At 28.0% G+C, this 43,963-nt stretch carries 36 protein-coding genes; 7 read left to right on the top strand and 29 right to left on the bottom strand.

From position 1 onward, the window contains the following. The 12 genes from ACRDBA_RS02350 to ACRDBA_RS02295 form a co-directional block, all read right to left on the bottom strand. The coding region (locus ACRDBA_RS02350) for a beta-glucoside-specific PTS transporter subunit IIABC (RefSeq protein WP_438571334.1) at nucleotides 1-1,776 on the bottom strand (1,776 nt) is incomplete at its 3' end. Between the two features lie 129 nt (nucleotides 1,777-1,905). After that, nucleotides 1,906-2,748, bottom strand: coding sequence for a BglG family transcription antiterminator LicT (gene licT / locus ACRDBA_RS02345; protein ID WP_438571333.1), 843 nt, complete (start codon nucleotides 2,746-2,748; stop codon nucleotides 1,906-1,908). A gap of 271 nt (nucleotides 2,749-3,019) precedes the next feature. Further along, on the bottom strand, nucleotides 3,020-3,907 hold the full coding sequence (locus ACRDBA_RS02340; RefSeq protein ID WP_438571332.1) for a potassium channel family protein: 888 nt from the start codon (nucleotides 3,905-3,907) through the stop codon (nucleotides 3,020-3,022). 141 nt (nucleotides 3,908-4,048) lie between these two features. Continuing rightward, nucleotides 4,049-4,444 carry an HI0074 family nucleotidyltransferase substrate-binding subunit gene (locus tag ACRDBA_RS02335; RefSeq protein WP_438571331.1) on the bottom strand — a complete coding sequence of 132 codons (396 nt, stop codon included), beginning with the start codon at nucleotides 4,442-4,444 and terminating at the stop codon, nucleotides 4,049-4,051. Then, on the bottom strand, nucleotides 4,431-4,721 hold the full coding sequence (locus ACRDBA_RS02330) for a nucleotidyltransferase domain-containing protein (protein WP_438571330.1): 291 nt from the start codon (nucleotides 4,719-4,721) through the stop codon (nucleotides 4,431-4,433). Before ACRDBA_RS02330 ends, ACRDBA_RS02335 begins: the two co-directional genes overlap by 14 nt. Nucleotides 4,722-5,022: 301 nt before the next feature. Then, complete coding sequence (locus ACRDBA_RS02325) at nucleotides 5,023-6,225, bottom strand: redoxin family protein (protein ID WP_438571329.1); 1,203 nt, start codon at nucleotides 6,223-6,225, stop codon at nucleotides 5,023-5,025. A gap of 258 nt (nucleotides 6,226-6,483) precedes the next feature. Continuing rightward, nucleotides 6,484-6,813, bottom strand: coding sequence for a winged helix-turn-helix transcriptional regulator (locus tag ACRDBA_RS02320; RefSeq protein ID WP_438571328.1), 330 nt, complete (start codon nucleotides 6,811-6,813; stop codon nucleotides 6,484-6,486). Between the two features lie 23 nt (nucleotides 6,814-6,836). Beyond that, complete coding sequence (locus tag ACRDBA_RS02315; protein ID WP_438571327.1) at nucleotides 6,837-7,289, bottom strand: hypothetical protein; 453 nt, start codon at nucleotides 7,287-7,289, stop codon at nucleotides 6,837-6,839. 265 nt (nucleotides 7,290-7,554) lie between these two features. Further along, nucleotides 7,555-9,921, bottom strand: coding sequence for an ATP-binding protein (locus ACRDBA_RS02310; protein ID WP_438571326.1), 2,367 nt, complete (start codon nucleotides 9,919-9,921; stop codon nucleotides 7,555-7,557). 258 nt (nucleotides 9,922-10,179) lie between these two features. Then, complete coding sequence (locus ACRDBA_RS02305) at nucleotides 10,180-12,060, bottom strand: OPT family oligopeptide transporter (protein WP_438571325.1); 1,881 nt, start codon at nucleotides 12,058-12,060, stop codon at nucleotides 10,180-10,182. A 445-nt stretch (nucleotides 12,061-12,505) separates the two neighbouring features. After that, nucleotides 12,506-14,395, bottom strand: a complete 1,890-nt coding sequence (locus tag ACRDBA_RS02300) for an alkaline phosphatase (protein WP_438571324.1) — start codon at nucleotides 14,393-14,395, stop codon at nucleotides 12,506-12,508. Then, the gene (locus tag ACRDBA_RS02295) at nucleotides 14,395-16,215 is read right to left on the bottom strand and encodes an alkaline phosphatase (protein ID WP_438571323.1); all 1,821 of its coding nucleotides are present in this window, start codon (nucleotides 16,213-16,215) and stop codon (nucleotides 14,395-14,397) included. The genes ACRDBA_RS02300 and ACRDBA_RS02295 overlap by 1 nt, the downstream gene beginning before the upstream one ends. Nucleotides 16,216-16,552: 337 nt before the next feature. Here ACRDBA_RS02295 and ACRDBA_RS02290 point away from each other — a divergent pair, with 337 nt between their 5' ends. The 3 genes from ACRDBA_RS02290 to ACRDBA_RS02280 are packed head-to-tail and all read left to right on the top strand — an operon-like array spanning nucleotide 16,553 to nucleotide 18,519. Continuing rightward, nucleotides 16,553-17,110 carry an accessory gene regulator B family protein gene (locus ACRDBA_RS02290; protein WP_438571322.1) on the top strand — a complete coding sequence of 186 codons (558 nt, stop codon included), beginning with the start codon at nucleotides 16,553-16,555 and terminating at the stop codon, nucleotides 17,108-17,110. Nucleotides 17,111-17,124: 14 nt separating this feature from the next. Then, nucleotides 17,125-17,247 (top strand): hypothetical protein, encoded by a 123-nt coding sequence (locus ACRDBA_RS02285; protein ID WP_438571321.1) that lies wholly within the window; start codon nucleotides 17,125-17,127, stop codon nucleotides 17,245-17,247. Between the two features lie 12 nt (nucleotides 17,248-17,259). Then, nucleotides 17,260-18,519, top strand: a complete 1,260-nt coding sequence (locus ACRDBA_RS02280) for a sensor histidine kinase (RefSeq protein WP_438571320.1) — start codon at nucleotides 17,260-17,262, stop codon at nucleotides 18,517-18,519. Between the two features lie 76 nt (nucleotides 18,520-18,595). Here the strand turns inward: ACRDBA_RS02280 and ACRDBA_RS02275 are convergent, their stop codons facing one another. From ACRDBA_RS02275 to ACRDBA_RS02250, 6 genes are all read right to left on the bottom strand, one after another. Further along, on the bottom strand, nucleotides 18,596-23,899 hold the full coding sequence (locus ACRDBA_RS02275; RefSeq protein WP_438571319.1) for a beta-N-acetylglucosaminidase domain-containing protein: 5,304 nt from the start codon (nucleotides 23,897-23,899) through the stop codon (nucleotides 18,596-18,598). Nucleotides 23,900-24,307: 408 nt separating this feature from the next. Then, the gene (locus ACRDBA_RS02270) at nucleotides 24,308-25,564 is read right to left on the bottom strand and encodes an MFS transporter (RefSeq protein WP_438571318.1); all 1,257 of its coding nucleotides are present in this window, start codon (nucleotides 25,562-25,564) and stop codon (nucleotides 24,308-24,310) included. Next, complete coding sequence (locus ACRDBA_RS02265; protein ID WP_438571317.1) at nucleotides 25,564-26,355, bottom strand: ABC transporter ATP-binding protein; 792 nt, start codon at nucleotides 26,353-26,355, stop codon at nucleotides 25,564-25,566. Before ACRDBA_RS02265 ends, ACRDBA_RS02270 begins: the two co-directional genes overlap by 1 nt. Before the next feature lie 5 nt (nucleotides 26,356-26,360). Further along, the gene (locus ACRDBA_RS02260; RefSeq protein ID WP_438571316.1) at nucleotides 26,361-27,365 is read right to left on the bottom strand and encodes a FecCD family ABC transporter permease; all 1,005 of its coding nucleotides are present in this window, start codon (nucleotides 27,363-27,365) and stop codon (nucleotides 26,361-26,363) included. Beyond that, nucleotides 27,365-28,357 carry a FecCD family ABC transporter permease gene (locus tag ACRDBA_RS02255; protein WP_438571315.1) on the bottom strand — a complete coding sequence of 331 codons (993 nt, stop codon included), beginning with the start codon at nucleotides 28,355-28,357 and terminating at the stop codon, nucleotides 27,365-27,367. Before ACRDBA_RS02255 ends, ACRDBA_RS02260 begins: the two co-directional genes overlap by 1 nt. Next, the gene (locus tag ACRDBA_RS02250; protein WP_438571314.1) at nucleotides 28,344-29,294 is read right to left on the bottom strand and encodes an iron-hydroxamate ABC transporter substrate-binding protein; all 951 of its coding nucleotides are present in this window, start codon (nucleotides 29,292-29,294) and stop codon (nucleotides 28,344-28,346) included. Before ACRDBA_RS02250 ends, ACRDBA_RS02255 begins: the two co-directional genes overlap by 14 nt. A 289-nt stretch (nucleotides 29,295-29,583) precedes the next feature. Here ACRDBA_RS02250 and ACRDBA_RS02245 point away from each other — a divergent pair, with 289 nt between their 5' ends. Beyond that, nucleotides 29,584-30,588: a helix-turn-helix domain-containing protein gene (locus ACRDBA_RS02245; protein ID WP_438571313.1), complete on the top strand. Its 1,005-nt coding sequence runs from the start codon at nucleotides 29,584-29,586 to the stop codon at nucleotides 30,586-30,588. A gap of 137 nt (nucleotides 30,589-30,725) precedes the next feature. Here ACRDBA_RS02245 and cls read toward each other — a convergent pair whose 3' ends face one another. From cls to ACRDBA_RS02190, 11 genes are all read right to left on the bottom strand, one after another. Next, entirely contained in the window at nucleotides 30,726-32,171 is a 1,446-nt protein-coding gene (cls, locus tag ACRDBA_RS02240; protein WP_438571312.1) for a cardiolipin synthase, read from the bottom strand. A 354-nt stretch (nucleotides 32,172-32,525) separates the two neighbouring features. Continuing rightward, on the bottom strand, nucleotides 32,526-33,773 hold the full coding sequence (locus ACRDBA_RS02235; RefSeq protein ID WP_438571311.1) for a sensor histidine kinase: 1,248 nt from the start codon (nucleotides 33,771-33,773) through the stop codon (nucleotides 32,526-32,528). Then, entirely contained in the window at nucleotides 33,766-34,443 is a 678-nt protein-coding gene (locus tag ACRDBA_RS02230) for a response regulator transcription factor (RefSeq protein ID WP_438571310.1), read from the bottom strand. The genes ACRDBA_RS02235 and ACRDBA_RS02230 overlap by 8 nt, the downstream gene beginning before the upstream one ends. Continuing rightward, nucleotides 34,443-35,000 (bottom strand): DUF4342 domain-containing protein, encoded by a 558-nt coding sequence (locus tag ACRDBA_RS02225; RefSeq protein WP_438571309.1) that lies wholly within the window; start codon nucleotides 34,998-35,000, stop codon nucleotides 34,443-34,445. The genes ACRDBA_RS02230 and ACRDBA_RS02225 overlap by 1 nt, the downstream gene beginning before the upstream one ends. A 120-nt stretch (nucleotides 35,001-35,120) precedes the next feature. Then, on the bottom strand, nucleotides 35,121-35,657 hold the full coding sequence (locus ACRDBA_RS02220; RefSeq protein WP_438571308.1) for a DUF4342 domain-containing protein: 537 nt from the start codon (nucleotides 35,655-35,657) through the stop codon (nucleotides 35,121-35,123). 103 nt (nucleotides 35,658-35,760) lie between these two features. Next, entirely contained in the window at nucleotides 35,761-37,314 is a 1,554-nt protein-coding gene (locus ACRDBA_RS02215; protein WP_438571307.1) for an ABC transporter permease/substrate-binding protein, read from the bottom strand. After that, a complete protein-coding gene (locus tag ACRDBA_RS02210; protein WP_438571306.1) occupies nucleotides 37,286-38,443 on the bottom strand; it encodes an ABC transporter ATP-binding protein in 1,158 nt (385 codons plus the stop codon). The genes ACRDBA_RS02215 and ACRDBA_RS02210 overlap by 29 nt, the downstream gene beginning before the upstream one ends. 152 nt (nucleotides 38,444-38,595) lie before the next feature. Continuing rightward, a complete protein-coding gene (locus tag ACRDBA_RS02205) occupies nucleotides 38,596-39,225 on the bottom strand; it encodes a TrkA C-terminal domain-containing protein (protein WP_438571305.1) in 630 nt (209 codons plus the stop codon). Nucleotides 39,226-39,385: 160 nt separating this feature from the next. Then, nucleotides 39,386-39,817 carry a hypothetical protein gene (locus ACRDBA_RS02200; protein ID WP_438571304.1) on the bottom strand — a complete coding sequence of 144 codons (432 nt, stop codon included), beginning with the start codon at nucleotides 39,815-39,817 and terminating at the stop codon, nucleotides 39,386-39,388. Beyond that, nucleotides 39,810-40,175 (bottom strand): nucleotidyltransferase family protein, encoded by a 366-nt coding sequence (locus ACRDBA_RS02195; RefSeq protein WP_438571303.1) that lies wholly within the window; start codon nucleotides 40,173-40,175, stop codon nucleotides 39,810-39,812. The genes ACRDBA_RS02200 and ACRDBA_RS02195 overlap by 8 nt, the downstream gene beginning before the upstream one ends. A 95-nt stretch (nucleotides 40,176-40,270) precedes the next feature. Continuing rightward, the gene (locus ACRDBA_RS02190; RefSeq protein WP_438571302.1) at nucleotides 40,271-41,149 is read right to left on the bottom strand and encodes a LysR family transcriptional regulator; all 879 of its coding nucleotides are present in this window, start codon (nucleotides 41,147-41,149) and stop codon (nucleotides 40,271-40,273) included. Nucleotides 41,150-41,522: 373 nt separating this feature from the next. On the opposite strand from ACRDBA_RS02190, the gene ACRDBA_RS02185 reads away from it, so the two are divergent. The 3 genes from ACRDBA_RS02185 to ACRDBA_RS02175 all read left to right on the top strand — a co-directional run. Then, on the top strand, nucleotides 41,523-42,338 hold the full coding sequence (locus ACRDBA_RS02185; protein WP_438571301.1) for a nitroreductase family protein: 816 nt from the start codon (nucleotides 41,523-41,525) through the stop codon (nucleotides 42,336-42,338). 11 nt (nucleotides 42,339-42,349) lie between these two features. Then, a complete protein-coding gene (locus ACRDBA_RS02180) occupies nucleotides 42,350-43,171 on the top strand; it encodes a nitroreductase family protein (protein WP_438571300.1) in 822 nt (273 codons plus the stop codon). Nucleotides 43,172-43,454: 283 nt separating this feature from the next. Further along, a partial coding sequence (locus ACRDBA_RS02175) for a DUF4317 family protein (protein WP_438571299.1) occupies nucleotides 43,455-43,963 on the top strand: 509 nt, incomplete at its 3' end.

Below are 43,963 nucleotides of genomic sequence, written 5' to 3'. Positions count from 1 at the left end.
TTGTCCTTTTACCACATTATCATCTTGTTTTATATGGGCTTCGAAGCCTTTTCCACCTAATTGAACTGTATCTAATCCTACATGAATTAAAATTTCTACTCCTTCATTTGAAGTAATTCCAATAGCATGTAAGCTTGGGAATAAAGTTGTAACTACACCATCGATAGGTGCTACTACCTTTCCTTCTGTAGGTCTAATAGCTAAACCTTGTCCTAGCACTCCTGTAGCAAAGGCTGCATCTTCAATATCTTCTAGCTTTATAGCTTCACCTTTTATAGGACTAGCTATTGATACTGTTTGTATTCCCTTATCTTCTACTTTTATTTCTTCTTTTTTTATTTCTTCTACTATTACTTTCTTTTCTTCTGTAGTTTCCTTATCTTTATAGAATATCATTGTTAACACAAAACCTACTATTAATGAAATAGCTATTCCTGTTAATGCAACTATTAAATTACCCATTCCACCATTTGGTTCAATCATTGCTGGTAATTCAAATATTCCCATTCCTCCAACCATAAACTTTCTAAAATTAAAGAATCCATAAAATGCTCCTCCAATTCCTCCAGTAATACAGCTAATTATAAATGGTTTCTTTAAAGGAAGTAATATTCCATATATAGCTGGTTCAGTAACACCAAATATTCCTGATATAAAGTTAGGTAAAGCCATTTCCTTAATCTTTTTATCCTTAGTCTTGAAGAATATAGCCAATACAACTGCTGAAGTTGCAAATGTACATGCAAAGAATGGCATCATTACATTGTCATATCCCATAGTCATAATATTATTTATATAAACAGGTATAAATCCCCAATGAAGTCCAAAGATAACTAGAACTTGCCATGTAGCCCCTACTATCGCCCCTGCAAGTAATGGACTAAAATCTCTTACTGTAAATACTATTTCTGAAATTATTGTAGATCCAAATGTTGCAACTGGACCTATAACTATAAATGCAATTGGTAATGATACTAATAATGTTAACATTGGCACAAAGAAAAACTTAACTAAATCTGGTACTATTTTATTAAATAACTTTTCACATTTTGAAGCAAAGTACACAGTTAAAATAACTGGAATAACTGTTCCTGTATAATCCATTGATATTACAGGTATTCCAAAGAAAGTCATATAAACTGGTGATTGGAATATTGTCCCTCCAAATAATGTATATATAGGCTCTGACATACTAGATAAAGCACTAGATTGTATAGCTGGATAACACATTATTGCACCAACAACTAATCCTAACATTGGCTTTAATCCAAACTTTTTAGCTGCAGTATATCCTAAAAATAGTGGTAAGAATGTAAATAGTCCATCTCCTATTGCATTTATAACTAATGCTCCCCCAGTAGTGTCACTATATAATCCCATTGCAATAAATAATGCATTTAAACCCTTTACCATACCACAAGCAGCCATAATCCCTAATATAGGTTGGAAAATTCCTGATATAATATCTATAAATTTATCAAGTGGCTTAGTAGGCTTCTTTTCTTCATTATCAGCCTTTAAATTATCAACATCTATTAATTCACATATTTCTGCATATACATCTGAAACATGATTTCCAATTACTACTTGATATTGTCCACCACTTTTCATAACAGCAACAATACCATCCATATTTTTTAAGACTTCATCATTAGCTATACTTTCATCCTTAAGCTTAAAACGCAATCTTGTAATACAGTGAATTAAGCTAACAACGTTATCCTTTCCACCTATGTTTTTTACAATTTCTTTAGATAATTCCTTATACTTTCCCATTTTTATCTCCTCCATATTTCTAAATAATTTTTGAAATTGGAAGGTCTGGCCAACTTAATGTTACCATCCAGCTATAAAATAAATAGTTTAGTTTAATTAATATCACTCCTCTTTAATTCTGCTTTATAATTATAACTTTGAGTCTTGAATAACCTTTGCAATATGTATAGTTAAATATACATATTCATCATTTGATAACTCATAGTTATATTTTTTACTAATAAAAAGTTTAATTTTGCTTACACATTTAAATTCTTCAGAATACTTTATTTTAATTATATTTACTAGCTCATCATCTGCTCCACTATTATAAGTGCTATTTGAAAATAACCTTTGAGCAAAATATCTTAAATGAGTTATAAATCTATAATAAAATACTGATTCTTCTTTAAATTCTATTCTAAAATTAATCCTTACTATTGTAAGAATTTCTTCAATTAACCTTGTAATTTCTTGAACCTTAGGCTGATCTATATCTAATTGAGCATTTACAATATGAAGTGCTATAAACCCAGCTTCATCCTCTGGTAGCCTTACATTTGTTTTTTCTTCTATAAGCTCTAATGCTTTTATTCCAATTTTATATTCTTCCTTATAGAACTTTTTAATTTCCCATAAAAGAGCATTTTTTATAGTAATATTATTTTTAATTCTTTTTATTGCAGTATAGGTATGGTCACTTAATGAAATATAAATTCCCTCATTAAGCTTTTTTCCTAATATATTTTCTGCATATTCTATTATTTCCCCTGATAACTTCATATGTTCTATTGGTATTTTACTAAATAATTCTTGAAATTTATCTGAAACCTCTCTATTAGATATTCTAAATACTTTATTTATCTTTTCCTTCTCAATAGCTTCACCTTTTGCTTTTTGATACCCTATCCCTTTTCCCATTACGATTGTTTCTTCACCATTTTCATCTGAGGTAATTACAACATTATTATTTAATACCCTATTAATTATCATAACGTGCCCTCCCTTTAAATATTTTTAGAATCCATTATAATGATTATTTCTTTAAAAAAGCAAAAAAAGCCCATCCATTATAATGCACAAAATACCTATAGATATTCTCTGCATACTAATGAATAAGCTTAGCTTGTACTTAAACAATTACTACCTAATTCCAATATTAATGATACAGTAAAAATTATTTTCCGTCAACGTTTTCTTATTAAGATTGTAAAGGTAAAAAATGTATGCAAATCAACTATAACATCTTTTACCTTTATATATTTTAATCTTCCTTAGGTGCTTCTTTATAAGATAGCATGCTGCTTAAAAATACAGTTAAGCATATTACACTTGTAATAGATATTATTATTGCTACAATTTTTGCTTCTGGAGTAATGGGAATTATATCTCCATAACCTATAGTAGTAAAGGTGATTATTGTATAATAAAATAAATCAAAATATCCTGTTGCATTTAAATATGCTCCACCATCTATTGCATTAACAAAACATACTGCTAAGTAAAGATTTAATACAAGCATAATTAATAAAAGTATAGCAGCTGCCATTACCCTACCATAACTTGCTGCATCCTCTGACTTTGACTTAACATGAGTTGGATTATTCATAAGAGTTAATAAAACCTTTAAGTTTAAATAATAGCAAATTGCCACTCCTACTAATCCTAAAAATGCATTTTCACTAAATTGATCTGGAAATATTAAAAGAACCATTAAAAATGTACTTGTTATAAAATAACTTAAAATAAAATCTACCTTTAAATTTTTATTTTCAACTTTATAAATAAACCTATGTATTTTTGAGCTTACAAGAAGCAAATAACCTATTGAATAATGGACTATAATAAATGAAGCTATTGATGCAACAATCTTTATTATCCACTCCACACTAATAGGTAAATATGTATCTAGATACCTTATAATACTTGTTGCTATAGAAACAAATGCTACAGCTTCTGCAAATAAAACCATTCCACCTTGAGTTAACTTTACAATTAAGGCTCTTTCAGTAAACAAAGCCTTATAAGTCTCATTTATTTCCCACATTAACCTTCCTATAGTTGTTTTTATCTTTCTATTGTTTCTTATACTTCTAACTATTAATGCCATTAAAACTATAATAGTTGTTCCTACTATAACTAATTTTCCCATTAAAACCTCTTTCTTAATTAAAGTTATAAAGAAAAGTTCACAGGTATAGTATTTAATTATTAAAATTAAGTCTACCCATTCACTTTTCTATTTTCAAACTTTTAACCTTTAACTCTACTTTTCACGCTTAATCCGTCATTCCTACAACAGCTTTTCTAAGTTATCTACTAGCTCACCAATAGCATCAACATATTTATCTACAATTCTTTGTGCTACTTCATCAGCTAAATTTTCATTATAAATATGAGATGTTAAATTTCTATCCTCTAATAAGTTTATCCAAACTAAATCATCTGAAATCATATTATTAACATATGCCTTTTTATATATGGTTCTTGGAAATGAATTTTCTAATGTTACTCCTAAATATTTCATAAACTCTCTTAAAGCTTTATGAGTTAATTCATATGTAAATTCAAATCTTTGTATAAGACTATCTCTAACTATATCATTTTTCCCATCATATAAATTGCTTACTTCTACTAACCTTTCATAAGCTCTTTTTAAGTTCATATATTTAAACTCAACACTTCTCATAAATAACTATTCCCTCCTTATTTACCTGCGCTATAAATAATTCATCATTAACTAAATTCATATCTGAAAAGTCAAATTCTAATAAGGTTGATGTATTCATTTCTATATCTTCAATAAATTCTACTAAATCTCCCTTTGAATATATAGCTAAATCAATATCACTTTTTAATGAATTATCGCCCCTTGCTCTTGAACCAAAAAGCTTGATTTTATCTATTTTATCATACTTACTCGCTATTGCAATTATCTCATCTATTATAATCTTCTTTAAATCCAACTTAAATTCTCCTTAACATAATCTATCTATATTATATACCAATAAATGAAAAAGGAGCCATAATAATTGTCTTTTCGTTTTTACATTTTTTGCACACAAATAATTAAAATACATATTATTTTTTTAATATTTTCTAATTACTGCATATTTTTTCTATTATCTGTCTATACTATAAGTAAAGATGATGACGCCCTTTCTCCTTTTTCTCACTTTCCTTTACAGTGTCATCGTCTTTATTTTTGGCATTTTTAAAAGCAAGGATACCGCTCATCCTTGCTTTTTATATTTTCACAATAAATATTTATCTTTCGCTTTCTATTAATTGCTTCATAGTTTCCTTATTCATTGCACCTGGTACATATCTAGTTATATAGCCATCCTTATCTATTATAATTGTAGATGGGAATGCCCCTATTCCATATCCATAAACTATATCAGCATTTTTATCCATTACAGTTGGGAATGAATACCCTTCCTTACTTAAGAAATCTTTTATTTGCTCTTCTGAACCTTCTTTTCCTAAATTAGGAGAAGCTAATCCAAGCATAACTACATCTTCCTTATTTTCACCATATTCTTTATATAGTTCTTCTATATATGGCATTTCTTCTCTACATGGTGGACACCATGTTGCCCATATGTTTAAGAACACTGTTTTCCCCTTATATTCACTAAGAGTATGTGAATTTCCATATTGATCTGACAAAGTAAAATCTATTGGTAATAATTTTTCTTCTTCATTACTATTACCACCTTGACTACTTGAGTTATTTTGATTATTTTGACTTGCTTGATTTTTATTACTATTATAAGATAGCTCTTTATTTATATTAATAGTTCCATTAATAAGCATAATAACACCAGCTATAATAATAAATGCTCCACCTATTTTTTTGATTCCATTCATATACTTTTTAACATTATCAAACTTCTTAAACATCTTACTATAAAATAATGATGCTAGTATAAATGGAACAATAAACCCTATTGTATAAATTAATATTAATAAATTTGATGTTAAAAGGCTATCTGAACTTGAAGCCATAACTAAAACTGATGCTAATATAGGGCCTATACAAGGCGTCCATCCAAAACTAAATGTAAAACCAAGTATAAATGCTGAAGTTTTGGACATTGTTTTATGTTTTAAATTAAATCTTTTTTCTCTACTTAATAATTCTGATTTTATTACTCCTAAGTAGAATAATCCCATTATTATAATCACTACTCCACCTAAAACCATTATTAAGTTTTTATTAGTAGTAAAAAATGCACTTAAAGCATTAATTGATGAACCTAATATAAAAAATGTAGTTGAAATACCTAAAACAAAGAATATAGTATTTTTAATTAATACATTATTCTTAAATTTAGCATCCCTTAATTCCTCTACACTGCTATTAGAAAGCATACTTAAATATATAGGCAATATTGGCAATATACATGGTGAAAATATCGACAATACACCTTCAATAAATACAATAATAAAATTAATATTATCCATTCTAAAATCCTCCTCTTAATATTTTTTAACTCTCTTCACTTTTCCCTCTTACTTTTTCATTCTTCACCCTTAATTCTTAATTCAATAAAATAATACCTTAATATAATCTTTTTAACCATTAGGTACTTTTTAGTAACCCCTTAAAAATAACCTACACTTTATCATTAAACAATAAAGATTTATAATTTACAATATTTTCCCATAAAAAATAGTATTAAATAAAAGCCTTTAACCTTAGCTCTTATTTAATACTATATATTAATCACAAGAAATATTTTCATTACTCCAATTTATCATATTTTCTAAAATAGGTAACAATGATAATCCAGATTTACTTAAATAATAGGTAGATTCAACAGTATTATTAATTATTTTTTTTTCATTTATTACTATATTATTTTGGATTAATAATTCTAATTGCTGAGTTAACATTTTCTTACTACAACCATTTAGCCTTCTTTGTAGCTCTCCAAATCGAATTTTTTCGTCCTTAATTTTCCAAACAATTCCTGCCACCCATTTCTTTCCTAAAATATTAGATAAAGCTTCTATAGGACACCCATATGTAGAATCATCTACCTTATACATCTATCTCCTCCTGAACTACTATTTTAAAGACCACATCCTAACCCAATTAATATTTCTTGGAATAATTGATCTTCATTTATAGCTTTAATATTATCTACCACTCTAATAGAGCCAACTACACCATAATTTTTTATTATTGCATAATTTATATCCTGCTCTAATTTAATTTTAGTAGTAAATTTTCCATTTTCATAATTTAATGGAGTCATTTCTCCTGTTGGTGGACTTATTATAAATACCTTGCTAGATTCATCTATTCCGTCTACATTTACAGTAAATTCATCTTGTGCTTCTACTACTGTTACAAAACTATCTAAATCTTCCCCTGCTAAAGTTTTATTTATTACATCCTTTTTAATTACTTCAAATGAGTATCCTGATACAACTTTTTTCCCACCACTTTGTAGCATAACTCCTATAGTTATACCTAATATAAAAACTATTATAGTAAATATTGCAACCTTTTTGTTTTTCATAATACTATATCCTCCTATTAATGTCCATTAAAGACAACTTTAGTTACAAAAAATAGAGCTTAAAAGAAATAAGAATTAGGCACAACACTTTCGCTGCTAACCCTTCTTTATAAAATTTCTTTTCCACTCTATCATTTCCTACTTATATAAATTGTACTAATTAATAGTATCATAAACAATTAGGCACTTTTTAGTTACTACTATATTATAAATATAATTAAAATTCAATATAAAACCTTTGAAGTTAACTTAAATTTAAAATAATTTATAAATCATAAATATCCGAAAATTCAATACTACATCTTTCTAGCTTTCCATCTACATCATCAATTTTATTATCTATGTATTCTTCATCTACAAATACTCTTTTTCTTGGTAGAGTAACTATAAATGTAGTTCCTAGTCCTTCTACACTTTCAACTTGTACACTTCCATTATGTAGTTCCACTATTGACTTAACTAAAGATAATCCTATTCCACTACCTTCGCATTTTCTTGTCATTAAATTATCTATTTGAGTAAATCTTTCAAAAATAAACTCTAAATTTTCTTTTGGTATTCCTATGCCACTATCCTCTATTTTAATAATTACATTTTCTTCTTCTAATGATATATCTACATATATATCACCATCAGAATTTGTAAATTTAATTGCGTTAGATAAAATATTTAAGATAACCCTTTCTATTTGTTCCGCATCACAAGATATAATTTCTTCTTCTGTTTCTGTATTAAAAGTTAAATTAATATTTTTTCCTTCACAGTAAGTTACTACTGACATAACTATATCTTCTACAACTTCTACAATATTATTATTTTGTGGATTAAGATGATAAAACCCAGCATCAATTCTTGTAACATCAATAAGGTTGGTTACTAACCTTAATAAACGATAACTATTTTGCTTAAGTACATTTAAATACCTTTCAAAATTATCTTTTTTATTTTCATCTTCAAACTCATTAACATAATCTTCTACAACTTGTACTACTGCCATAATAAGTGTAAGTGGTGTCTTTAGTTCATGTGATAAGTTTGCAAAAAATTCTGTTCTTACTCTTTCTAACTCAATTGATTTTTCTACTAATCCTTCTTTTATTTCTAACTCTTTTTCTCGTGTAATATCTCTTCCTGACCCTAAGAAGTATCCATCTGCATGCTTATAGAATCCTTTTCCCCATTGAATCCACTTGTAAGAGCCATCTGCGCATCTAAATCTATTAATAAAAATCAATCTTCTTTCATCATTATCTCTAAATACATCTATAGAATTAAAACTTGCATCTAAATCATCTGGATGTACTATATCCATCCATTTCATTTTTAAAATCTCTTCTTTACTCCAACCTAATACATCTATAACACCTGAACTAACACTAAGGAAGTTTCCCTCTTCATCAATTTTCACTATAATATCCGTAGCTACTCTTATAAACTCCTCTAACTCTTGCCTGATGTTTTCCTTCTCACGTTTTTCTACATTTAACCTTTTTAAAAACCTTATGTACTTTATTATAAATCCAACTTGATCACATACATATTTTATTAAATCATTATTAAGTACTCTTGCTATAGGGTATGATTCATAACTAATACTTAAAAAACCTATAAACTCATCATCACAAATAATAGGTTTTTTTACTAGATAGAAATTCTTAACATCTAAATTTCCTTCAACATTTAAAATCTCATTTACATTTATATATTCTATTTCTTTAAAATTACCTGTAAGGTAATTATTTACCTTTTCATCAGATATATTTACTGCTTTTCTTTCATTAAATATATTTTTAATATTTTTATTTAAAAAGTACGGTAATATACTTTTTTCTTTTTTGTCGTATTCCCATATATTAAATAAATCTGTCTTAAAATAAAATTGAAATATACTCTTTAATCCATTAAAAAGATTATCTTTATAATCATCAATTTCTCTTCCATCTTCTTTTTGATTTTCTAAAATATTTAAACATTTAAAGGTTTGTAACTGTACACCTTTAGTAAATGTTACATTTTTTAAAATTGTAGCTATAAATTCTACTTCTCCTAAATCATCTAATATTGGAAAATTTCTAATTTCATAACTTTCTTCTATTCCATTTGTATTAACAACTGCTTCATTAATACAACTATTTTTAGACTTCTTTATATAGTCATCATTTTTTGAAATTAAACCATTATAAATGCACTCTGTAACTTCATTATTCATAATTGTTCTTACTTCATCTTTAGATAAATTATATTTATTAGCACAAGTTTGATTAATATATAAATATTTGTTATTTATATTTTTAATAAAGGCACATGATTCTAAACTATCAACTAGTTTTTCTATATTTATTAGTTTAGAAATTTTATCGCCTTCCCAATTAACTTTAATTACATAATATTCATCATAAGATAGTCCTAAAATACTTATTTTATATTTAGCTTTTATTAAGTCATTTCCTTTGCACAAAATTAAAGCAAACTCATCTTTTATCTTTATTAATCTATTTAATTCCTCTAAAGATAGATTATCCCTATTTTTATAGCCCATTTTTTCTTTTAATTCCTTATTAATAGAAATAACTTTCTTTTCCCTGTTTAAAATAATAATATTTTCTATTAATTCATCAAAAAACCTTTTCATTTCCCCCAAACATTCTCCCATCATCTGCATTTTAATATAAAAATTATATCATACTTCATAAAAAAAAAATTAAAATATTTTTTGCATTTTAATAATTTTTAAAATTTTTTTTAATTTGATTTTATACTACAGCACCAAATATAACTTTTAATTTCCACTTATTCCTAAACCAGACAACATATAATAAAACACACCATGCCATGATATTTAAATTTAATATCACTACATAGTGTGTTTTTATTATATATATTAACTACTCTATTTTTTACTCTTTTCTTTTGATAACATTATTGGTATTGTAGTTGCTATAACTAATACTACTAATAATATTATTGCCATTAAGTTTCCTGATGCAAAGCCTACTGGTGTTTTAGGAGTTATTACACCTGATAATTGAAGTATAATACCTAATAATCCTATTATAGATCCTCCTGCAACTAAACCTGATGAAAGACTTATTCCATTTGAAACCTTAAGTGCTTTATCTTCATCACTCTTACTAATTCTTTCTATAAATACTCTTATTAATGCTCCTACTAATATTATTGATGTAGTTGATATAGGTAAATAGAATCCTATTGCTACAGTCATTATTGGTAGGTTTAAGAAGAATAAGAATAGAGCCATAACAACACCAACTATAATCATTGGCCATGGTAAATTACCTGACATTATTCCTGATGTTAATGTTGACATTAAGTTTGCTTGTGGAAGAGCAAATGGTGCATCAGCTCCTGTAATTGCTAATTGATCCTTTAATACAAGTATTGTTCCTGTAACTACTACTACACCAACAATACTAGATATCGCAAAGTAATTCTGCATTTCTTTTTTGCTTCCACCAATCATATAACTTACCTTTTGTGATTGACTATATCCACCTGCTACTGAAATAGCTACTACCATAAATAATGCAAATAATAGTAATGATTTATTTGAAGCTAAATCAGTCCATCCCATTATAACAAATACTAGTGTTAATATAACTAATGATGCTATTGTCATTCCTGATACAGGAAGATTTGATGTACCTATTGTACCTGTTAAACGACCAGCAACTATTACAAATAATAATGATAATATTAATGAAACTATTGCTGCAATAATAGCCATTTTAGCACTTTGTGAAACTATAAATCCACCTACAAATGCTAAGACTACTCCTGCTAAAAGTATAATAATATGTCCTGTACCTTTTTCTTCACTACCTTCATTTCCTGAAGTAGCTTTTAAGGTTTCTCTTATTGAAACTACTATAGTTGGTATAAGCTTAATTGCTCCTATTAAACCACCGCAAAGCATCATACCTGCTCCGATGTACTTAACATAACTTCCTGATATTGCATTTACATCCATTTGATTTAAAAGGATTGCAGCATCATTCCATGCTTGTGACCCCTCACTTGCAAAATCAGTAAAGTAACCTATTAATGGAGCAACTCCAAAGTTAGCTAATATTGATCCAGCAAACATAGTTAAAGCTACTTCTAATCCAACTATAAATCCTATACCTAATAATAATGGATTTACTTCAGTAGAAAATTTCCACTTATAAAATTTACTTCCTACAAATGTAAAAGTATTGTTTATTAAATTTAAAAATGAACTTGTTACAAAGTTTATAACACCACTTATTGCAAATCCAATTCCCATAAACTTTATAGCATCTCCGCCTTCTTCTGAAGCTACAAGAGTTTCAGAAATTGCTAGAGATTCTGGATACATAAGCTTTCCATCTTCTTCAACAATTAAATATTTATAAACTAATGATAAACATCCCATTCCAAATAGCGCTCCTGCTATTCCCACAGTTATACCTTCTAAAAAAGTTATATTACTTCCTATTAATATAATTGCAGGTAAAACGTAAATCATTCCACTTGCTATAGATTCTCCACCACTAGACATACCTTGAATTAAGTTTTTTCCATATATGCCTTTTCCACGTGCGAAAACTCCTATAAGCATTGAACCTATAATTGCTCCAGGTATTCCAGCTGCAACAGTTAAACCTGATTTCATTCCTGAATAAGCAGTAGAAGCTGCAAATACTGCTGCTAAAACTATACCTATTATCATTACAGCTAAGCCTGAACCACTTTTAGACTTATTATTTTCTTTTGCCTGTTTTTTGTTCATCTTTATCCCCTCTTTTGCCTTATTTAGCATTTCATCATTAGTATCTCAAATTTCATTGAAAAAATTCGACATAATTCGTTGTTAGAATATTAAAATACATTAAATCCTACCATTTTTAATTATTTTAGGCAAGTTATCCAAAATATCAAAAAATCAACCAAAAGACTTTTCACTTATTATTTTAATTATTTTTACATTATTGAAAAAATACCCTAATACAAAAATAAATTTCTTGTATCAAATATGTTAAATATTTATTTATATAATCTGAAATTTTATCATCTTTTCAATAAGCCCATTATCTTTAAGCATTTCTTTAGCAACGTCTTTTAATCTACTGTTTCTACTTTATTATATGTTATATATCTTTTACACTAAATTAAAACAAAACAGTAGGTAAACTTGTATAAAAACAAATTTACCTACTGTTTAAAACATTTTTTAACTACTGAGACTTTTTATTTTTCTTAGCTAATTTTGCTCCAACTGCTATGCTTACTGCTGCTGCTGATAATAATCCTAGGCTTCCTACTACTGCTCCTGTATTTGGTAAGCTTGTACCAGGTTTTGTTGGCTTATTAGTTCCACCATTAGAACTTCCATTACCACCTTGGTTTCCACCATTTCCTGTGTTTCCACCATTGTTTCCATTGTCTCCACCTTGGTTTCCATTGTTTCCACCCTCTTCTCCTGGGTTTCCACCATTTCCTTCTTCATCAGGATTTTCACCTTCTGATTCACCGACTACAGCTTTAAACTTTTCAACTATTTCGTTGTTTCCATAAATAGTGTCTTCACTTATTACATTTACACCATCTATTCTATAAGTTTCTGAAGCTTCTCCATCTACAATTTCAACTATATCTGTATTTCCATAAATCTTCATTGTAACATCATCTTTTTTAGCTTCTGCTACTATGTCGATTCCTTCATTTTCTATTATTGTAACTTCTGCTCCTAAAGCTTCTAAGCTAGCTTTTATATTTTCATCATATAGCTTGTATGTTGTTCCATCTAAATCTAATGATAATGAACCTTCTATAAATCTTGCTACTTCGCTAAGATGTATTGTTCCTGATAATTTCTTATTTCCTGCTGGTACATATGCACCTAAGTAAACATCTCCACCAGTATGTTTTTTAGTTGTATATCCAAGCTTAACTCTTCCTGATATAACACTATTAATATCTTGATTTTTAAGTGCTTCAAGCTCTACATCTGTAAGGTTATCAAAGTTCATATATTCCTTAGCTAAAGTTCTTATTTCTGCATCACTTTTCCCTTTAATTAAGCTTTTAAACTTTCCTTCATTAACCTTTATTCCATTTAAATTCATTAGTGAATCTTCAAAAGTTAAGTTATCATATCCAACAGTTGTAGATTCATTACCTATTGATATACCACTATTTCCGTGATCGCTTGTTACTATTACTATAGTATCATTTCTATCTTTAGCATAATCTAATGCAACTCTAACAGCTTCATCAAAAGCTAAGGTTTCAGTAGCCATACCAATGGCTTGTTGTGAATGAGCTTCCCAGTCGATTTTACTTCCTTCTATAGTTAAAGCAAATCCATCTTCATCTTTTTCTAATATTTCAATAGCCTTTTTAGTTTGCTCTGCAAGACTTGGTTGCTCTGGCGCAAATTCTTCTCTATTTATATCTAATTCCTTAGTAAATATACCCCAAACCTTATTATCTTCAATAGAATTTAAACCTTCTCTATTTCTAACAACATCATATCCAACTTCTTTAACCATTTCTTCTGTTACTTCTGGAGTTCCGTCTCCTCCAAAATATACATCTAAATTGCTATATACTTGTTGCTTTCCTATAACAAATTCCTTATTTCTATCTAAGTAATGTGAGCTAAATGCTGCTGGTGTAGCATCAGTTGGATGTGAACTTGAAATAAGTCCTGTTGATTTTCCTTCTTCTCTAGCTGCTTCTAAAAGATTTGCAACCGGCTTTCCTTCTCCATCTATACCAACTCTACCATTAATAGTCTTTACCCCTGAAGCTAAAGCTGTTCCCCCTGCTGCTGAATCTGTAATTGGTGAGCTTAAACTATTAGTTTTAGCAAATCCAACTCTGATTTCATCCATAGCCATTTTGTAATTGCCTATTTTTCCATCTTTAACATCTTCAAAGTATCTTGCTAACGTAACAGTGGTATCACTCATTCCATCACCTATAAGATAAATTACATTTTTAATCTTATCATCTGAAGCATTTACTTCTACTGGCGCTACTGCATTAAATGAAATTGCTCCTATCATTACTGCTACACCTGTTGCTGCTATTATCTTATTTATAATCTTCTTTAATACCATTAGTTAGCCACCTCTTCACTTACATTTTCTTCACTAGTTTCAACATTTTCTAAAGCATTCTCTTTTTCAGCTTCTTCTTTGTTTTCATCAGAACTTACTTCTTCTTTACTATCTTCAGCCTTTAATTCCTCTTCTAATTTAGAATCTTCCTTACTATCTTCAACCTTTAATCCTTCGTTCTTCTCTTTTGCTTCTTCATTAACTTTTGTTTCTAAAGGTTGTAATCCACTTACTACATCTATTAATTCTTGAGGTATATAGAATCTACCTGTGTTTATATCATTTTTGTACATATAAGGCATAACTGATTTTAATGATTTAGCTTCACCATTTAATGTGTAATCATTAGTAAATAACTCTAATTCTATTACATTGTTATCTTTATTTATAATAGCCTTTATATTTTGTGGATTTGAAGTGTCTAACTGTACAGTTGCTCCAATTTTAGCTAAAGCTTCTTGTCCATCTATATATAACTGATTAGTTAATTCATTTAATCTATTTGCATCTCCAAATAATAAATCTGCCATATAAGTTGCTAAGTTTGTATTTTCAACTACTCCACTTAACTTCTTTACTGAATCTGGCGCATAAATTCCTAAATAAACATTTTCACCAGTATGTCCACCTGTCGTAAATCCAATTCCTGTTCTGCTTGCTAAAACTCTATTTAAGTTTCCAGCTCTTACTTCTGCAATTTCTTCTGGAGTTAATCCTGAAACACCATAATACATTTCTACAAGTTGAGCTACTTTAGCATCCTGTGAACCTATTGAAGGTAATATTTCATTATTAAAGAATTCTTCAGTAATTGAGAAGTTCTTATAATAATCTAACTTTTCATAACTCATTCCTTCTGTATTTTCATAGTTTCCTATTGATAATCCACTATTTCCATGATCTGTAGTTACTATTACAACTGTATCTTCTCTATCCTTTGCAAAGTCTAAAGCTTCCTTTACAGCATTATCAAAAGCAATTATATCTGATACCATTGCACTTGGTGTATTAGCATGAGCTGCCCAGTCAACCTTACTTCCTTCAACCATAAGCATAAATCCATCTTCATCTTTGCTTAATACTTCTACTGCCTTGTTTGTCATTTCTGATAAGCTTGGTTGATTATTTCCACTTTCTTCTCTATCTATATCATAATCAAGATCTGCTTTTGCAAAAGCTCCCCATAATTTATTCCCATCATAATTTAACATTGCTTCTTTATCTTGAACAAAGTCATAACCTGCTTCATCTATTCTTCCTTTTATTTCATTAGTAAGCTCATCAGTTTTTAGGTTAAATCCTCCCCCTAAAACTACTTCTAAATCATTATTAACCATTTGTCTTAATATATCATCATATCTACTTCTATTAGTTGTATGTGCTGAAAACCCTGCTGGTGTAGCATGGGGTATTTCTGAAGTTGCTATTAATCCAGTTGCTTTTCCTTCTTGCTCTGCTGCTTCTAATACTGTAGCTAGAGGCTTGTCCTCAACTGATGTACCTATATATTTATTTTCTGTTTTATTTCCTGTAGACATAGCTGTTGATGCTGGAGCTGAATCTGTTATTGGTCCTCTTGCCCATGTTGTGTTTACTGCACCTACTGATATTTCATCCATAGCTAAGCTTCCACCATTTATATGTCTAGCTAAAGTCAGTGCATCTGTATTCATTCCATCTGCAATCATCATAATTACATTTTTAGGTCTATTTTGCTCTGATGCTATTACCTTACTTGAAAAATTATTTGCTAAGTTTAATGTATATACTCCTACTAGTGCTACTGCTATAGCAACACACTTCTTTAACTTTTTACTCATTAAAAATATTCCCCCTGTAGTTTATCTATATTATTTTTCTTTTTGTTTTTCTCATCTACAAACTTATTTTAATATATAAAACTACTTTTTAAGTTACCACTATGATAAAGGTTCGTTAAGAATACTTAACATATATTAACTTTTTAACCCTAAATATTAAATCAACTTAACATTATTTTCCTATATTTTTTATATTTTAGCTAAATATTCCCCTAATAACGTAATTCTCTACTAATTTATTCATTAAAAACTTAAAATTACTTCTTCTATATGTTAAAATATATATGCACAATTGTTTATATACTAACAATTTATCTAAAGGGAGAAGAACAATTAAATGGTAAAAAAGCTAATAGATAAAACAATTAATAATCTAGCTATACATAATAATTATACAGAAGTCCAAACAGAACAAACAAAATATGTTTTAACATTAATTACATATGAATTTATAAAATTAGCATTAAGCTTATTTATATTTAGTTTGTTTGGATACTTTGCTGAAAGTGTATTAATTATTGTGTTTATGAGCCTAACTAAACCATTTACTGGTGGCTATCATGAAGATAGTCAAATTAGATGTTTTATTGCTACTCTACTAATTATGTTATTTATAATTGTACTTTATAAAACTAATGATTTAAGTTTTATTGGATACATTATATTAGCCTTTTTAAGCATTTTTGCAGTATATAATATATCTCCAGTAATTGATTCTAGAATGCCCTTAACTAAAAAAGAATTTATCCAAAGAAATAAACTTATTGGGACATTTAATACTTTAGCATTCTTATTAATTGGATTAATTTTATTTAATATTAAATTTGTTTCACAAATTATAATATGGACTAGTGTTGTACAAGCTATGCTTTTATTCAACAAATATAAAAAATAAAGGAGGTGAACTAAATGAAAAAATATTTAGGAACATTAATGTTACTTTTAACTGCAGTATTCGTTAATTCTAACCCATCTTCAGTCCTTACTATTGGTGTTGAAGAAATGCCTGAGTCAATGAAAAAAATGAGATAAGTAGGTTTTTAAATGATTGAATTTATTGTAGATAGTATAAATAGCATTTTACAATGTATGATGTTTGTTTTAATTCCCACTTATTGTACAGAATATCGCTATAAAAATTCTAAAAAGAAAACAATGCTTTACGTATTCCTATTATGGGTAATAGTTCAAATTACTACATTACTTATGGGAAACTCAAGCTTTGGAGCTATCATAATGCATATAGAAATATTAGTTATTGGCATGATAGTATTTAAAAATGACTTTTTAGGAGCATCAACTGCTTTTAGTATTGTTTATGCGTTTATAGCAATTAATTTATTAATAACTTCTAATTTAGTATGGGGATTCATTCCCTCTGTAATACCGAATTTTAATATAGAAGTTTTTGGTACAGCATTACTGTATATTTCACAATTTTTAATGGCATTTTTCGTATTATTCCGTAAAGATATAATTTATAAACTATATTTAGTTTTAAGAAGCAAATACTTTACAACAATATCAACTATAATAATAACAATAATACTAGATTTTATCATATCATTTAATAGAATTGTTCATGATAAAGATAATCCACTATTTAAAGAAATTATATTTATTTTACTATGTATTTTTATAATCGGAATAACACTATACTTTGCAGGAATAGAAAAAAAGTCAAAAGAAATATATTTATTAAATGCCGAACTTGAGGAAAATATAAATGAACTAAAGAAAATGAAACATGATTATGGAGCACAAATTTCATATTTATATGGATTACATCTTATGGGAAAACATGAGCGAATTGGTGAACTTTTAAAGGATATAATAAATGGTTATAACAGCATAGTTCCTGAAGTTATCATTTCAAATAATAATGAATCTATAATATCCACAATTGTAAATAGTATAAGTCACGATGGAGTAAACATAGTAATTGATGAACAAGCTCCTTTAAGTGATACTTATATATCAGAAATGGAACTTCAAAGAATAATTTCTAATATATTAAGAAATTCAATTACAGCTATGAAAAAGCAAGGAACTATTAATATCAATACATATTATGGATATAATAATCTTATTTTGGAAATTAAAAATGATGGCCCTAAAATAGATGATCTTATTATAGAAAAAATATTCCAACCAGGTTTTTCAACAAAGAAAAATGAACGCAAAGAAAATGGATTTGGTTTAACTATAGTAAAGGAATTAATAGAGCTTAAAAAAGGAAGTATTTCTGTTAAGAGTACTTTAGACGCAACAACTTTTACTATAAAATTTCCTATAAGGGATTAACTTAAATCTTATCATATATAATATTGCTATTTAAAATAAAAATAGAAGTAGGCAAATGCCTACTTCATTTTTTATATTATTTATTTTTTCTTCTTAAAAGTGTACCTACTGCTGCTGTTAATAATCCAAATAATCCTACTGCAGCTGCTGGTGTTCCCCCTGTTTGAGGTAATTTACCACCATTATTGTTGTTTGAGTTATTATTATTTCCTGACCCATTATTGTTTGAACCACCGTTATTTCCTGATCCATTATTGTTTGAGCCACCATTATTTCCTGAACCACCGTTATTATTGTTTCCGTTTCCATCTCCAGCACTTGCTATTAATCCGTCCATAGCTCTTTGAAGTGATTTAACAGCATTTGATACTTCTTCCTCTGTTGCATCTTCATTTACTAGAACATCTTTAGCTAATGCTAAGCTACCTTCTAATACAGTCCAAGTTTCCTTAGTGTACTTACTTGAATCTAAAGCTTCTGCCTTGTTTATTAAGTCTTCAAGTAACTCTTTATTAGGTTTTAATCTTAATTGTGCAAATGCTCTTACTAATTCAGTATAAGTTTCATTTACTTCTTCTTGCATTGCATTTTCATTAGCTATTACAGCTTTTGAATTTGCTAATACAACAGTAAGGTTATCCCAAGTTTCCTTAATATATGCATCTGAATTTAATTTATCTATTTCTGATACAAGCTCTATTAGGTATTTCTTATCACCTTTTTTGAATTCTAATTTATGCATTGCCTCACTTAATCTAATAAATGATGCTTCAACTTCTGCTTGAGTTGCTTTTTCATTAGCTAAAATTGCTTCTGCTTCTACCATTGCAGCTTTAAACTCTTCTACAACTACTGGTACAACAGTTGAAAGTTCTTCTTCTGATACTTTCTTAGCTTCATCTAATATAATTTTTAAATGTTCTTTGAAGATTTCAATTTCCTCTTCTAAGCCTTCTATTGCAGCTGTTAATTCATCTATTGCTACAGTAACTTCTTCTTGAGTCGCATCTTCATTAGCTAATACTGTATTAGCAGCTTGTAATGCATTGTTAAGAATATTTAATGTTTCTTCTGTGTAATTAACATCACTACTTAATATTGCATTGGCTTGATTTACAGCATCCTTTAATCCTGAAATGTTAACTAATCCTGTAATTGCATTTACTAAGTTTTCCTTAGCTTTATTAATACTTGATTGTGTAGCACTTCCAAGGTTATCTAAAACTTTATTAGCTTCTTTTAGAGCCTTAGCGTAATTTTTAAAGCTTCCTGCTGTATAGCTTCCTTCTTCATAAGTACATGAAGATATTAATTCTTCTAAATCAGTTATATTTGGAACTTCATAATCATTTATAGTAACTACTTCATAAATTGTAGGAGCTTTTCCTTCCCACTCAATTTTAATTTCAAATATATTTTCATACTTAGTATTTACTATTTCATTTAAGCTCTTATCTAACTTTCCTATTTGATTCCAAACTTCTTCTCCAGCTTCGTTAATTCCTGTTCTAACCATAACCTTAGCATTAGAAATTTCACTTCCACTTTGAACGATATTAATTTTCTTTATATCAGTTTTTTCTGAAATACGGTAAGTTAAGCTTCCGTTTTTAATTTCTCCGTTATTTGTATTTGGTTTATATCCTGTAGTTAAATCACCATCAACTATATTTCCAGGTGCAAATCCTTTTTCTTCAATTGGATTTGAAACAAATGTAGGATTATTTACTGTTGGTACATATTGTCCATTATTTATTAATAATTGGTTTATTACCATCCAACGGTCTGGGAAACCAGCTGTAAATAACATTCTTACATATCTAGCTTCTTGTTCAATTTCTCCACTTTCTATATAACTATGTGATATAGGAACTACTCCACCTGATATACTTCCATGCTTATATCCATTATCTCCTGGCTTAGTATTTAAATCACTTGAAGGATTTTGTACGCCATCACCAACAGTTATTGCATCTACCCAAGTTTCTCCATCTAAAGATAATTGAATCTTACCATCACGCATATAATCTTTTTCAGTATCATATACAAGGTACTTAAGATCTCTAACATTAATAGTTTGACCTAAATCATAAACTATTGTGTCATTTGCTCTAGGTGCTGCAAAGAATTTAGCTGAAGTGCTATAATTTCCATCAAATGCAGCTTCTACATCTCCATAGCTATTTGTATATGCACTTACTAATGATGGCTCATATACTTCATTAGAATTAACTTCAAATTTACCTAAATCAAATGTAACTGTTTTATCTGCAATTAATCTAATGTAACGTGCATCTTCTAAATTATTAAAATCTACATCTTTCCATTCAATTGTATTCATTGAAGTTTGTAATTTTAAACCATCCATATTTGAAGCTTCAAAATCTATGCTTCTTAAATCTTTAATACGATCTAATTTTATACCTATATATTCACCTTGGTTTAAAGTAATTTCATTTTTAGGTAATAATTTTGTAAGTGATTCATCTACAAATTGTGATTCTACTCCAACTTTTACATTAGAATAAACGTGTCTAGTATATTCTGTTGTTGTGCTTCTTTTAACTTGTAATTCTGAGAATTTAACCCACTTGTTAAGTTGCTTTAAGTTTGTAACTCTTACATATCTAGCTTCAACACCACCAAGGTCCTCATCTATAATATCTTTTCCAGCATTGCTTGAATAAGTCTTATACTCTGTCCAGTTTTCATTATCTACTGAATACTCTAACTTATAATCTGACCACTTATCTCCATCTCCAGCTCCAACTACAAAGTGAACCTTACCTACGTTTATAACTTCTCCTAAGTCTAATCCAACAAAGTCTCCAACGTTAGTTACATCCCCTGTGTGTGTTCTATACCAAACAGATGTATCATCATTTCCATCAGTTAAGCTAGCTTCATTTCCACTATAAACACTCCATCCTGGTGTTCTCATAAGTGTTGCATCTATTGGTGCTTCTTCTTCCTCTACTTCAGTATTTTTATTTATAGTAAAGTCTTTAATACCTAACCATGTATTTGTCTTTTCTTGAGTTGCAATTATACGAACTCCCATAGCAACTATATCTAAACCTTCTACTTCTATCTTTCCAGGTTTTGTATATAATTGACCATCTAAATCTATCCAAGTCTTACCATCTTCTGTATATTGAATCTTAGCTTCTTGCATAGTATCATTTGAATTTCCTCTTGCACCCATATCTATTGTAATATCTTCTATTTTTATAGCCTTATTATATTTAACTCCAACATAAGTTCCTACATCTATAGTACTTGGATTTTTAAATACTACTTCTGTTTCTGGATTTTTATCTAATAAGTTTTCTAAGCTTCCAACTGGAGCATCTTGTCTATTAGTTATAACTGTTGTTATAAGCTTACTTGGATCTACAATTGAAGAAACTGTTTCTGATAAATTTTGTGCTAAAGTCTTTATAAATGGTACTATATGTTGTACTCCGACTTCTGCATTTTGGTAATGATCTACATACCAGAACGTATATGTTTTTGATTTTTCAAAAGCTGATTGTGCTTCTGAATAGTAATTCCATATAACATCATTTCCTAAATCATCTTCAATTGCAATAGCTGCATTTAAGTATGCAATAGCTGCATCTGTAGTGTCAGCCCAACAATCTAACCAGTAAATTATTTGATCTCTTGTACGAGGATTTCCTGGATTTTCTTTATAGTAAGCTGCTGCATTTTTTAAGTTTGTAAATTCTTGTATTAATGCTTCAGCATCTTCTTTTATGCTTGCTCCAGTTGCAAATTTTTCTTTAAAAGCATTTAATTTAGGAGCTAATTCTACTGATTCTTCAAGTTTAGTAACTCTTCCATCCATGTTTTGGTTTATCATATGCTTACTTAATTCTCTTAAAGCAAGTGATGAAGCTGTTTCTTCAGCTGTTCCATGGTCCATATATTTAAATGAATCACTCCAGTTTTGATCTGCTTGTTCCTTGTTATCCCAAATGTTCCAAGCATAATCAGCGGCTGCAAATAATGCTGATTTATTAGCTTCAGCTTGTTGCATAGGATTTAAAACTACACCTTGTATAGTTGATGGGTCTACACCTGGATGTAAGAACGTATCATTTCCACCCATTATTAAATGTTGCTTAGAGTTATCTGAACATGGCCAGTTTATCCAGTAATAAGGTGCTCTTCCTTCATATCCTTCTGAAGCAATATTGTTTTTATAGCTTTCTCCAAAGCTTTGAGAAACTTCTCCCCAAATTCTTCCTCCAGTTGCCATAATACTAATATTGTCACCAGCTTTATTTACTTCTTTTAATTGTTGTGAATCTCCCCATCCCATATAATCATTTGGACAGAAGATAATTCCATCTTTTAAATCAGGATAAATTTCTTGTTGCTCTCTTAACCATACTGTTAAATCTTCTAATAATTTTACATATGTTGTAGGACCTTGTGGTGGCACCCCTGCATCATCTGCTAATATACTAAATTGTCTTACTCCAGCTTCTATTAATTGAGTGAATTTAGCTTTAATTACATCTAAATCTGCTTGATAATTTTCCTCTGTGTTAAATCTCATAGCATTATGCATAAATGGATGTAATGCATATACATATCTAGTTTTGCTGGCTTCACCAGCTAAAGCTAATTTCTTTACTTCTTGAAGTTCTGCTTCTGGATATAAGTCTCTCCACTTTGAGTTATGATATGGATCATCTTTAGGAGCAAAGATATATTGATTTAATTTATAATCTCCACCGTAAGTCATAAGGTCTGCTCTATCTTCATTTGACCATGGGTTTCCATAATATCCTTCTATAAATCCACGATATGCAACTTCTGCATAATCATCAATTCTAAAGTTTCTAATTGTGTTATCATCCTCTAATTGATTAAATACATGTTTTAAAGTAGTTACTCCATAAAAAGCACTGTCTGCATCTTCTCCTAGTACGCCAATTACCCCTTCATTAGCATAAACTAGATGTGAATCTAAGTTTTCATCAAAGAATGTTTCTTGATGAGGAACTTGCTCATTAAAGTAAACGTCTACAAGTTCACCAGACTCATTAATACCTATTAATATATTTGTCTTACCATCAACAATTCCAGTTGAAACTTCAAAATTAATATTATGTTTCTCTAAAATTTCTGAAAGACGATTCTTCGTATAAATATCTACACCTGTTTCGTAAACTATATTTACACTATTTCCAATAGTAAAGTCTCCATTTTCATACTCTGTACTTTGTGGTACTGGATAAATTTCATAATCCATTACCTTTGAAGGTTCCATTATTTCAGCTGATACTTTAACATTTCCCATTACATTTGTTAATGCAATAGCTGCAGCAAGCATTGCTGCTAATCCTCTTTTAGATCTTTTTATCATGAATCTTCCCCCCTAAAATCATATTTGAATTAAATTTAAATTTAGACAACAAAAAAAGCCAGAAAGAATCCATATATATATAAATAATATATATACTTTTTTCTTTCTGGCTAATGCTCAAATTTACATATTTTGATAACACGCCCAATTAATTTAAATAATTCGATTTTAATACATTAAATATAATACATTTTTTACATTAAATCAACAATTTTTTAAAAATTTTTAAAAAATTTTTTTTTAAGTTTTAATTAACTTTTAAAATTTTTTTCATTTATTTCTTTTCGATTTATTTTTTCGAAATAAATTTCACAAAAATTCTATATCCTACTTGTCATTCTTACTTCTTGCCTAAGAATATGAACTTTATCAACATTAGATTAAAATATAAAAAATACATATAAGTATCTATCTTAATTCTCTTACATTCCATTTAATAAATCCCATAAGTCCTATATTGGCTATTGCTGTTATTAATAAAATTACTCCTATTGGGATTCCTATTTCTATTACCTGTCCAAATAATAATTGTCCTGGTGCAACACTTATTGTAGCTACGGCTGTTGAAAATGCTGAAATTCCTCCAAGCATTCCTGCTGGAATTTCCTTTTGTATAAATGTTAATGTTAAAACATTTGATAATGCTAAGGATAACATTATGCCCATTCCCCCAACTGCAAAAAGTCCTGCTAATAAATAGTTATTTAAATTTATAAATCCTATTATAGCCATTAATGTAACTCCAGCTATCATTGGAATATATGTATAATGTGCTTTTTTCATTGAAAACATATTAGGCTTTACACTAATCCAAAATCCACCTAATATCATTCCTAAAACACAAATACCTTCTACTATTCCATAAACTTCTGCTGGAAGTCCAAGTAATATATTAATAAAGTACGGTGCTACTATTGATAATATTGGTACTAAGAATATATTTCCTAAAGCATAAGAAGCTATAATTCCAAGTATAATTTTCTTTTCATTTTTTAAATATAAGAAGCTATTTTTCATATCTATAAATGATTGTTTTATAAAGGCTAATGAAAATACCTTGCTTTCATTTATATTATCAACATCTAAGTTTTCCTCTTTAGCTACTTGCGGTATGTCTAAGAAACATTCCATTATTGCTGAAGCTAAAAAGCTTATAGCATTAATTATTACTATTATCTTTATACCAACAAGTCCATATAATATCCCTGCTAAAATAGGTCCAACAAAGTTTACAACTGATCCAACTTGATTTATTATTCCATTAGCTGAAGTAAGCTTATCTTCTTCTACTATTTGTGGAATTGAAGCTACTACTGCTGGTCCATATAATGTAGAACATATAGAAAGTATAAACATTACTGCTGCAACTATTAGCTCACTATCTCTTCCTCTAAGTAATACAAAGGCATATGCCCCTATTAATACTGAGCAAAATAAATCTAAGTATATCATTATCTTTTTTCTATTTATCTTATCTGAAAGCCTTCCTGCAATAGGTGCAAATAATATATAAGGTATAGTTGATATAGCTAATATTTTTGCAAAAGCTGCAGTGCTTCCTGTAAATTCTAACAGATATAAAGACATACTAAATCTTTGAATAGCATTTCCAAACAGTGATATAATTTGCCCTATAACTATAATTATAAAATTTTTATTTTTCATTACTTCTCCCTAAAAAGCTTATATTCCATACATATTGGATAATTGCCACTTTCACTATTTTTAAGGCTAGCATCTATTCCATATATTTCTTTTAAGCTTTCTTCATTAATTACATCTATTGGTTTTCCCTGACAAATAATACTACCTTTTTTTAATCCAATAATATTATCTGCAAATCTACTAGCATTGTTAAGCTCATGAAGAACTATAACTACTGTGATTTTCTTTTCTTTATTAAGTTTTTCTAGTACCTCTAAAACTTCTAGCTGATAAGACATATCTAAATAAGTTGTAGGTTCATCAAGCATTATAATTTCTGTTTCTTGAGCTAAAGTCATTGCAATCCAAGCTCTTTGCCTTTGTCCACCTGATAAATTTTCTATTTCTCTATCAGCAAATTCCTTTAATCCTGTTTCTTCTATTGCCCAATTAATAACTTCTTTATCATGCTTATTAAGTCCACCTATAATATTTTGATGTGGAAATCTACCAAATGCTACAAGTTCTCTAACTGTTAATCCACTTGGACATACTGGTCCTTGTGGAAGAAAAGCTACTTCCTTTGCTATATTTTTTTCCTTTAATCCCTTAATGTTTTTATTATTTATAAAAATATCTCCATTTTTAGGCTTATTAATTCTTGCTATAGTTTTAAGCAATGTTGATTTCCCACATCCATTTGCTCCAATTATTATGCTAATCTTACCCTTTGGTATAGATAAATTCATATTTTCAATTATAATATTATCTTCATATGCTACTGATAAATTCTTTACACTAATAGCTTCCATAATTATTACTCCTTCATCATTAAATAAATAAAATATGGTACTCCAAATATAGATACTGTTATTCCAACTGGAATTTCAATTGGAGAAAATAAATTTCTTGAAACTGCATCTGCAAGAAGAGTTATTATTACACTTATCATTGCTGAAACTACAATATAGTTTTTATGATAAGAACCAACCAGCTTTCTTGCTATATGTGGAGATATAAGTCCTAAAAATCCAATATTACCTGCAAAGGCTGTCGCTGTTCCAGCTAATATAACTGAATAAGTTAAAAACTTCTTTCTTTCTCTTTCTATATTTAATCCTAAAGATATAGAAATCTCATCTGAAAGATTTAAAACATCTAGTTTTTTATGATTTAATAAGACTAATATAAACATAAATGTTACTATTGGAATAATTACCTTTGCATAGCTCCAACCTGATCCCCAAAGGCTTCCTGATGTCCAAACTAAAACTCTATTGTAGTCACCAACTCCCCCTCTAAAGGTAAAGAAGGTAATAAAAGCATTAAGTCCTGCATTTAATCCTATTCCTATTAATAAAAGTCTTTTTGGCTTTATTCCTTTTTTACTAGATAATATGTAAATAAAAAATGCTGTAACGGCTGCACCTACTACAGCCATAAAAGGTAAAACAAATATAGAAAGACTACCTAGCTCACTATAATAATTTGATGTTTGATATGTAATAAATAATACTGCAGCCACTGCTGCACCAGCATTTATACCAATTATCCCTGTATCAGCTAAATCATTTTTAGTTATAGTTTGCAGAATTGCTCCTGCTGTAGATAATGCAATGGCCACAAACATTCCAACTAAAAGCCTTGGAAGTCTAATACTTAATATTGCTGTATTTTGAGCCTTACTTCCATTTCCCATAAGGGTATTTAGAACTTCTCCTAAGGAAATCTTATAAGTTCCCCAGCATAATGTAACTGCAAAGGAGATAGCTAATAAAGCTAATAAAATTACTATAACTATTTTAAATTTATTTTTCTTCATTATCCTCTCTCCTTTCTAGCTATCCATATAAAGAATGGTACTCCTATTAATGATGTAAATACTCCTATTGGAGTTTCATAAGGATCAAATAACATCCTTGCTGCAATATCTGCATAAGTTAAAAGAACTGCTCCAAGTAAAAATGAACATGGAATATTTCTTCTGTAATCTTCTCCTAATAATTTTCTAACTATTTGAGGAACTATAAGTCCTACAAACACTATATTTTTACCAACTGCAACTGCTGCCGCACACATTGGTATCATTACTAATAAAGTAATAAGCCTTATCTTTTGTGGGTTTTCTCCTAGACCAATAGCAACATCATCACCTAAATTCAAAATATTTATCTTTGGTGATAATAACATTGCTATAATAAATCCTACTACGCCTACAAAAAATACTAATTTAAAGTCTCCCCAGCTTGCATTTCTAAAGCCTCCAGTAACCCAAAATCCTATCATTTGAGATTGGTTAGATAATAATCCTACTATAGTTGTTAATGAAATGAAAAATGTACTCATAGCTGTTCCTGCTAAAAGTATCTTTGTAATAGAATTATTATTTTGCTTTTTTGATATAAAGAATAAAACTATTATTCCTGTTACAAAAGCTCCTATTAATGATGCCACCATTACATTTTTAGTATTTATAGTAATTCCCGCTGCATAAAAAATTGCAATTACTAATGTTGCCCCTTGGCTAATACCTAATATAGATGGTTCAGCTATTGGATTTCTTGTAACTCCTTGAATCATTGCACCTGTTACTCCTAAAATTCCTCCTGTTAATAATACAGAAAGAGCTCTTGGAATACGTACATCTCTAACTAACATAAGCTCTAAAGTTTCACTATAATTAAAAATACTATCAAATATGTCACTAAAAGTAATATGGACGGATCCTAGCCTTATAGCTAGAACCAGTCCTCCTACTAAAAGTAACAAACCACAAATTATAAATATTGTTGTATGTTTCTTACTTTGTTTCATTTAACATATCACCTATTTCATCTACTAATAAATCTCTTCCTATTGAGCTATATCCTTGGTTAAAGTATGGTGATGAATCTAAAACTACAACCTTTCCTTCCTTTACAGCAGGTAGGCTATTCCAAATTGCATTAGCTTCAAGCTGTGCTAAATCTTCCTTTGTAGCAATTAAGAATATATAATCTGATTTAATTGCTGCTAATCCTTCATAAGTTACAACTGGTAAGCTTATATCAGTTTGAGCTGGCATTCCTTCTGGCTTAGCTAATCCCATATCTTCATATAAAACATTACCAAATCCTGCACCATCAAATATAAAGAATTGACCTCCACTTGCTAAGAATGAAAGATAAGTAGTATCTTCTCCGTATTCAGCCTTAATCTTCTCTCCTTCTTTTATAGCCTTTTCTTCATAATCAGCTAACCATTTATCAGCTTCTGCTTCTTTATTAAATACCTTTGCAATTGCTTTAAGGTCATCCTTCCAATTTAAAGCTTCTAATTGAATCATAACTGTAGGAGCAATTTCACTTAATTGATCATACATTTTTTCTTGAACTGTTGATATAACTATTAAGTCTGGATTTAAATTCATAACTGCTTCTATATCCATAGTATCTTGCATGCTATATCCTAATATTTCTGCTCCCTTTAATGTTTCTTCTAAATATGTTGGGAACTTAGTGTAATCATATGCATCACTATTTGCTGTTCCTGAAACTTTATATCCTAATATTGATAAAATATCACTATTACCACTTAAATCAACTATTGTCTTAGGTTCAGCTGGAATTTCAACTTCTCCTCTTACATCTGTAACTACAATAGTATCTTCTGTTTTATTATTTTCTGTAGTTCCACCATTTGCACCACAACTAACAAATAACATCGCTGCCATACAAGGAACTAATAATTTTTTAAATAAATTCATCTTCATAATTTGCCTCCTTAGTATTGTTCTTCACATTTTTTTATGCTACGCTTTACTTGTTGTTATTGTATATGATATTCATTCTCAATTCAATCATTGCAACTAATTTAATAATTTTATCATCTAAATAAATAATTTTTAAGACCATGTTTTAAACTAATGTTGATGAAATAACGCTGTCAACATTGACTTAAAATACAGTCATTTTACGTTTATTTATTATTTGTTTAATTTGTAATTATTATTAAAATTATTTAGCTTAAATAATTTTATTCTTTATAAAAAGGAGCATTTTATGATTTCTAAAACTACTAAGGATTTTCAAAATAATGTTTTAAATAAACTTACATTCACCCCATATCCAACTGAGCATTACACTATTTATAAAAATAAAGATAAACCTGAACTTGGATATTTTATTAAATACAGTAGAAAAGATTATTATGAATTTGGTATTGGAGATTATACTATTCCAAAAAGCTTTTCTCTTTCCTTTTCTCATAAGGAGGATTTAATGCGCTTTGGAACTGTATATACTGGTGAAACTAAATTTATAATTGAAAATAACCCTATTTCCTCATTTAGTCCCTCCTCATTTTTTGTATCTGAAAAAGGACTTAAGGGAAAACAAGCTTGGGTTAAAGGTCAACATTTTCACGGTGCAGAAATAACTATTTATAAGAAATATTTTGATGAAATAATAAAACCCAATTTTCCTGACACCATAGATTTTGATAATTTTATTTCTAATTTTACTTATCGTTATCTTCCTTTAGAAATAGCTTCTATAGTTCAAAATTTAAGAAGCTTAGCCGAAGTCCATAAGTTAACTCCCTTATATTTAGAAAGTAAGATATTAGAATCAATTGCATTACTCTATAATGAAATATCTTTATCGCCTGAAAATACTTTTACTAATCAATTAAACTATGGAGAGATTAAGATAGGAAAAGATAGACTTATTTCCTTAACTGCTTCAGATGTAAGTGCAATACAAAAGGCTCATGATATACTAACAAAGGATGCTTGCAATCCTCCTACTATAAAGGCATTAAGTAAAATGGTATTTTTAAATGAACAAAAACTAAAGGCAGGATTTTCAGCTAAATATCATATGTCTATTAAGCAATATACTAATTCTATAAGAATGACTACTGCTGAAAACTTACTTTCTACAACAGAATTAAGTGTAGATGAAATCTCTAAATTAGTTGGATATAACCATAGTGGTAACTTTGTAAAAATGTTTAAAAAAGTTCATGGAAAAACACCCTTAGCCTTTAGAAAGCTTAAATCTTAAAATTATATTTTTATTAAAATTATATAAAGCGCCTAGTAAGAAAAAATCTCCCTACTAAGCGCTTCAATAAACTTTATTATTAGAAATTATCAGTAATTTAATATGAAAAGTTCATATAATATATTCATTGTTTTATATTATAAAACCCCTGAGAATAACCTTGAAAAGGCTTCTTTAAATTTAACGCCCTTGCTTCTCTTATTATATTCTTCAATAGTTAATTCTTTAGAATTTAATATATCCTTTTCAAACTCACTTCTTTGCTTCATAGATATTTCTTCTGAATAAATTAATGCATTTACTTCAAAGTTTAATTCAAAACTTCTTGTATCCATATTAGCTGTTCCTATAGAACATACTTCATCATCAATAACTACAGTTTTTGCATGTAAAAAGGCATTTTTATCATAATGATATATTTTAACACCGTAATTTAAGATTTCTCCTGCATAAACTAAGTTTGCCCAATAAACAAATGGATGGTCACCCTTTCCTGGTAGCATTATTCTTACATCTACACCTGAAGCAGAAGCTAATTTTAAGCTATCAGCTATACTTTTATCTATTATTAAATATGGAGATTGTATGTATATATATCTCTTAGCTCTTTGTATCATCTTTAAGTAAGATAATTTTATTTCATATACATCACTAAGATTTGGCCCACTTGATACTATTTGCATCCCCTTATTTCCAGGACCCTTTTCATTTTCATTAACATCAATTAAAACATGTTTTAAATCAATATCTTCCTTAGTTGCATATCTCCAATCTGCTAAAAATCTTAAATTTAAATCTTTTACTGCTGGACCACGGAATTTTATATGTGTATCTCTCCAATAACCAAACTTAGGGTCTTTTCCTAAATACTCATCTCCTACATTAAATCCACCAACAAAGCCTACCTTATTATCTATAACAACTATTTTTCTATGATTTCTAAAATTCATATTTAAGTTTATTACCTTTAACAATGCTGGGAAAAACTCTCCTACTTTTCCGCCTGCATCAATTAAAGATTTTAATTTCTTTCTATTAAGAGATCTACTTCCAACTGAATCATATAATAATCTTACTTGAACTCCAGCCTTAGCCTTTTCCTCTAATATGTTTAATATCTTTGTTCCAATATCATCATTTTTAAATATGTAAAATTGAATATTTATATTTTTCTTTGCTTTTTTTAAACTTTCTAAAAGTTCATTGAAAAAGTCCTTTCCATCAGAAAACATTTCTATTTCATTATCAGTTCTATATGGCGAATAATCCATACTTTCAACTGCTAATATCATATCTAGATTTTTTCTATTTTTTGCATATATTTCTGATTTATCTCTTTCTTTAACTTGCTTTTTGTAATTTTCAAAAATATTTATTTCCGCTTCCTTCATAATAAACATCTTTGAATTATTAGTCTTTCTGCCAATAATTAAAAAAGCAAAAAAACCTACATATGGTAATACATATAAGATAAATGTCCATGCAATTATATTATTTGCTGAACGTTTTTCTTTAAATACCATAAATCCAATAGTTACTAAGTTTATAACATGAAATAAAATAGATAAAACTTTAAATATCATAATATATATATCCTTTCAAATTCCTTATTTAAATAAAGCCTCATAAAACCATTATTCCCTTTACACCATGTATATATAAAATTTATTTTTTAAATTTATACTTATTTAATACCTATGTTTTAACCTAGTGTTGATAAAAATTCATATTACTAGTTAAGAAGTAAGAATTAAAAAGTAAGAGTTTGTATAAAAACTCCTTGAGAAGTTTTATAAAATATATTTTTTATAAAATTCGTAGAGGTTTAATCCTTAACTATTCACTTTTACTTATTAATTTTTACTTAAACTTACTTACTAGTAATATTTATAAAACACTTAAATATCAACACATATTAAAAATATAACCTTAAATTATTAAGGTAAAAATACAGTTATTCTCGTTCCTATTTCTTTTCTTGTTAAGACACTAAAATATCCTTTATGACCATCTATAATCCACTTTGCTATAGATAATCCTAGACCTGTTCCACCATCTTTTCTTACTCTTGCAGTATCTGCTCTATAAAAACGTTCAAATATATGAGAAACATCACTTTCATCAATTCCTATTCCATTGTCTTGAATTGAAAAATAAGCTTCTCCATTATTATTCTTACCAACCCTAAGTGTTATAGATTCCCCCTGTTCTGTATAATTAGCTGCATTTTGAACTAAAATTCTTGCTGTTTGCTTAAGCAGTCCTATATCTCCACATACAGTTATATTTTCTAAAGCTACAAATCTATATACGTGGTTATTATCTATCATTTTTGACTCTTCAAACACTTCATTTATCATATCATTAAGTAAAAATTCTGTTTTGCTTAAATGAGTTTTACCATTTATCCCTCTAGCTAAGAATAATAATTGCTCAACTAAGTTTTTCATATTTTCTGATTCTGATTTTATTGCTGCTATAGATTCATCTAATACACTTTCATCCTTTTTACCCCAACGGTCTAGCATATTTGCATAACCTTGAATTACTGATATTGGAGTTCTAAGCTCATGAGATGCATCTGAAACAAACCTAGCTTGCTGCCTATAGGATTCTCTCATTCTATCTAATAATTGATTTATTGCTTCTTCTAAACCATGAAGTTCACTATCTTCAATAGTTATCCTTTCATCTGAAATAGTTGGACTTATCTTAGATATAGCATCTTCAATACTTTGGAATTTTTCTTCATCAAAGGTCATATTACTAATTCTATTAGTAGCTTCTACTATTTCATTAAGTGGCTTTAAGGACTTTCTAATTTTAGCTGTACCAAATATTATATCTTCAAATAAGAATATCCCTTGCATAATTCCTAAAACTATAAGGATTTTTTTAACTAAAAGTAAAATATCACTTGCTTCCTTAACCATTGTTTTTCCATTATCCCAAATTACAGTATATGCTGATGTTTCTATTGGGAAAAGCTCAAAAGACCTTTTAGCCGTTTTAACTACTTCACCATAAAAGCTTTTTTCAGCATCCATACACCAAAATAACATTAAAATAATAATTATTACCATATCAATGGCGAGAAACTTAAAAAATGAATCTCTAACTGAAATAGAATTTATCTTTATTGCAATAGATGTAACATTTTTGTTTTTCTTCTTTTTCTTACTCATCCTTTATTACGTATCCTACTCCACGAACTGTAGTTATAATCTTAGTGTTAAATCTATCATCAATTTTAGTTCTTAAATATCTAATATAAACATCTATTACATTTGTTTCTCCAACATAATCATAACCACATACCTTTTCTATAAGCACATCTCTAGTTAAAACTATATTTTTATTTTCAATTAATATTTGAAGTAAATTAAATTCTCTATTAGTTAATTCTATTTCTGTTTCATCATAAGTTACCTTGTGTCTTGTTTTATCTAAGGCTAATAAACCACAACTTATTTTTTCTTCTTTTTTTATAGTAACTACTCTCTTTTTAAGAGCTGTTCTTATTCTTGCAAGTAATTCTTCTATTGCAAAGGGCTTAGTTATATAATCATCTGCACCAGCATCTAATCCTGATACCTTATCCATAACTGCATCTCTTGCAGTTAACATTATAACTGGAACATCAGAAGTTCTCCTTAGTCTTCTTAATACTTCAAGACCATTAATTTCTGGAAGCATAACATCTAAAAGAACTAAATCAGCTTCCCCCTTTTCTGCAATCTCTAATCCTACTCTACCATTATTTGCTTTTATTACTTTGTATCCTTCATGAATTAGCTCTAGTTCTATAAATCTAGCAATTTTTTCTTCATCCTCAACTATTAAAACCTTAAACATTATTTAACCCCCTTTTTTATCTTTTCTCTTATTTCTCTAGCATGCTTTGACATTTCCTTTGAAATATTATTTACCTTATCTATATTATCTACATTAATTTTATTACTAGAAACTACAAATTCTATATCAAAAAATAATCCTACTATTACTGAAGGTATTATTATCCAAAAGGCAAAAAATAAAAGCAATGCAACTACTGTAAGAGGAATCTTTAAAAATATCTTTTCTTTTCTCTTTATATAAATAAAAATATTATTTCCTGTATCTATAACCTTACATACAGCTTCAAAAATCCCCTCAAAATCATTTTTCTTTTTATAATTATAATCTTTTTCTTCTTTTTTCATATTAAGTATTTCTCTATTATTATTAGAACCTTCTTTATGTTCATTAGTATAAAACACACTAATTGAAGGCTTTTTTACTATTCCACTAGCTTCTAAACTTAACATAGCATCTAGTATATCCCAATTACTTTTTTCCAAAGCATCTTTAGCTTCTTCATAACTTACATTAGCCTTATCCCTTAATTTTTCTACAGCCTTAAGCTTTTCCATAATAACCCTCCTTTCCTACTATTTAAATTATAACATCTTACATAATATTTCTACACAAAAATAAAGAGACCTTGAATATATAATCAAAATCTCTTTTACTCTTTAACTTTTCACTGTTAACTAGTTCTTATATCCTTCTTGGAAATCCTTTTTAATGTGATCTGCTGATTTAGATACTTCTTCAAAAATAGTGTTTACTCCCTCACAATTAAAATTCTTTCCTGTCATTGAATATTTATATCCACAGAATAATCCTATTACTAATAATATAATTGTTGGTACTGATAAGAAGATTAATAATAATACTGAAATTGTTAAAGATATTCTAATTGGTTTTTCATTTGCCTTTCTTATTTCAAAGAAAGTATCATTTCCTTTTCTTAAAATCTTTCCTGCAAACTTAAACATTCTTCCTATAACTTCACCAATTCCACCAAAGCTATCTTCATGCTTTTTGTCTTCCTTCTTTTCTTCCTTAGCTTTTTCCTTTACTTCTACTATAGTAGTAACTTCTGAATTTTCCATTTTACCTTTTCTTTCTAAATAAACTATTGAATCTAATAAATCCCAATTACTTTGTTCTAAAGCTTCTGTAGCCTCTTCACGGCTTATGTTAGCCTTCCCCATTAATATTTCAACCATTTCATTTCTTTCCATTTATATTACCTCCATAAATTTCATTTCGTTCTTTACTATAGTTATATAATACGTCCGGAAAATTAATCTAAAATATAAGAAAGATTAAAATTAGATTAAAATATTAATTAATTAGATTATTTTCTATTAAAAAATCTCTTGCTACTGTAGCAGGGTCCATTTGAAGCTCATCTACTTTATAATTAAGCTCCATCATTACTTCACTTGTTAAAACTTCTCCTAATTCCTTTATAAGAGGTTTAATTTCAGGATATTCTTCTAATACTTCTTCCTTAACTACTGGAATAGCATAATATGGTGGAAAAAGATTTTTATCATCTTCAAGTATTTTTAAATCGTACTTTTTCATTAATCCATCTGTAGCAAAGCCATCTATTACATCAATATCGCCATTAACTAATGCTACATATCGAGGTGCTCCATCTACAGCCTTTTCTTCTTTTAAATTAAAATTATATAGCTTTTTTAAACCTGGAAGTCCGTCTTCTCTATTTAAAAATTCAAATGTATTTCCTGATGTTAAGTTTTTTGAAACTAATGCAAAATCACTTATTGTCTCTAAGTTATATTTTTCTGCTGTTTCTTTAGTAACTGCTAATACATATGTATTATTAAATGCCATTGGATCTAATACATCTATATTATATTTTTCCTTAAATTCTTTTTTAACAACATCATATACCTTTTCCATATCACTTATAGGTGAATACTTAAGCATATCAGTATAAGCAGTTCCCATATATTCTACATACATATCTATATCACCTGCATTCATAGCTGAGAAAACTACTTGAGTTCCTCCTAAGTCTATTTTTCTATTTACAGATATATCTGTTTTATTTTCTATAAGTTCAGAAACTAAATGTACAGAAATTGATTGTTCTGTAAAATCCTTTCCTCCAATATTTATTACTTTATCACTTTTTATAATTCCACTTAATGATGAAAATATTATTGATATTCCTATTAGAAGTGTTCCTATTATTAATATTATTTTTTGTGTTTTTCTAGTGCTTTTCGATGTGCCTTGCATATTTGCAGGAGTTACTATTTTTTCTACTGTTGCTACTATAAAGTCTACTAATAAGGCTAAAATACAAGCTGGTATTGCACCTGCTAATATTTGATTATTATTTACTGTTCTTATTCCTGAAAAAACTAAGAACCCAAGTCCATCAGCTCCAATAAATGCTGCCATAGTCATAAGTCCAACAGCTGTAACTGCTGAAATTCTAACACCTGCCATTATTACCGGTAATGCTAACGGAATTTGTATTTTTGTTAATATTTGAAATCTAGTTAACCCTATTCCCTTTGCTGCTTCAAGTGTTGTAGGATTTATATTATCTATACCTGTAAAGGTATTTTTTATTATTGGTAATAATGAATATAAAATTACTGTTATTATTGCTGGTGTTGTACCTATTCCTAAAAATGGAACTAAAAATCCTAATAAAGCCATACTTGGTATTGCTTGTACAACATTTGCTACACTTAAAATTGGCTTATTTAATTTCTTTTTATAGCTAATTAATATCCCTAAAGGAATTCCTATTAATATTGCAAATCCAACTGAAATTGCCGTTAACTTAATATGATCTAATAATAAACTTAATATTTGCTGATTATTATCTATTATATATTGAACTAAACTCATCTTCATCCTCCTCTATTTCAATGTATTGCTGACTTAATACAGTTACTAAGCTACTTTTAGTAACTAATCCACGAATTATATTTTTATCATCAATTACTGGTATTGTAGATATTTTAAATTCATTAACAACCTTTAATGCATCTAGTATATTTTCTTCTACGTTAAGAGTTTTTACATCTGCTGATACTAAACCACCAACTAACTGTGATTTATCTTCAATCTTTCTTAAATACTTTGCCTTAACAATTCCAATAAACTCTTTAGTATTTCTATTAATAACAATTAAACTATCTACCTTGTTACTTCTCATTTTTTCAATGCACTTTAGAACTGATAGTTCTGAACTACATGTTATAGGATTTTCAATCATTATATCTGATACTTTGATAAACTCTGGAGATGACCAAATACGATTTTTTCCTATAAAGGTTGAAACAAAATCATTTATAGGATTTTTTAAAATATTTTCTGGAGTGTCATATTGAATAATTTCTCCACCCTTCATTATGCAAATCATATCTGCTATTCTAATTGCTTCATCCATATCATGAGTTACAAATACTATTGTTTTTTTAAATTTTGATTGAAGTGATACAAGTTCATCTTGTAAATCCACTCTTGTTATAGGATCTAATGCTGAAAAAGGCTCGTCCATTAATATTATTTCTGGATCTATTGCAAAGGCTCTTGCAACTCCTACTCTTTGTTGCTGACCTCCACTTAATTCAGTTGGATATCTATCTAAATATTTATCGGGATCTAATCCAACCATATTCATTAATTTGACTGTATTTTCTGAAATTTCAGCGTAATTTTCATTTTCAAGCTTAGCTATTATTTCAATATTTTCTCTTATTGTCATATGTGGAAAAAGACCTGTCTGTTGAATTACATAACCTATATTTCTTCTTAATGATATTACATCACCTTCCGAAATATCTTTATCATTAATATAAATTTTACCGCTACTAGGATTTATTAATCTATTTATCATTTTTAATAACGTAGTTTTTCCACATCCACTTTCACCAATTATAGCTACTAAATTTCCTTTTTCAATTTTCATTGAAATATTTGAAAGAACCTTATTTCCTTTAAAGTTTTTTTTGATGTTTTCAAATCTAATCATTTTTTACCTCCCTCTTTAAAGTAGCAACTTTTTTCGTGTATAAAGTTGTTACTAAGTGTCAACTTTATATTAGCACTCAAGTTGTCTATTGTCAAATTAAAGAAAAAGAGCTAATCATTCCCGATTAGCTCTTTATATTTAAATTTAATATATTAAATTATATTTAAAAACTTTTTAACTCTATCTATACATTCTTCATTTCCAACAAAATATATAATGTCATCCTCTTTTAATATTGCATAAGGTCCCGGTGAAAGTATTATTTCTCCATTTCTCTTTATAGCTATTATAGTAGCTTGTGTATTATTCCAAAATGAAATCTCAGCTGCTGACTTATTAATATGTTCTACATCTTTAGTAATTGTAAGTTGAAATGGCATAAATGGATTAACTGATCTAAAAGCTTCTGTTTTTTCAATTAAATTAGAAATACAATTATTAAAATAATCAAGTTCTTGCTTTTGCCTATCAACACTTTTTAACATATTTAATCTTATATCATTTATAGTCTCAGTATCTTGATACTGCTTAATAAACTTAACTGCATTTTCATAAGACTTTATAATAACTCCGCTTCCTTTTGCAGATTCAACTATATTAAGATCATCTAAAATACAAATAGCCCTTCTTGCTGTTTCTGGTGAAACCTTATATGTACTTGCTATAGATGATCTAGCATAAATTTTTTCACCTATATTATACTTTCCATCAGCTATCTTAGAAGCTATATCAATAGCTATGCTTTGATACTTAGAAGCTGTTGTCTTTATTTTATTTTCCATTTGTCTATCTCCAATCATACCATTTAAAACATAATATATAATCCCTTATATATTATATATTATAACATTTACATTGTGAACAAATAGATACTTAAATAACTAGAAATCCAACTACTATATAAGTGATTTAGAATATAGAATAGCTTTTTGCATAAGATACTTAATTCGCTCTTAATAAATTTTTAATTGTATTTTCTAATTCTTCTATACTTTGAATGTTATTAAAAAGATTTTCTAGTAGCTCATTATCGCTTGGAAGTTTATATCTATGAGCAAGCCTATTTCTTAACCGCCTAGATATGATATAGAATGCTAAAAACTCTTCACTAGCATATCCACTTTTTTTAATTATTTCCATTCCTTCTATTGCAGATATATCAATTTTAAACTTATTTAATTCTTTAAGCATTATTGAAATATAATCTTCACACAATATATGAAAATCTAAAAAATAAGCTCTAATCCCATGCATTAAGAAATTCCTAGTTTTATCATTACTAGTTACATTAACTTCCTCAATGCATTCAAAACATTCAACCTTCCATTCATCATAATCCTTTAAAAGCTTTAATATTCTATTATGATTAACCAATTAAATCCCGCTCCCTTAACTTTAAAAAATCACTATTTTCTATAAAAAATTTTTCAACAAATTTATATAATTCTTCGTAAGCTCCATCATCAAAAAAAATAACACTTTCATTTAATACATCTCTTAAAAATAGTCTATCTGTATTTCTATTTAATCTAACTAAGTCTACTTCCTTGCCAATTTCTTTTTCTAATTCATATTCTAATTTTAACTCATCATCTAAAGTCATATTGGATATTATAAAAATATCATAATCAGATTCTTCATAAAAATCCCCTCTTGCTCTACTTCCAAATAGCCCCATAGAATTAATATTATATTTTTCTGATAGCTCGATACAAATTGATTTTATATCCATTTTACTCCTCCAGCACTTTATATAATTACCTTAATTATATACTATTTATAGACCTTATAACCATATTTATAGCATATATAAATGACTTTTATTATTTAATTAATTAGCTCCATAACATAGTTTTTAAATTCTACTTTAGCCTCAGAAATATTCATTTCTTTGTTCCATCCCATATATATACTTTTAAAGCCTATATCTTCTTTAATTTTAACTATAGAAATTTTATTAGTATTAATCATAGGTGTATTTAAAGTTATTGCAATTCCAGCTCCTGCTGCCACTAACCCGGCGAGCACACTCCCCTCATTTGGCTCAGCAAATATCTTTGGAGTATAATCTATAAATTCAGAATAAGATATTTTTTCCCTGCAAGATTTATCTTTATATACTATAAAATACTCATCTTTTAATTCCTTTAGAGAAACCTCTTCCCTACTTGATAAATGATGATTTTTTGGAACTATTAAAACATACTCTTCCTTTTTTACTAATATAGATTCTATTTGAGGATAGTTTTCACCTTCCTTTATATTGTCATAAAAACCAAAATCAATCCTTCCATGACTTAAATCTCTTAAAATTTCTTCTGTAGATTGATTATTTATATTAAATTTAACTTGTAGCTTATTATTGAAAAAGTTGCTTATTAAAAATGGAATAAAGGTTGATCCTATACAATAAGTTGATGCTATTGATATAACCTTATCATTACTATTTTTCATATCCCTAAGCTTTTCTTTGCCTCTTTCAATTTTACTTAAGGCGGAATGGGCATACTTTAAAAATACTTCTCCAAATTTAGTTATTTTTATATTTCGTCCTTCTCTTTCAAAAAGTGAAACCTCTAGCTCTTCTTCTAATTTTGAAATTGCTTTACTTAAAGCTGGCTGAGTTACAGATAATATATTTGATGCTGTTGTAAAATTTTTAGTTTCAGCTATTACTTTAAAATATTCTAATTGTTGTAAATTCATATTTTCCTCCTGTGTATCTTCTTTAATATTAAACATTAATATTAGATATTCTATCTCATATATTTAATCTATCTACTTAAATTAATTTTTCTCTAAAAGTTATGGATAGAGGTAATAAGCTCCCGTGACTATATTTCAAATTCCCAACCTTTAGATGGAGTAAAAAATCCAAATAAAACTAAGGATTTTCTTTATACTGAAATATTAACATTCTATAACTTTTAGTTATACATTTATAATTTATTTAAATTAGACATACACTATTTTATAGTGATATAATCACATTGTTCCATAAAAATATAATATTTATTTAATAACAAATTATAAATTTAATTTATAAAAAGGTCAAGTTAATTTACAGGAGGTATTTATTTTGACTACTATATTTAATAAACCAATAAAAGAATTAATTACAAGCAGATATTCTGTTAGAAATTACAATGATACATCTTTGCCTAAAGACATAATTGAAAAAATTGAAAATTATATAAATACAGTTACAAATCCTTTTAATAAAAAAATAAAAATTAAATTAATAAAAAAAGATGACTCCAATAAAGACTTAAAACTTGGAACTTATGGAGTAATTAAAGGTGCAAACTATTTTTTAGCAGCAGCCTGTGAAAATGATGATTTATCTTTAATATCATTAGGCTATACTTTAGAAAAAGTTATTTTATATTGTACTTCTTTAGGATTAGGTACAGTATGGCTAGGTGGAACTTTTAATAAGGGCGGTTTTGCAAAAGCTATAAATTTAGGTGAAAATGAAACACTTCCAATAGTTTCTCCTGTTGGATATGAAGGTGGAAAAAAATCTGTTATAGGATCTTTAATAGGCAGTAATAAAAATAAGCGTAAACCTTATTCAGAACTATTTTTTAATAATAATTTTGATACTCCCCTTGATTCTATTAATTCCGGTAAATACCTTGAACCTCTTGAAATGCTAAGACTAGCTCCATCAGCTGTTAACAAGCAACCTTGGAGAGTTTTAAAGGATAATAATAATATACATTTTTATCTTTCTAATAATAAAGGATTCACTAAAATCGATATTGGAATAGCTCTTTGTCATTTTCATTTAACAGCTATTGAAAATAATATAAATGGTGAATTTAAAGAAATTGATTCTATTAAAAATAATGAAAATAACAAATTTTCTTATGTTATTTCTTGGATAAATTAAGGAGTGATTTAATGTTTAATGTTGATAAAAATTTATGTATAGGTTGTTCTCAATGTATTAAAGATTGCCCAACTCGTACTATTTCATTAAAAGATGGAAAAGCAGATATTAATAATGACAATTGTTTAAAGTGTGGTCACTGTGTTGCAATATGTCCAGTAAAAGCAGTTTCGACAGATGATTATAATATGGAGGAAGTACTTCCTTATAATAAAGATAATTTTTCAGTAGATGCAGATAACCTATTAAACTTTATTAAATTTAGAAGAAGTGTTAGAAGATTTAAAGATAAGGAAATTGAAAAAGAAAAGATAGAAAAAATAATTGAAGCTGGAAGATATACTCAAACTTCAACTAATAGCCAAGATGTTTCTTATATAGTAGTTACTGAAAAACTAGATGAATTAAGAGACTTAGCTTTTGAAAGCTTAAAGAAAAAAGGAGAATATATCTTAGCAAATTTAACTCCAGAAACAGAATACTTAAAAAGATATGCTAACATGTGGTTATACAACTACAATGAATATAAAAAAGATCCTATAAAGGGAGATAGATTATTCTTTAATGCTCCACTAGCTATATTCGTTGTATCACCTACTCCAATAAATGGTGGCTTAGCTTCATCTAATATGGAACTTATGGTTGATGCCTTAGGTCTTGGAACATTCTTTAGTGGATTTTTATTAAGGGCAGCTGAAGGAAACAAGGAAATCTTAGATTTACTTGGAGTTAGTGATAGCAAATATTTAAGTTCTTGTTTAGTAATTGGTTATCCTGATGTTAAATATCAAAGAACTGCCCCTAGAAAAGATGCTAATATTACTTGGATATAAAATTAAAAACCATATTGGCTTTTAGCCAGTATGGTTTTCTTATATAATGTAATAATTTATTTTTTCTCCTTTGTAGCTAAGGCTTTTGTTTTTTAAGTAATAACATATCGCAACCTCTAAAACTTTTTTTGTATTGCTTTATAAGCTTAGACTTAAAATTAATTACTAATATTTTTTACATATTTTTACTTTTAATTTTATAATGCTTTCAATAATACCGAAAAAATAATATACTTATATTATTATAAAAAATATAGATGATAAAATTAAAGGAGGTTTATAAATGAGAAAGAAAGATATACTTGAGCTAAAGAGAAGATTAAAAAAGGATCATTGCACCTTTACTAAGATGTGTGGTTGCTATGTTAACGGAGAAAAGCATGTTATCTTAAAATTTAGAGAAACATTTTTAAACTTAGATGAAGATGAATATTTCAAGTACTTAGAAATAGCTAAAAAAGTTTTATCAGGTACTATTGGAAATAATATATTAGAGCTTAACTTCCCAGTTAATGAGGATTATATAAATGAAAAGCAAGTATCACTTATGCAGCTTAAAAATAGCCAATTAAAGGATGATACTCTTTTAGACGCTTTTTATGATTCCATTATAGATAATTATGATTACACAGGTAATCTTTTAATACTTATCTTCCATGATGCTTATGATGTTATTACTAAAACAAAGGATAATATTAAAGTAGATGAATCTGAAGAAGTTTATGAATATGTTTTATGTGCTGTATGTCCTGTTTCATTATCAGAACCTGGCCTTAGATATTTTGAAGAAGA

The organism is Clostridium sp., assembly GCF_051654825.1.
Taxonomy (GTDB): Bacteria; Bacillota; Clostridia; order Clostridiales; family Clostridiaceae; genus Clostridium.
This window is presented reverse-complemented; position numbering and strand designations above follow the sequence as displayed.

Coding starts and splice junctions, on each gene's coding strand:
- ACRDBA_RS02235 (WP_438571311.1), bottom strand. CDS start 33,773: ATGAGTAAGAAAAAGAAGAAAAACAAAAATGTTACATCTATTGCAATA.
- ACRDBA_RS02305 (WP_438571325.1), bottom strand. CDS start 12,060: ATGAACAAAAAACAGGCAAAAGAAAATAATAAGTCTAAAAGTGGTTCA.
- ACRDBA_RS02290 (WP_438571322.1), top strand. CDS start 16,553: ATGGTAAAAAAGCTAATAGATAAAACAATTAATAATCTAGCTATACAT.
- ACRDBA_RS02225 (WP_438571309.1), bottom strand. CDS start 35,000: ATGGAAAAGCTTAAGGCTGTAGAAAAATTAAGGGATAAGGCTAATGTA.
- ACRDBA_RS02250 (WP_438571314.1), bottom strand. CDS start 29,294: ATGAAGATGAATTTATTTAAAAAATTATTAGTTCCTTGTATGGCAGCG.
- ACRDBA_RS02275 (WP_438571319.1), bottom strand. CDS start 23,899: ATGATAAAAAGATCTAAAAGAGGATTAGCAGCAATGCTTGCTGCAGCT.
- ACRDBA_RS02280 (WP_438571320.1), top strand. CDS start 17,260: ATGATTGAATTTATTGTAGATAGTATAAATAGCATTTTACAATGTATG.
- ACRDBA_RS02335 (WP_438571331.1), bottom strand. CDS start 4,444: ATGAGAAGTGTTGAGTTTAAATATATGAACTTAAAAAGAGCTTATGAA.
- ACRDBA_RS02310 (WP_438571326.1), bottom strand. CDS start 9,921: ATGAAAAGGTTTTTTGATGAATTAATAGAAAATATTATTATTTTAAAC.
- licT (WP_438571333.1), bottom strand. CDS start 2,748: ATGATAATTAATAGGGTATTAAATAATAATGTTGTAATTACCTCAGAT.
- ACRDBA_RS02285 (WP_438571321.1), top strand. CDS start 17,125: ATGAAAAAATATTTAGGAACATTAATGTTACTTTTAACTGCAGTATTC.
- ACRDBA_RS02255 (WP_438571315.1), bottom strand. CDS start 28,357: ATGAAACAAAGTAAGAAACATACAACAATATTTATAATTTGTGGTTTG.
- ACRDBA_RS02265 (WP_438571317.1), bottom strand. CDS start 26,355: ATGGAAGCTATTAGTGTAAAGAATTTATCAGTAGCATATGAAGATAAT.
- ACRDBA_RS02260 (WP_438571316.1), bottom strand. CDS start 27,365: ATGAAGAAAAATAAATTTAAAATAGTTATAGTAATTTTATTAGCTTTA.
- ACRDBA_RS02180 (WP_438571300.1), top strand. CDS start 42,350: ATGTTTAATGTTGATAAAAATTTATGTATAGGTTGTTCTCAATGTATT.
- ACRDBA_RS02215 (WP_438571307.1), bottom strand. CDS start 37,314: ATGAGTTTAGTTCAATATATAATAGATAATAATCAGCAAATATTAAGT.
- ACRDBA_RS02325 (WP_438571329.1), bottom strand. CDS start 6,225: ATGGATAATATTAATTTTATTATTGTATTTATTGAAGGTGTATTGTCG.
- ACRDBA_RS02205 (WP_438571305.1), bottom strand. CDS start 39,225: ATGGAAAATAAAATAAAGACAACAGCTTCTAAGTATCAAAGCATAGCT.
- ACRDBA_RS02190 (WP_438571302.1), bottom strand. CDS start 41,149: ATGAATTTACAACAATTAGAATATTTTAAAGTAATAGCTGAAACTAAA.
- ACRDBA_RS02300 (WP_438571324.1), bottom strand. CDS start 14,395: ATGGTATTAAAGAAGATTATAAATAAGATAATAGCAGCAACAGGTGTA.
- ACRDBA_RS02270 (WP_438571318.1), bottom strand. CDS start 25,564: ATGAAAAATAAAAATTTTATAATTATAGTTATAGGGCAAATTATATCA.
- ACRDBA_RS02320 (WP_438571328.1), bottom strand. CDS start 6,813: ATGTATAAGGTAGATGATTCTACATATGGGTGTCCTATAGAAGCTTTA.
- ACRDBA_RS02340 (WP_438571332.1), bottom strand. CDS start 3,907: ATGGGAAAATTAGTTATAGTAGGAACAACTATTATAGTTTTAATGGCA.
- ACRDBA_RS02230 (WP_438571310.1), bottom strand. CDS start 34,443: ATGTTTAAGGTTTTAATAGTTGAGGATGAAGAAAAAATTGCTAGATTT.
- ACRDBA_RS02210 (WP_438571306.1), bottom strand. CDS start 38,443: ATGATTAGATTTGAAAACATCAAAAAAAACTTTAAAGGAAATAAGGTT.
- ACRDBA_RS02295 (WP_438571323.1), bottom strand. CDS start 16,215: ATGAGTAAAAAGTTAAAGAAGTGTGTTGCTATAGCAGTAGCACTAGTA.
- ACRDBA_RS02245 (WP_438571313.1), top strand. CDS start 29,584: ATGATTTCTAAAACTACTAAGGATTTTCAAAATAATGTTTTAAATAAA.
- ACRDBA_RS02315 (WP_438571327.1), bottom strand. CDS start 7,289: ATGAAAAACAAAAAGGTTGCAATATTTACTATAATAGTTTTTATATTA.
- cls (WP_438571312.1), bottom strand. CDS start 32,171: ATGATATTTAAAGTTTTATCTATTTTATTTCATGTTATAAACTTAGTA.
- ACRDBA_RS02195 (WP_438571303.1), bottom strand. CDS start 40,175: ATGGATATAAAATCAATTTGTATCGAGCTATCAGAAAAATATAATATT.
- ACRDBA_RS02220 (WP_438571308.1), bottom strand. CDS start 35,657: ATGGAAAGAAATGAAATGGTTGAAATATTAATGGGGAAGGCTAACATA.